Below are 56803 nucleotides of genomic sequence, written 5' to 3' on the forward strand. Positions count from 1 at the left end.
CGAAACAATCTTGTTGCAGCAAACAAAGCAAAGCGGCAAGCAGTGGCGAGGATCAGCCCCTCCGATCTGCTTGCCGCTATCTGTTGCCACAGCTGTAACCGTCGTTAGCGACCCAAGAAGGGTTCCCAGTCCTTGAACACCGGCTGCAACCCGGCCTGTCGCACGGCGGCGGCCACTTCCCCCACCGGGCGGTCGTCGTGGATGGCGAACTGCTCCAGCTCCTCTTTATCCCCCTCGGCATAGCCACCCGGCTGGGTGCGTGATTCGGCCGACATCTGGGTGATGCCAAGGCGCACCGCGCCGTTGCGAAAGGTGGCCGACTCGCGGGTGGAGAGGGACAAGTCCAGCGTCGGCGAGAAGAGGCGCCAGGCGCAGATAAGCTGGGCCAGCTGGCGATCCGACATGACCACGGCAGGCTCCAGCCCACCGGTGCAGGGGCGCAGGCGCGGGAAGGAGAGCGAGTAGCGGCTCTGCCAGTGGTGGCGCTCAAGCCAGCTCAGATGCTCGGCGACAAAGTAGCTGTCGGCGCGCCAGTCCGAGGAGAGACCGATGAGCGCCCCCAGCCCTATCTTGTCGATACCGGCGCGGCCCAGCCGATCCGGCGTCGCGAGGCGCCATGCGATGTCCCGCTTGTTGCCGCGCAGGTGGTGGCGGGCGTAAGTGGGGGCGTGGTAGGTCTCCTGATAGACCATGACGGCGTCGAGGCCGAGGCTCTTCAGCTCGGCATATTCGGCCTGCGAGAGGGGCTGCACCTCCATCCCCACCGTGCTGAAGTGGCGGCGGATGATGGGCATCACCTCGCGAAAATAGGCGAGCCCCACCTTGTGCTCGTGCTCGCCGGTCACCAGCAGCACGCTGTCAAAACCGCGCGCCTTGATGGCCAGACACTCGCGCTCAATCTCCTCTGCATTCAGGGTCTTGCGCTTGAGGCGGTTGCTCATGGAGAAGCCGCAGTAGGTGCAGTCGTTGGCGCAGAGGTTCGACAGATAGAGCGGTACATAGAAGCCAATGGTGTTGCCGAAACGCTGGCGGGTCAGTCGCTCGGCCTCGGCCGCCATCTGCGGCAAGTACGCCTCGGCAGCTGGCGAGATCAGCGCCATAAAATCGGCCAGAGTGCGGCGGGGTGCGCTCAGGGCGCGTGCCACATCGGCGGCGTTTTTGGCGCGGATCTGCATGCCGATATCGTCCCACTCCAGTTCCTGCCAGCGATCGGCAAAATCCAACCCCCTCCCGGCCTCTCCCTTGGGAGGGGGAGGAGTGCAGGGATCGCCCCCTTCAAGCACCGAATCTGCCGGAGCCCTCACCCCCAACTCCTCTCCCTTATTTTGTGAAGAGCCGAGAGGGGGGCTAAACACATCCGCCTCGGGAGAAACCGAGAAAGAGGACATGGCGATTGGCTCTTGCCCCGAGCCAGCATCATGACTCATAACGCCCCCAGAAAATCGGTGAGCGGGCTGGAGGCTTGCGCCTGCAGGGCGCGGGCGCCAAGGCCTGCCTCATAGGCGCTGCGCCCGGCGGTGCAGGCCAGCGCAAAGGCGCGGCCCATGGCGACCGGGTCGCCGCTCACCGCGATGGCGGTGTTGACCAGCACGGCATCGGCGCCCAGCTCAAAGGCGGCGGCGGCATGGCTCGGCGCACCGATGCCCGCATCCACCACGACCGGCACATTGGCCTGCTCGACGATGATGGAGAGAAACTCCCGGGTCACCAGCCCCTGATTGGAACCGATGGGCGCACCGAGCGGCATCACGGCGGCGCAGCCCACCTCTTCCAGCCGTTTGCAGAGCACGGGGTCGGCGCCGCAGTAGGGCAGCACCACAAAGCCCTCTTTCACCAGCTGCTCGGCGGCTTTCAGCGTCTCGATGGGGTCGGGCAAGAGGTAACGAGGATCGGGGTGGATCTCCAGCTTCAGCCAGTTTGTCCCCAGCGCCTCGCGGGCGAGGTGGGCGGCAAATACCGCCTCGGCGGCGGTCTTGGCGCCGGAGGTGTTGGGCAGCAGCTTGACCCCGAGTTGTAGCAAGGGGCTCAGGATATCGTCGTGGGCCTTGCCCGGTTCGAGCCGCTTGATGGCCATGGTGACCAGTTGGGAGCCGCTCGCCTCGATGGCGGCGGCCATCAGTTCCGGGCGGGCAAACTTGCCGGTGCCGGTAAAGAGGCGCGATGAGAAGGTGTGATCGGCAATCTTGAGCATGTCAGCCTCCTACCACTGCGATAAGAAGAGATGAGGCCCCGCCGCAAGGCAGAGCACGCGAAGATGGGACTGCGAGCATCATGGGTCAGCCTCCCGCTATGGCGGTAAAGAGGTGAAGTTCGTCCCCGTCATTGAGACGGGTCTCGGCCCAGCGGCCACGGGGCAGCACGGCGCCGTTGAGGGCCACCGCCACCCCCTGTGGATTAACGTTTTGCGCCGCCAGCAGGTCGGCCACACTCTGCCCTGCCGCCAGCGACTGGGCTTTATCGTTGAGTCGAATGGTCAAGGTCATGGGGTGATCTCCTTATCGTGTTTCGGGCATCGGCGCTGTCCGCAAACCGGGCAATCGGGATCGGGGGCCAGAGTGAGGGTCTGCCACTGATGGCTCAGTGCATCGAAACGGCGCAGGGTGCCAGCGACTGGGCTCGGCATCCCGAGCAGCAGCTTCAATGCCTCCAGCGCCTGCAAAGAGCCCATCACTCCGACCAGCGGGCCGGTGACACCGCTGGTCTCGCAGCTCTGACTCACCTTGATATCCAGCGGATAGAGGCAGGCGTAGCAGGCGTGATCGCTGCTGGTGCGCGCCATCAGCTGCCCCTGCCAACCCACCGCGGCGGCGGAGATCCAGGGCTTGCCCTGAGCCACGCAGGCGGCGTTGATGGCCTGGCGGGTAGCTAGGTTGTCGCAGCAGTCGATCACCAGATCTACCTCGGCCACAAACTCCGGCAGGCTGGCGGCATCGAGCCGCTGGTTGATGGCAATCAGCTCCACCAGCGGGTTGTGGGCCGCCAAGCGCTCGCGGGCCAGCTCCGCCTTGGAGTGGTTGACCGCCTCGCTATCGAACAGGATCTGGCGCGGCAGGTTGCTGGAATCGACCGTATCGCCATCGGCCAGCCACAAGGTGCCCACCCCGGCCCCGGCCAGATAGAGGGCGAGCGGCGAGCCAAGCCCGCCCAAGCCCACGATCAGCACGGACTTATCTTTCAGCCGTGCCTGCCCTTCTTCACCCACTTCCGCCAGCATCAGCTGGCGGCCGTATCGCAAATACTCTTTGTCACTAAGAGAAGTGGCATCAGAGCGCATGTTCAGCCTCCCGTATAACAGTGGCCGAGCGCGGCTCATCCCCCGCCCCCACGGCAGCAAGCAGCCGCTCGGTCGCCCCCTGCCAGTCGTCGCTGGCCGTGATGGCCGAGACCAGCGCGATACTGCCGACCCCGCTTGCCTTGACCGCCGCCACCCGCTCCTCGCTGATGCCGCCGATGGCCACCGTCGGCCACTCCGCCATCAGGGCGCGGTAGCGGTGCAGCCGCACCAGCCCCTGCGGGCGCGAAGGCATCGCCTTGGTGTTGGTCGGGAAGATATGGCCGAGCGCTATGTAGGAGGGGGCCAGCTCGCGGGCCCGCATCAGCTCGAAGTAACCGTGGGTGGAGATGCCAAGGCGCAGCCCGGCCGCCTGAATGGCGGCGAGATCGGCGGTCTCCATATCCTCCTGCCCCAGATGCACGCCCCAGGCGCCCGCCTCGATGGCCTGCTGCCAGTAGTCGTTGATAAAGAGCCGCGCCCCATGGCGGCGACCGAGCTCTACCGCATCGCGAATGGCTGGCGCCACCTGAGCGGCGGGCAGATTCTTGATCCGCAGCTGGATGGTCTTGACCCCAGCCCCCAGCAGGCGGCGCAGCCACTTGACCGAATCGACCACCGGATAGAGGCCGAGGTTGTGTTCGGTCGGCGCGAAGGGGCCCTGCGGCAGACGGGCGCTGCTCGCTTCATAAAGCCCGAAGCGGCGATCGAGGGCAGACCCTGCCAGCACGGCGCGGGGGAAGTGGGCAAGATCGGCTGGCCAGCCGAGATGGGCGATGGGTCCCGGGCCTGCGCCCACTCCTTGCGCCGCCGCCAGCCCCTGTTGCAAATAGGCACGCGCCAGGGTGATGGCATCCTCCACCGGATAGTCCTGCGCCACCACGGCGGCGATGGCGCTGGCGTAGCAGCAGCCGGTGCCGTGGCCGTGGCGGGTATTCAGGCGCGGCGCCGCCAGCCAGAATTCGCGGGTCTCGTCCTGGTAGTAGTCCAGACACAGCTCTCCGCTCCACTCCAGATGACCGCCCTTGACCAGCACGGCGCGGGCGCCGAGTTCGCGCAGCCGCTGGGCGGCGAAGCGCACCAGTTCGGGGCTGCTGACCGGCAGTCCGGTCAGGGCTTCCAATTCGGGGCCGTTGGGGGTGATCAAGGAGAGGCGCGGCAACAGCTGCTCGCGCACCGCCTCCAGCATATTGGGCTCCGCCATCGGGGTGCCGCTGCTGGCGATGGCCACCGGATCGTAGACCACGAAGGGCGCCTCGATGGCTGCCAGTCGGCGGGCCAGCACCTCGACGTGAAGCCGGGTCGGCAGCAGGCCGATCTTGATGGCGGCGGGCGGCAGATCGACGCCAAGGGCGTCGATCTGGGCGGTGAAGGTCTGCATCAGCACGGGGTCGACCATCTTCACCGCCACCGAGTTCTGGGCGGTAATGGCGGAGATGACAGAACAGCCATGCACGCCGAGGTCGTGCAATGTGTGCAAGTCGGCCTGAATGCCGGCGCCGCCGCCGGAGTCTGAACCGGCGATGGTCCAGACCACAGGCAGCGAGTCGGTCACAGGCGGCAGATCGGCGGGGCTGACAGCCCCGCTTGCGCTGCTCACGCCTCCTCCCCTGCGGCTTGTTTCAGCGCCGCCGCCTGATGGTAGATCTCGCCGCCGGTCTCCTTGAAGGTTTCCGCCATGCGGGCCATGCCGCTCGCCACCTGAGCCACCACCTGCTCCTGCTGGCCATCCATACCGACCAGCTTGATCTCCACCGCTTCAAGCTTTGCGGCATAGTCACGCACATCCTGAGTGATCTTCATGGAGCAGAACTTGGGCCCGCACATGGAGCAGAAGTGGGCCACCTTGCCGGACTCCTGCGGCAGGGTTTCGTCGTGGTAGGCACGGGCAGTGTCGGGGTCAAGGGCCAGATTGAACTGATCCTCCCAGCGGAATTCGAAGCGCGCCTTGGACATGGCGTTGTCGCGGATCTGGGCGCCCGGGTGCCCCTTGGCCAGATCGGCGGCGTGGGCGGCGATCTTGTAGGTAATCAGCCCCTGCTTCACATCCTCCTTGTTGGGCAGCCCCAGATGCTCCTTGGGAGTGACGTAGCAGAGCATGGCGCAGCCATACCAGCCGATGAGCGCCGCACCGATGCCGGAGGTGAAGTGATCGTAACCCGGTGCGATGTCGGTAGTGAGCGGGCCCAGCGTATAGAACGGTGCCTCGTGGCAGTGCTCCAGCTGCTCGGTCATGTTGCGCTCGATCATGTGCATCGGCACGTGGCCGGGGCCCTCGATCATCACCTGCACGTCGTACTCCCATGCGATCTTGGTCAGCTCACCCAGGGTGCGCAGCTCGGCGAACTGGGCCTCGTCGTTGGCATCATAGACGGAGCCCGGACGCAGACCGTCGCCCAGCGACAACGCCACGTCATAGGCGGCGCAGATCTCGCAGATTTCGCGGAAGTGCTGGTAGAGGAAGTTCTCCTTGTGGTGAGAGAGACACCACTTGGCCATGATGCTGCCGCCGCGCGACACGATGCCGGTGAGGCGCTTGGCGGTCATCGGCACGAAGCGCAGCAGGACGCCAGCGTGGATGGTGAAGTAGTCCACCCCCTGCTCGGCCTGCTCCAGCAGGGTGTCGCGGAACAGCTCCCAGGTGAGCTCTTCGGCGATGCCGTTGGTCTTTTCCAGCGCCTGATAGATGGGCACGGTACCGATGGGCACCGGGCTATTGCGCAGGATCCACTCGCGGGTCTCGTGGATGTAGCGGCCGGTGGAGAGATCCATCACGGTGTCGGCGCCCCAGCGGGTGGACCAGACCAGCTTTTCGACTTCCTCTTCGATGCTGGAGGTGACTGCCGAGTTGCCGATGTTGGCGTTGATCTTCACCAGAAAATTGCGGCCGATGATCATCGGCTCCGCTTCCGGGTGGTTGATGTTGCTGGGGATGATGGCGCGACCGGCGGCCACCTCATCGCGCACAAATTCGGGGGTGATGTTCTGGGGCAAACGGGCACCGAAATCGCGACCCGGATGCTGGGTGCGCAGGAGCTCGGAGCACACCCGCTCGCGGCCCATGTTCTCGCGAATGGCGATAAATTCCATCTCGGGGGTGACGATACCGGCGCGGGCGTAGTGGAGCTGGGTGACCCGGCGGCCCGGCTTGGCCCGGCGCGGTTTCGGCAGATGCTCGAAACGCAGGTGATCCAGCCCCTCGTCGGCCAGCCGCTCCTGAGTGAAGGTGGAGCTGAGCCCCGGCAGCTCGTCGGTGTCACCGCGCTCCAGCACCCAGTTCTCCCGCAGGCGCGGCAGGCCACGGCGCACGTCGATGGCGACCCCCTCCTCCCCGTAACGGCCCGAGGTGTCGTAGACCGGCACCGGCTCGTTGGGCTCGAATTGGGGATTTTCTTTGGTGCCGCCGACGAAGGTGTCGGCCAGCTGGATCTCCCGCAGCGGGACACGGATATCGGCGCGGGAGCCTTCGATAAAGATGCGGCGGGAGTTGGGGTGAGCCATCCCCTTGAGGCTGTCGATAAAGGCCTGAGCGCTGGAGCGCTGCTCGCGGCGGCTGGATTTGGCGGTATCAGATACAGAAGTAGACATAGCAAAACTCACATTAACTGGTTGAAGTTATGGGTGTTTGCTTGTCTGGAGTTCGAGGAGAAGATGAACTTGCGGCGGGGTGTTTATGTCAGGAGGGAGTGCACGCGGGATGGATCTCCGCTCTGCTGTTCTGCCACTTCCCGCTCTCTGCACGCTGTGGGCAAGGCGCCCCACGTGCTGGACAACCGGACGGGACAGACTCCCTCCTGTGCGCCCTGACCCATCAAGGGTGATCCCTTCGATGAGCGGAAGAGGCTTGTTCCTCCCCCGGCGCGGTAACCCGCAAGTTACCCTTGTTCCCTTCGCAGGTTTTAACCTGATCAGGTTCCACGGATCCCGAATTAACGGTCTCAGCTTCGCGTCGTTCGACGGTCAGCACTCCGACAAGATGGCGCCAGTATAAGGGGGAAAATCCAAAGCACAAGCCGTTAACAATGTGGGGCAACGGCTGGTGCTGTGGTCAGACGGGTTACTCCCCGCGCGACCAGGTGCGGATGGCAGCGATCTCCGCGGCGGGGATCTGCAGGGATTCGAGGAATTCCTGATGGGCCTGCGGCTCCATCTTCTCGAACTGGATATGCCAGTTGCGCATCATCTCTTCGGTCATGCCTGCGGCCTGCATGATGGCAACCCAGCGTGCCTTGTCTACCATGGGGATCTCCTCGTGTGTCTGTTGGCGATAGAGGATGATGGCCCGCTGTTGCCGCCTCAGCTCGGCGATCTCCTGCTCCAGTCGCAGCAGGTGACCATCGAGGCAGGAGTGGCTCTCCTGCCTCGCTGCCAGCAGGGTGCCGATCTCTTCGAGCGGCAGCCCCATGGCGCGAAAACTGGCGATCTGCCGCCCCCGTTCCAGCTCGGCCTCGCCATAGCGGCGATAGCCGTTCTCCCCGCGCAGGGCGGGCAGCAGCAGACCGAGACGTTCGTAATAGAGCAGGGTGGTGCGGCTCAGGCCCAGTTCTCTGGCCAGCCGGGTAATCGTCAACATAGGGGTTCCTTCATCCAGCGGGCAGAGGATAAACCCGCCTATCGTAGACGGGTCAACACCTCCTGCGGATTGACCACCACAATTTCGCTTAACGCCATCATGAGCGAGCAAGCTGCATCGTCGGGTAACAATCCGGAGAAGGTGCTGAAAGGGAGAACAGGCCTCCATCGGGAGGCCTGCTATTGAGGGTTATTGCACCGGGGTCACGGTGAGGGTCACATTGCCAAACCCTTCGCTGGCGAGCGTCGCCTGATCCAGCTCCAGCGCGGTGAGAGCAACCCCTTCGGCAGAGGCACTGCGCAGCTGGGCAGCCTTCGTGGAACCGCTCTGGGGCTGACCAATCTCGATGTCGCCGGCAAACTGGCTCTCGGCATAGAAGTCACCGGTCACTGCTGAACGGATCGGGCGCAGCACGCGACCAAGGTTACTCTGCATGGTCGACAAACCATACTCGCTGATGGTCCAGTTCCAGTCCCACCACTTCACTTCACCCGGGATATAGCGTTTGTCCCACTGGTAACGGATACTGCTGGCCTTGTCGCGGAACGGGCCAACGGCAAAGGTGTGTTCCCAGGTGGGGCGATTGGTCGGATGGGTATACCAGGCATTGCCGCCCCAGCGCAGGAACCCCTTCATGGTCAGGTCATAGTTGACCTCGGCCTTGAACTCATAGGGGTATGAGATATTGGACTTGTAGAGAGCAACCCGCACCGGCACGCTGGAGTGTGGCGGCACCGTGGGACGTGCCTCAACAGACACTGTCTCGGTGGTCGAGCCACCCTTCTGCTCGGCCCAGCTCTGGGTAGAAGAAATCTCGACCGAATATTCAGTGCTGGAAACCTGCGGGATCTGGAACGTCTTTTTGATGCCGACCTTCTCGCTGAGACTGTAGGTGTCGGTTTTCGACCAGTTGGTAGCCTTGTCATACTTCAGGGTCACCACCACCTGCTGGGGCAGATCCGTGTAGTTGGTCGCATTGGCAGTGATCATCTTGACCAGCTGCTTGCCACTCTCGGTGACCTGGCCGTGGGTAAAGGAGTCCGGCTCCAGGGTATAAGAGAAGTTGCTTACCTTGATGGAGCTCTTCTCTCCACAACGATACCCGGAGCAGCCACCGTCATTATTGCCCTTAATCAACCAGCCATCGCTCAGTCTGGTGACATCCATATCTTCACCTACATAGGGGCTGTGATTGCCGCCTACCCAGGCATATCCCAAATAATGGGCCAGATAACTTACCGGCTTAATAAAGTAATCATTGTCATGCACCATTCGCCATTGCACATCAACTTCATCACCAGCAGGAATATTCCAGGCAGAGAGAGATGGAATTTCGCCAGATATCGGCGATGTGGGATAACACCATGTTTCCCCTGCCGTTCCCTGTTTTATTTCCCCGTTATATCCAGAGCCCATGATTACCCAGCGATTGGCCAGTCCGGTAATCTGCCATTGGCCCATGCGACCAACCAGATTGCCCTTGATACTCATGGCTTCATCGCGGGTAAGAGGCCGATAGCCACTGGCGCAGACCCCCTCTCCCAGACCATACCACTTAACCTGGTCAGGGTAGACGGGTTCAGCCGCCTGAGCCTGAATAAGCATCAATGAAGATGCAAACAGCGCAAGATTGGCTGTTATTAATTTATTCATCATTTATTCCTCTTTCAGACATACGATAATTGTTATTGTTCTGAAATATCCCTTTTCATTTGACAGGCACGAACTCCAATGAACCCTGTCTGAAATAAAATAAACCACCAAAATTCATCGATGACAAACGAAATATATGTGACAAGGAAAAATAATTAGAGCGATGACTTTATTGAGAAATACATCATAAAATTGTGGCAGGCATTATTTAATGCCTGCCACAATATGGTGACCCCTTATTAAATAAGAAGATACTGAATTACTCTTCCGGATTGATCACTTCAATTCTCCGCAATATTCCATCGGCAGAACGGATCAATACCAGTGCACTCCCTTCATGGAGATCGGCAGCCGAGCCGTTGACCCAGCGTATGTTGCGGTCGAGAGGAAACGTGCCGAGATTTGCCAGCACCAGACGCTGGCCGTCGAAGGATTGCAGGCGATCCTCTGCCCGCTGCCACTGCCCGGCCCCCGTCGGCGATCTGGCCGTCAGCAGCTCGATCCGGGTGGCCACCCCGTCGGCCACCAGCAGGGAGAGGCGATCACCCGGCCGCAGGGGCTCTGCCCAGGGTTCACCCTGTCGCCAGACCGGGGCACTGCCCCGTTCCACCTCGGCCCCCTGAAATTGCAGATGGATGCCGTCATCGTGTTCCAGCTCCACCAGCCACAGTTCGTCGGCAATCGCCTGCGCGGCACAGAGCGGCAAACCATACAGCCACGCACACCACTTTGTTCTCTGTTCCATGTCGTTCGTCCCTGAACAAAAAGCCCATGCTGGATAAGCATGGGCTTCATTCAGGAACATTGCGAATCTGCGGCAGCGATCGGGTCACTTGTCCTCGTGACAACGGCTCAGGCGCATGCCGTCAAACTTGCACTCCAGTTCGAGCCAGCGCCCTTCGAAAGGGGCCAGGCTGTTGTCCGAGGTGGTGTAGCCCCAGATCCGTCCGCCCTCGACCGGCCCTTCCAGATCCATCTCGTCCTTGTCATCTTCATCGAGGGCCTCGACCTTGCGCACATAGCGCACGCCGTTCTCCACCACCCCCTTCATCTCGACCCAGGTGCCGCCCAGATCATCCTCGTTGAGCCAATCCTTGAAGCGGGTCTGGTCGTCGATCACGAACGGCAGACCGTTCACCATCAGCTGGCCAAGCTGCCAGGTGGTGCGGCCGGTCAGTTTGAATTCGGCAGCCTGCGCAGATCCGAGCGGCAGCAAGATCAGCAGCAGGAGAGCACAGAGAGACTTCTTCATCGTGGATCCTCGGGGTTACACTGGCGACAGGATGATGTATCCGGTGTGAAAAGAGCGTGAAGCTGCTCGCCAACCAGGAGTACAAAGCATGAAGATTTTGGTAGTGGAAGACAATCCTCAGGTGGCAGAAACCATCATGGATTATCTGGAGCTGGCCGGCCACCGGCTGGACTGTGCCTATCACGGTCAGGCGGCGCTGCAACTGCTGGCCGAACAGCGCTTCGACGTCATCATCATGGATGTGATGATGCCCCGTCTCGACGGGCTCAGCACGGTCGCCCGCCTGCGCGAGGAGGGGATCTCGACCCCGGTGCTCTTTCTCACCGCCCGCGACAGTCTGGAAGACAAGCTGGCAGGCTTCAAGGCAGGTGGCGACGACTATCTGGTCAAGCCCTTCGCCATGGAGGAGCTGGAGGTGCGCTTGCAAGCCCTCAGCCTGCGTGGCCCCCGCGGTGACATCGGCGCCATCACCTTTGGCGAGCTGACCGTCGATGCCGCCAGCGGGCAGGCGACCCGTGCCGGCGTTCCCCTCAAGCTCGGCAAGATCCCGTTCCAGATCCTCGCGCTGCTGGCTCGCCGCGCGCCGGCCATCGTCACTCGTCAGGAGGTGCTCGACACCGTCTGGGGAGAGGAGGAGCCCGACTCCGACGCCCTGCGCAGCCACATCTACGCCCTGCGCAACACCCTCGACAAACCCTTCCCCACCCCCATGCTGGAAACCCTGCACGGTCAGGGCTACCGACTGGTGAGCGCATGAGCCTGTCGAGCCTGCGCCACCGGCTCATCATGGCGCTCGGCGGGGCGGGCGTGGTGCTGCTGGTGCTGCTATCCGGCCTGATGATGGTGGCCGAGGACAAGATGGAGGAGCTGAGCCTGCGCCACTGGCTGGAGGCGGAAGTAACCCGCTACAGCGACGACTGGCTGCGCCTCGGTGCCGCGGCGGCGGCGCCCAGCCCGCGCCAGTTCTCCAGCTACTGGACCGAGTCGGGACGCCTGCCCAAGTGGCTACAACCCTACCAGACCCCGGGCTTTTTCGAGCACCAGCTGGGCAAGGAGGACAAACACTTTCTGGTGGCGCGCCACCCCTCCGGCAAGGGGATGCTCTATCTGGTCTTCAACGACGATGCCGATGACTACCTCGACCCCTACGAGGACAAGTTGCATCTGGCCACCCGGCTGATCGGGCTGGCGCTGCTGCTGGGCTGCCTCGGCTTCGGCATCTGGCTGGTACGCCATATCACGGGGCCGCTGCAGCGGCTGCAACACAGGGTCGCCCACCTCACCCCGGATCAGGCGGACTTCATCCCCGATGCCCCCTGGCAGGAGCTCAGGGATATCGAGTTGGCACTGCTGGCCGGCAAGCAGGAGGTGAGCGCCGTCTTTGCCCGCGAGCAGGAGTTCAGCCGCTTTGCCAGCCACGAGCTGCGCACCCCCAACATGGTGATCCAGGGCTCGGCCGCCCTGCTCGGCAAGGTGAGCGATCTGCCGCCCCCCGCCGAGCGCGCCGTCACCCGCATCCGGGCCGCCGCCGACGAAATGGCCCTGCTCACCGAGACCTTTCTGCTGCTGGGACGCAAGGAGGAGGTCGAGCGACCGAAGCAGCAGGTGGCGCCGCTGATCCGTCAGGAGCTGGCCCGGCTCGCCCCGCTGCTGCAGCGAGAAGCGCTCGATATCCGTCTGGTGCTGGACGAGGCGAGCGAGGTCGATTCCCCCCTCTCCCTGCTCGCCATCGCCCTTGGCAACCTGCTGAAAAATGCCCTGAGCTACGCCGAGGGCCATATCGACATCGAGCTGTGCGGCCCGGTGCTCACCATCAGCAACCCGACGGCAGCAGCGCCGGATCAGATCCTCGGTTACGGCTGCGGCCTCACCATCATCCAGCGCATCTGCGAAAAGCTGGACTGGCAGATAGAGACCCGGCTGGAGGGTGGCGTATTCAGCGCAAGGCTGGCGATGATCTCTGCCGAACAGTTCCCTCTCCCTCCGGGAGAGGGTGAGGGCGCTGTGGCACCAGCCAGATAGCAACAGGGCGCCCGAAGGCGCCCTGTTTTTTGGCTGATGCAAATCCGGGATCACTCCACCGGCTTGTGCTTGCGCCCGCCCTTGAGCTCAAGGAACTCGATGATCTTGCCCGCCACATCCTTGCCGGAAGCCGCCTCGACCCCCTGCAGGCCGGGAGAGGAGTTGACCTCCAGCACCAGCGGGCCGCGGGCACTGCGCAGGATATCCACGCCTGCCACGTCCAACCCCATGATCTTGGCGGCGCGCACCGCGGTAGCGCGCTCTTCCGGGGTGATCCGGATCGCCTCGGCGGTGCCGCCCCGATGCAGGTTGGAGCGAAACTCGCCCGGCTGGGCCTGACGGCGCATCGCCGCCACCACCTTGCCGTTGACCACCAGACAGCGGATGTCGGCGCCGTTGGCCTCGCGAATATACTCCTGCACCAGAATGTTGTTGTTGGTCTGGATGAAAGCCTCGATCACGCTCTCGGCGGCTTTCTGAGTCTCGCAGAGCACCACGCCGATCCCCTGGGTACCCTCCAGCAGCTTCACCACCAGCGGCGCACCGCCCACCATGGTGATGAGGTCGGGCACGTCGTGGGTGCTGTGGGCATAACCGGTGATGGGCAGACCGATACCGTGGCGGGAGAGCAGCTGCATCGCCCGCAGCTTGTCGCGGGAGCGGCTGATGGCCACCGAGCTGTTGAGCGCCATGGTGTTCATCATCTCGAACTGGCGCAACACGGCGGTGCCGTAGGCGGTGATGCTGGCCCCGATGCGGGGGATCACCGCGTCATAGCTCTCCAGCTCCCGTCCTTCGTAGTGAATGGAGGGGTTGTGGGAGGCGATGTTCATATAACAGCGCAGGGTGTCGAGCACCTCGACCTGATGACCGCGCGCCTGTGCCACCTCGACCAGACGGCGGGTGGAGTAGTTTTTCGGCTCACGGGATAAAATGGCGATCTTCATGACAATTCCGCTAGAAGGCTATGCCTGGGCAGGATGGGGCGGGAGAGTATAAGGTGCCACAGCGCCAAGACAACGCCAATTGTTTCTCCTGACAACAAGCCAAATAACGCAGAAGCCTGCCCAATCAGCACGGCGCGGTGAAACAATAAACGGCGGCTCTGCGCGCCCTTCAGAGGCTGCTCGCAAAGTCCGCCGTTTTCGCTCAAAGGCCGAGCAGATTGGCTCTCTCGTTACCCCAGATTGGGGGCGAGCCAGCGCTCGGCTTCGGCCAGCGTCATCCCCTTGCGGGCGGCGTAATCCTCAACCTGATCTTGCTGGATCTGCGCCACCGCGAAGTATTTGCTCTCGGGGTGGGAGAAGTACCAGCCCGACACCGCAGCCCCCGGCCACATGGCGTAGGATTCGGTGAGCTGCATGCCGATGGCCTGCTCGACATCCAGCAGCTCCCACAGGGTGCCCTTCTCGGTGTGCTCCGGGCAGGCAGGATAACCGGGCGCCGGACGGATGCCCCGATAGTTCTCGCGAATAAGCTCCTCGTTGCTGAGTGCTTCGTCGGGGGCATAGCCCCAGTGCACCTTGCGCACCTGCTCGTGCAGGTACTCGGCAAAGGCTTCCGCCAACCGGTCACATACCGCCTGAATAAGGATGGCGTTGTAGTCGTCGTGATCCGCCTTGTAGGCCCTGGCGATAGCCTCCTCACCGATGCCGCCGGTCACCGCGAAGGCGCCGATCCAGTCGGCTTTGCCACTCTCTTTCGGCGCCACATAGTCCGCCAGACAGTAGTTGGGGAAGCCCTGCTTCTCGCTCTGCTGGCGCAGGTGGTGCAGCACTTTTTTCACTTCGCTGCGCGACTCGTCGCTATAGACCTCGATGCTGTCCCCCACCGCATTGGCCGGGAACAGACCTATGATGCCGGCGCAGCGCACGCTCTGATCCTTTTCCAGCTGATCCAGCATGGCGTTGGCATCGGCAAACAGCCTGGTCGCCTCCTCACCGATAATCTCGTCTTCGAGGATGCGCGGAAACTTGCCCGCCAGCTCCCAGCTGAGGAAGAACGGCGTCCAGTCGATGTAGGGGCGCAGCACCGAGATGGGCACGTTCTCGAACTTCTGCACACCCGGCTCGCGGGGCTTGGGCGGCTCATAGCCAGCCCAATCCAGCTGATGGCGGTTGGCACGCGCCTCCGCCAGCGTGATGGGGCGCGAGCGCGGCTGCTTGCGGGCGTGCTGCTCGCGGGCGATCTCGTACTCCTTGTCGATACGGGCGACGAAGTCGGGTTTGAGATCCGGGCTGAGCAGGCTCTGCGCCACCCCGACCGCACGAGACGCGTTGGAGACATAGACCACCGGCTCCGAGTAGTTCTGCTCGATCTTCACCGCGGTATGGGCCTTGGAGGTGGTGGCGCCGCCGATCAAGAGCGGCAGCTTGAAGCCCTGGCGCTCCATCTCCTTGGCCACGTGCACCATCTCGTCCAGCGACGGGGTGATGAGACCGGAGAGACCGATCATGTCGGCCCCCACTTCCCGCGCGGTCTTGAGGATGGTCTCGCAGGGGACCATGACCCCGAGATCGATGATCTCGAAGTTGTTGCACTGCAGCACTACCCCGACGATGTTCTTGCCGATGTCGTGCACATCCCCTTTCACGGTCGCCAGCACGATTTTGCCGTTGCTGGAGCCACCCGATTTTTCCGCCTCGATATAGGGTTGCAGATAGGCGACCGCCCGCTTCATCACCCGGGCCGATTTCACCACCTGCGGCAGGAACATCTTGCCGGCGCCGAACAGATCGCCGACCACGTTCATGCCATCCATCAACGGCCCTTCGATGACATGCAGCGGCCTCTCAGCCTGAGCACGCGCCTCCTCGGTATCCTCTTCGATGAAGTCGGTGATCCCCTTGACCAGCGCATGTTCCAGCCGCTTGCCCACCGGCCAGCTGCGCCACGCCTGATCCCGCGGATCCTCGGCCTGAGCACCGGCACCGCGATACTTCTCGGCGATGGCCAGCAGCTCCTCGGTGGCGTTGTCATTGAGGTTGAGCACCACCGCCTCGACCTTCTCTTTGAGCTCGGCCGGAATGTCTTCATAGATGGCGAGCTGGCCGGCGTTGACGATCCCCATGTCCATGCCGTTCTTGATGGCGTGGTAAAGGAAAACGGCGTGAATGGCCTCCCGCACCGGCTCGTTGCCACGGAATGAAAACGAGACGTTGGAGACTCCGCCGGAGATCATGGCGTGGGGCAGGTTCTCCTTGATGTCCTTCACCGCATCGATGAAGTCCACCGCGTAGTTGTTGTGCTCGTCGATACCGGTCGCCACCGCGAAGATGTTGGGATCGAAGATGATATCTTCCGGCGGGAAACCGACCTGATCCACCAGAATGCGGTAGGCCCGCTGGCAGATCTCGAACTTGCGGGCGCGGGTGTCGGCCTGACCCGCTTCGTCGAACGCCATCACGATAACGGCGGCACCGTAGCGGCGCAGCAGTCTGGCCTGCTGGATAAACTTCTCCTCCCCCTCCTTCATGGAGATGGAGTTGACCACCGGCTTGCCCTGCACGCACTTGAGGCCCGCCTCCAGCACCTCCCACTTGGAGGAGTCGATCATCACCGGCACCCGGGCGATGTCCGGCTCGCCGGCGATAAGGTTCAGGAAGCGCACCATGGCTGCCTCGGCGTCCAACATCCCCTCGTCCATGTTGATGTCGATGATCTGGGCGCCGTTATCCACCTGCTGCTTGGCGACGTCGAGCGCCTCGTCGTAGAGCCCCTCCTTGATCAGCCGCTTGAACTTGGCCGAACCGGTGACGTTGGTGCGCTCTCCCACGTTCACGAACATCGATTCGGGGGTAATGATCAGCGGCTCCAAACCCGACAGGCGGCAGGCCACCGGCAGCTCGGGCAAAGCGCGTGGCTTGATGCCGGCAACCGCGCCAGCCATGGCACGAATATGGGCCGGGGTGGTGCCGCAGCAGCCGCCAACCATGTTGAGGAAACCGCTTTGGGCCCACTCGCGGATATGCTCCGCCATCTCGGTAGCATCGAGATCGTACTCGCCAAAGGCGTTGGGCAGACCGGCGTTGGGGTGAGCACTGACATGGGTCTCGCTGATGCGCGACAGCTCCTCCACATACTGCCGCAGCTCGTCCGGCCCCAGCGCACAGTTGAGACCGAACGAGACCGGTTTGACGTGGCGCAGCGAGTGATAGAAGGCTTCGGTAGTCTGGCCGGAGAGGGTGCGGCCGGAGGCGTCGGTGATGGTGCCAGAGATCATCACCGGCAGGCTGTAGCCCAGATCCTCGAATACCAGATCCACCGCGAAGGCGGCCGCCTTGGCGTTGAGGGTATCGAAGATGGTCTCGATCAGAATGATGTCGACGCCACCCTCGATCAGGGCATGAGTCGATTCGGTATAGGCGGCCACCAGCTGGTCGTAAGTGACGTTGCGCTTGCCCGGATCGTTCACATCTGGCGAGATGGAGGCGGTGCGGTTGGTCGGCCCCAAAACCCCTGCCACGAAGCGCGGCTTGTGGGGCTCTTTCGCCGTCCACTCGTCCGCTACCGCGCGGGCCAGACGGGCCGCCTCACGGTTGATCTCGGCCGAGAGATCTTCCATCTCGTAATCGGCCATGGCGATGCGGGTGGCGTTGAAGGTGTTGGTTTCGAGGATGTCGGCACCGGCGGCGCAGTACTGCTCGTGGATCTCGCGAATGACGGCGGGGCGGGTCAGCACCAGCAGATCGTTGTTGCCCTTGATGTCGGTATGCCAGTCGGCAAACCGTTCACCGCGGTAGTCCGCCTCCCCGAGTTTGTAGCTCTGGATCATGGTGCCCATGGCCCCGTCGATGATCAGGATCCGCTCCTTGAGACAGGCTTCCAGCTTGTTTGTCACATCCGACTTTCTGTTCGACTTTTCATTCGCCACCGCGTGTTCCTCTTACATCCGTGCAACTGCGTAAACAGCATCCTAACAGCAAACCAGCGAATTGGAAATCTAGCCGTCTATCAGTCCAAAGTCGCAGCCATATACTCATTTATAGGTAATGAGTAACATAGACCCCGAGAGTACCCTATGCCCGTCCCGCATGGGGATACGTGCTTGCTATCTATCTACGAGTAAAAAATAACTATGAGCGTCTACTACACACTCTGTTTTCTGGCAGCGTTGGCGATCTTTATTGCCTTTGCCAACCAGTATGTTGTGAAGATCCAGACCACCATCGCCATCACCGCCGGTTCCATGCTGATCTCTGCGCTGCTGGTGCTGTTCGGTAAACTGGGATGGTTCAATCTGGAGCCTCTTGCCATCAAAACCATGGAGAGCATCGACTTCCAGAATTTCCTGCTGAAGGGGATCCTGGGCTTCCTGCTGTTTGCCGGTGGTCTTGGCATCAACCTCAAGGCGCTGCGTAGCCAGAAGTGGGAGATCACCATTCTGGCCATTATTGCCACCCTGCTCTCCACCTTCATCATCGGCTACGGCTTCTGGTTCATCGCCAAGCTGCTGGGCTGGGAGCTGCCGCTGGTCTACTGCATGCTGTTCGGGGCGCTCATCTCCCCCACCGACCCCATCGCCGTACTGGCCATCGTCAAGAAGATGAAGGCACCACCCCAGATCGCCATCCAGATCGAAGGGGAGTCGCTGTTCAACGACGGTGTCGGCCTCGTTATTTTCGCTACCGTGTTTGCCGTTGCCTTCGGCGGTGTCGAGCCCACCTTCGGCAGCGTGGCCGGTCTGTTCCTGCATGAGGCCCTCGGCGGCATCCTGTTCGGCGTCGTGCTGGGCGTCATCGCTCACGTGATGATCAGCGCCACCGACGACGGCTCGCTGGAGCTGCTGCTCACCCTCTGCATCCCGACCGCTGGCTTCGCCTTCGCCAACATGATCGGCGTCTCCGGCGCTCTGGCCATGGTGGTGACCGGCATCATGATCGGCAACTGGACTCGTCACTCCGGCTTCTCCGAGCAGAGCAGCCACCACCTGGATCACTTCTGGGAGTTGATGGATCAGTTCCTCAACGCCCTGCTGTTCCTGCTGATCGGTCTGGCGCTGGTACTGCTGGATCTGGCCTGGCATGACTGGGTACTGCTGGTCATCGCGGTGCCGCTCTGCCTCGCCGCCCGCTTCATCAGCGTCTCGCTGCCCTATATGGCCTTCCGCAAGTTCCGCACCTACAACACCTTCTCGGTGCGGATCCTCACCTGGGGTGGCTTGCGCGGCGGTCTGGCCATGGCGATGGCACTGGCGCTCCCCTCCGGCGTCATGATGATCCCGAGCCACGGTGTCGACCTGCGTCAGGTGATCCTGGTGATGACCTACGCGGTGGTGATGTTCTCCATCGTGGTGCAGGGCATGACCATCACCCCGATGATCGCTGCCGCCAAGCGCGCCAACGGCGACTACTGATCATCCGCTGGCTGACAGGTGCAAAAGGGCTCCCGCGGGAGCCCTTTTTGTTGCTGGCAAACCTGTGCCGGACAAGGCCCAGCCACACAGCCGAAAATAATTGTTTGCTTTTTATTCATTTCGAGGAGAGAATGCGCGCCGGCTAGTTAATCAGCCCTGTTTATGTTTGCCCTGCAATGCTTCACCTCACGATGAATCCTGTCAGTACCCGCATAACCTTCTTCTGATTTACTCGCCCTGAGAACCGTTCAGGCTGTCCGCCTGCGTTGCCCGGCTCTCACGGTGCAGACCCGCTCTGCCCACTCAATTTGAACTATGCAACCGCATATTCCTTGCACCTTGCAAGAGCAGAGGCCCGCGAACGGGCTGGGTATACCTGCGCGCACGCCAACAACACCGTTGCACGCACTCATTGACCTGACATTTGCCAACACAAGGAGCAATTACTTAATTTATATAGAGAAATACCATGATGAAAACCGTACAAACTCGTAAACCCCTGCGTCGCAGCAAACCCATCAACCTGCCCGTGCAAGAGCACGACTACGATGCGTTTCTGATCCAGTTCAGCACCCGCTTCAGCGGCGGCTTCGCCATCTCCTGTGATGGTATCGCCGGCGAGTTCTCCATCGAAGAGCTCAACTGATCCCCTGCCCGACCGGACAGCACCGATGCACAAGGGCCGCAACTCACGGCGGCCACTTTGATGCGACCTCGTCTTCCCTGACGATACACACAGCCAATCGGCAATATTTCTCCCCTATAAGCTCACCCTTCAGCTTCAAGCAACAGGCACTCATCAGCATCTTCACTCAATTTGACCAGACGGCTGCGAACCAGTCCCAGCTTGGCCAACAGGCCGATTGATCGCTCGTTGCCCGGCGTGACGATGGCAATCACCTGCCCGATCCCCAACCGGCTTTTGCCATCGGCGATGGCTGCCTGTGCGGCCTCAATGGCGTAACCATGACCGCGATACTGCGGCAGGAAGGCGTAGCCGATATCTTCACGGGGCAAGCTGTCGCGCTTGATAAGACCGCAGATACCGAGGCTGGCGCCATCTTCCCTGCGCTCGACCAGATAGAGGCCATGACCATGACGGGCATAGCTCACCGCTGGCCCCTGCTGGATATACTCCTGCGCCTGTTCAAGTGTGCGAACTCCCCGATCGCCGATGTAACGATGGAAATCGGCATCATTGAGCAGCTCGAGAATGAAGGGGGCGTCGGTGATGGTCAGTTCACGCAGAACGAGACGGGGGGAGGTAATCATGGCAAGGGCTCTCTCAAAACAGGCGAAGTCAGCAGAGTGCCCCCTCGGCAACCGGCTGACAAGCAATAGCGGGCTCACGGCCATGAAAAGGGGGCCAACCTCGGCCCCTTTTTACGATGTCACACAGCGGTAGCAGAGCAGTCAGTCAGGCGGCCAGCAACCCGGCATAGCCATTACCCTGCTCGCGCAGCGCAGTGAACTGGGCTGCGCAATCGGCCCAGGAGAGCCCCAGCTTCTCCGCTACTTTGGCAGGCCACTCGGGTGGCGCTTCTTCACCCACATCGGATTGCGCTGCCAGCACGATCGCCAGATGGATAAGCCCCGCCTCGGCGGAGAACTCTTTGGCCAGCATGGGATTGTAGTGATACTCCACCGCGTTGCTGATGGTCTCTGGGAACTTCCAGTATCGCGCCATGGCGGCACCGACCTGGGCATAGTTGAAGCCGACCACCAGCTCTTCCGCCTTGGCCCGCCCCTTGTGCAATTCCAGATCGTGAATGTGGTGGACGGTGTTTTCCGGCAGCCCCACATGCATCACCAGTCGGCCAAGGTCATAGAGCAGGGCACAGGTAAAGACCTCATCCCCCTTCATTCCCTTCTTCACCGCCAGACGACGCGCCAGCTCCGCCACGTTGAACACGCAGCCCCAGAAATGTTTGAGGTCAATGCCGGGCACCGCAGTGACCGATTCGGTCAGCCCGCAGGCCAGCACCATGTTGCGCACCATCGCCAGTCCAAGCCGCACCGCAGCTTCATTGACGGTACCGATCTGGCGACTGCTGCCGAACTTGGCCGAGTTGGCCAAACGCAGCAGCTTGGCGGAGATGACTGGGTCCTTGTTGATCAGCTTGCTGATCTTCAGCAGATCCGGATCCTTTTCATTGAAGGTCTGGATCAAATCGCGCATCACTTCCGGGATCTGGGGCAGTAGCTTGGGCTCAGCCAGCAGGGAATCTATCGTGGGCATAGGCGTGTCCATCCATGTTATCTGTGTTCCAACCTGTTTGCCGCGGCAAACTCCCGTTAATTATGAGTAACAAATGGCTGCGTGATCGGATTGTTTGTGTGGATGGTAAACGGGAGCCGCTCCTCTTCGGGTTATACTGCGCTCCTCACTCACTGATGCGAAAAACCGATGAACGACTCTCAGGAATTTTTTGACGAAGACGCGTTGCTGGAGATGGTGGAGAACCAGCTCAACGACGGTCACCCGCCCCACGTGAAAGCTACCTTGATGAGACTGGTGATGAAGGGCACCCCGCGGGAAGAGGCACTGCAATATATCGCCTGCGCCCTCGGTGCCGAGCTGATGGCGATGGAGGCCGATCAGGGCCCCTTCAATCTGACCCGCTATGGCGAGTTCCTCGACAGCCTGCCCGAGATGCCATGGGCAGACGACTGACCCGAGCTTGATGACGGATGCAAAAAGGGCGGGTGCCGATGGCCCCGCCCTTTTTACATCTGCTGCACACCAGGCGATCAGAACTGGGAGTTGATGATCACCTCTTCCCCCAGCGCCCCCGCCAGCGGCAGTGGCCGGTAGGTGGAGTTGGCCGAGCGCAGCAGACGAATGCCGCGAATGCCGATCTCCTGCGCCGCCTTGATGTCGCCATCGGCATCGCCGTAGAAGATCTTCATCTGCTTATCCTTGAGCCACTGCACCTTGGTATTCTGCCCCGGCTGGTCGCCGGCAAAGATCACCGGGTTGAGCTGATCGGCCGGAATATTCATAGTCTGCTGCAAGGTCTTGCTCACCGTCTCGGTCTTGGTAGCTGAACGACCGGTGACGAAATAGATGTGATCGCCGCGCTTGAGGTGCATGGCGATGAGCGCCTTGCCCACCTCTTTCGGCACACTGAATTCATCCCAACCGTTGTTCATCTTCTCCCAGAAGGCCGGGTTCTTCAGGTAGCTCTCGTCGTTGGGAGAGAACTCCTGCTTGCCGCGATAAAACCCCGGGCTGGAGAAGAGCAGGGTGTCGTCGATATCAAAGCCGACTGCCATCGGCGGCAATCCATCCAGGCTCTTGGCAATCTGCTCCACCGAGACCCAGTGGATGGGGGCCTGCTGGGCCAGAGTCACAGTGGTAACACCGGCAGGAACCGGCTGGAGCGTAGCTGCCTCACGGGCAACTGCTGGCATGGCGAGGATGGTAGCCAACAAGGTGGCAAGCAGCGCCGGACGGGCGTTCAGTTTCATAAAAAAGCGCCTTTATCTTCAAACAAAAGAGGGGGCCAATAGTGCCCCCTTGCAGCCTGGCAAACTGTGAATCTCCCGGCAAAAGGGAGCATTTGGCGCCCGATAATTAATCTTCGATTGGCAGCAGATCGGTAAAGACAAAGCCATCGCGCACCACTGTCTCACCGACCCGGATCCCGAGTGGGCGCGAAAACATCGGGCCGTCGTAGGCCAGGGTGTGAAACTCGCCGTTCTCGCCACAAGGGTCGACCCCCTCGGGCAGAGCAGCCAGCAGTGCCTCGTCAAACTCATGGCCCCCCAGCGCACCATCCAGCTTTTTCGGATCCAGGGTGCTGATCTTCGCCTTCAACCCCGCCGTCATCATCTGCTGCGCCAGCTCCCTGGTGTTGCTGCCCCAGAGCGGGAAGAGCGGCTCGATGCCGGTACCGGCCAGCTGTTTCTCCCGGTAGGCTCGCACATCCTCAAGGAAGAGATCGCCAAACGCCATATGGCGGATCCCCTGCGCAACCACATCGGCGATAAAGCCGGTCATGATGCGGGCGTAATCCTCGTTGCTGCAGGGCCAGGGCAGATCGATGGTGATGAGGGGCAGACCGACACAGGCGGCCTGCTCGGTCAACAGCTGCTTGCGCACCCCGTGCATCGCCACCCGCTCGAACTCCTGATTGAGGGTGGTGAACAGCCCTACTACCTCGATGGCTGGATCTTGCCGCAGCTGATGCAGTGCCCACGCACAATCCTTGCCGCTGCTCCATGAGAGCAGTACCCGTTTCTTTTCCATCAATCCTCCGTCGCGGGGCGCTCCGGGTTTCCCAAAAGGCTGCCCCAAAAAGATGCAAGACAGTGTTGCGAATTGCGCGATTTACATGCAAGCGGCGAGCAGCATACTCTCGATCACCTGTATATGCCCCTTGCCCGGGCTCAACAATAACTAAAAAAGCGATGGGAAACATAAGGATATGACGACAGTGACACAACAGTACGATCACGCCCGCCCCCTCAACCGGCAGGACTACAAAACGCTGGGACTGGCCGCCCTCGGCGGTGCGCTGGAGTTTTACGACTTCATCATCTTCGTCTTCTTCGCCGTGGTCATCGGTGAACTATTCTTCCCGGCCGACATTCCGGAGTGGCTGCGCCAGTTCCAGACCTTCGGCATCTTCGCAGCCGGCTATCTGGCTCGTCCGCTCGGCGGCATCATCATGGCCCACTTTGGCGACCTCATCGGTCGCAAGCGGATGTTCACCCTCAGCATCATCATGATGGCGCTGCCCACCCTGCTGATCGGCCTGCTGCCAACCTATGCGGTGCTCGGTATCGCCGCACCGCTGCTGTTGCTGCTGTTGCGGATCCTGCAGGGCGCCGCCATCGGTGGCGAAGTGCCGGGAGCCTGGGTCTTCGTGGCGGAGCACGTGCCTGCCCGCCGGGTCGGTGTCGCCTGCGGCACGCTCACTGCCGGGCTGACGGCCGGCATCCTGCTCGGCTCTCTGGTAGCCACCGCCATCAACCGCGGCATGAGCCCGAGCGATGTGACCGACTGGGGCTGGCGACTCGCTTTCGTCCTCGGCGGCGTGTTCGGCATCGTCGCCATGTACCTGCGCCGCTGGCTGCACGAAACCCCGGTCTTTGCCGAGATGCAGGCCAATAAAGCACTGGCCGACGAGCTCCCCCTCAAGACGGTACTGCGCAACCACAAGAGCAGCGTAGTGGTCTCCATGCTGCTCACCTGGCTGCTCTCCGCCGGTATTGTGGTGGTGATCCTGATGACCCCCACCTACCTGCAGAAGGTCTATGGCATCACTCCGGCCGAGGCGCTGACCGCCAACTCGCTGGCCATCGTTGCCCTCACCCTTGGCTGCATTCTCTATGGCCGGGTGATCGACCTGCTGGGCAGCGGCCCCACCTTCATGCTGGGCTCCCTGCTGCTGGCTGGCTCCAGCTACGCCTTCTATCACGGGATCGCCTCCGGCATGAGCCAGCTGGTGCCGCTCTATATGCTGGCAGGCTTCGCGGTCGGGATTGTCGGCGCGGTTCCCTACGTGATGGTCAATGCCTTCCCGCCGGTGGTGCGCTTCTCCGGTCTCTCTTTCTCCTACAACGTGGCCTACGCCATCTTTGGCGGACTGACTCCGATGCTGGTCACCCTCTGGATGGCAAGCGATGTGCTGGCCCCCTCCCACTACGTGGTAAGCCTGTCGGCACTGGGTTTTGTCATCGGCTGCTGGCTCTGGCTGCAGCAGCGCAACCGGCCACAGCAAGCGCCGCAAGCGGCCTGACCCGAACAACAAAGCCCCGGCAGATGCCGGGGCTTTGTTGTACTGCTTATGTTCAGTTTGGCCAACATAAGATAGCCTCCCTCTGGGGCATGCCACCCGCTCGCCCCCATGACTTTCAACTCTTTATCCGAGGCTCAAGATGTTCTTTCAGGTCGTATTACTCACCTTGCTGGCGCTGCTGCCCATGGTCAACCCGCCCACCACGGCCACCCTGCTGCTGGGGCTGAGCAAGGGGATGTCGCGCGAGCATGTGCGCCGCCAGGTCAATCTGGCTGCCATCTATCTCTTCTGCACCCTCTGCATCACCTTCTTCATCGGCTCCTCCATCCTGGATCTGTTCGGGATCTCCATCCCGGGGCTGCGCCTGGCGGGCGGCCTCATCATCGGCTTTATCGGTTTTCGCATGCTGTTCCCCGCCCCCAGCCAGTCCAGCGGGGTGGAGATCAACCAGAGCATCGCCTTCGTTCCGCTCACCATGCCAAGCATGTGTGGCCCGGGCACCATGGCACTGGTAATCAGTGGCGCAGCCCAGATTGCCGAGCTGCCGGCCGAGTACGAGCGTCTGTCCATCTATGGTGGCGTAGTAACGGCATTTGCCCTGATGAGCCTGATCAGCTGGGGCGTGCTCAAACTGGCCGACCCGGTCTGCAAGATCCTCGGCGCCACCGGCATCGACGCCATGACCCGCATCATGGGCTTCCTGCTGGTCTGCATGGGTATGCAGTTCTGCATCAACGGTATCAAGGAGGTTGCACAGGATCCGGTATTCCATGGTGCACCTGCGGTTCAAACAACTCCCCATTTGCCGCAGATGGATGGCCATTTTGATCAGCTGCCGAAGCCGCACCAGCAGTGATTGAAAACGGTATCAAAAAGTCCCTGACGATCTGCACTGATCTTGTTCCTGATCATGTTATTGACACATGAATGAGTTAGTTTGTTTTTCATACAGACTGTATTCAGATGGACGCTGATAGGTTTGTTGATGAATACCCACTCAACTTCAGGAGAGTATGCAGATGGATAAGATGCTGACCGAAATAGGGAGCCATAGCCTGTTTCATGAGTACCTGAACGTGGTTGGGGTCACAAGCCCATCCCTCGCCAAGATCGAGCAACGTTGGGAATACAAGGAGCAGGAGCAACTGGTGGCCAAGATCCAGATCGACAAGCAGGGCAACGCCCGCTACTTCATCGACGCCCGCGCAATATCAGTCAACTGATACTCTGTATCCTTACCAGCCCCGGCCCACTGACCGGGGCTTTTTGTTTTCAATGACTCCGAATAACAAAAACCCCGGCACATGGCCGGGGTCTGCATATCGCCGGGTTACGACTCACTTCGCTTACTGGGTACCACCCACGGTGAGCTGATCCAGTTTAAGGGTGGGCTGGCCGACACCGACCGGCACGCTCTGCCCCTCCTTGCCGCAGATGCCGACGCCGCGATCCAGCGCAAGATCGCTACCCACCATGGAGACCTGGCTCATCGCCTCGGGGCCGTTGCCGATCAGAGTCGCGCCCTTGATGGGGGCGGTGATCTTGCCATCCTCGATGAGGTAGGCCTCGGAGGCGGAGAAGACAAACTTGCCGGAAGTGATGTCCACCTGACCGCCGCCGAAGTTGGGGGCATAGATGCCCTTCTTCACCGAGGCGATGATCTCGGCCGGATCGTACTGACCCGCCAGCATGTAGGTGTTGGTCATGCGCGGCATCGGCATGGCGGCATAGGATTCGCGGCGACCGTTGCCGGTGAGCGGCACACCCATCAGACGGGCATTCTGCTTGTCCTGCAGGTAACCCTTGAGGATACCGTTCTCGATCAGCACGTTGTAGCCACCCGGCGTCCCCTCGTCATCGATGGAGACGGAGCCACGCCGACCCGGCAGGGTGCCGTCATCGACGATGGTGCAGTGTTTGGAAGCCACCTGCTCGCCGATGCGGCCAGCAAACGCGGAAGAACCCTTGCGGTTGAAGTCCCCCTCCAGACCGTGACCCACTGCCTCGTGCAGCAGCACGCCGGGCCAGCCGGCGCCGAGCACCACCGGCATGGTACCGGCCGGTGCATCGATGGCGTCGAGGTTGACCAGCGCCTGACGCACCGCTTCGCGCACATAGCCAAAGGCGCGGCTCTCCAGCCCGTCCAGTTCGAGGAACCAGTCGTAACCAAAGCGGCCACCACCACCGGCACTGCCGCGCTCGCGACGATCGCCCTTCTCGGCAATCACGGTCACAGACAGCCGCACCAGCGGGCGAATATCGGCAGCCAGAGTACCATCGGTCGCGGCCACCAGCACCTCTTCGTAAACACCGCTGATGGAAGCCATTACCTGATTGATGGCGGGATCCAGACTTCTGGCGAACTTGTCCATCTGCTCCAGCAGGGCGATCTTCTGCTGCTTGTCGAGGGTCTGCAGCGGATCCATGGCCGGATAGAGCAGGTTCGCTTCGGTGCGCGCCCACGCCTTCACCTTGCCGTGAGCACCGGCAGCGGCGATGCCGCGGGCGGCAGTCACCGACTGTTGCAGCGCCAGCAGGCTCAGCTCGTCCGAGTAGGCAAAGCCGGTCTTCTCGCCGCTGACGGCGCGCACCCCGACCCCCTGATCGATGTTGTAGCTGCCATCCTTGACGATGCCATCTTCCAGCATCCAGGACTCGTGCCAGCTGCGCTGGAAATAGAGGTCACCGAACTCCACCTGATGGCTCATCAGGCTGCCGAGCAGCTGCTGCAAGCGCCCTTCGTCGAGGTCGTTGGGGGCCAACAGGGAGGCACTAACCTGGCTCAATAGACTCAATCTTCTTCTCCACTCTCGTAACGAGATGTTTTAAATCGTCTTGCCGACGGGTTGGCAACAAGCCACGCCATCACAACAAACGGGCATGGGTCAGCACTGGCATGGTGCGATGCAATTCGTCGATAAATCCGGGCTCCATCTGCGCCAATACGGTGCCACGCCCGGACTCCTTGCTGGCCAGCACCCGGCCCCATGGATCGATCACCATGCTGTGGCCCCAGGTCTGGCGCCCCGTCTCGTGAGTGCCGCCCTGATTGGCAGCAACTACGTAGCACTGGTTTTCGATGGCGCGAGCCCGCAGCAGCGGCTCCCAGTGCGCCTCGCCGGTCACGGCGGTAAAGGCGGCAGGCACCAGCAGCACGCGGGCACCGGCACGGGCCAACTGGCGATACAGCTCGGGAAAGCGCAAATCATAACAGATCGAGAGGCCAAGGGGACCAAAGGGGGAGTCCACCACCACAGGCTCCTCGCCGGGGCTGAATGTCTCCGACTCCCGATAGCGACCGTGATTGTCCGCCACATCCACATCGAATAGGTGGATCTTGTGGTAGTGGCCCCTGAGCTCACCGCTTGGATCAAACACCAGCGAGCTGGTGTGGATATGGTCGGAACCGGCGATGGTGGTCGGCATAGCCCCCGCCACCAGCCAGATGCCGTAATCTCGGGCCCACTCGGCCAGTTGCTGCTGGATGGGCGCGGCTTCGCCCAGATCGGGGCTGGGGTCGGGGCCGATTGCCTCGGCGCCATCCAGATAGCCCTGCCGTTCACCAAAGAGGGCAAAGTTCTCCGGCAGCACCACCAGTAGCGGCCGCTCTTTGGGCAAGGCGGCCAGCTCGGCGGCGATCTGCTCCCGGTTATCCTGCCAGTGACGGCCAGATACCAGCTGTATTGCGGCTAACCACATGACTCTCTCCTTGTCCGCGTTAATCGCGATCCACAATATTTGGGTCTTTATCCATCTCGGCCAGCAGCTTGCGAAGATGATGCCTGACCAAGCCACGCTGGCCCCGTTCCGCCCATTTGAGGCAATCGAACAACTCCCACACCAGCCCATCCCCTTCGGCCATATAGGCAGGAAAGTCCCAATGGCTTGGGGCGGGGCCAGCTACCTCAAGCGCACCAAGGGAGGAGGTTTTATCGAACAGTGGCAAGTAAGGTTTGGCAAGGGGGAACTCAGCCCCCCGATCAAGGATATGGATCTCGATGCTGGACATGTCGAGGAAGATGAACCGCCAGTATGAACAGACCTCTTCATGTCTTCCTTGCCAGCAGTGAAAGACTGCCCGCTCACCCACAATGGAGCGTACAAGAGTCTCTCCCTGTTTATGAAAGCCAGGCTCGGCCAGCAACAAGACATCGACATCGGACACCCGGTCTGCTTTGCCCTTTGCAAGCGACCCGACCACAACCCCGGCATCAATCGCAGGATGGGCTTTGCCATGTTCCACGACGGCCTGCAACAACGCGAATTGAAGCGGTGGAATCTTGCCCAAGCGCTCATCCTCCATCATGACGGAACCCCGACAGCAACCGCATCCCCGGGTTGCAGGGTGTAATCCAGCACTATGATGCGCTCCAGCACCGGGCGGAAGATGGCCTTGAGGGCATCATGATCAGGGTGGGGCAGATAGCGCTGGCGGGCAGCCTCGTCGGCGAAGGTCATCAGCACGCTATGGGTAAACCCCTCGGCCCGCCCTTCCGGGCTGTCATCACGCCCCCACTCGACGGAGGTGACGCCGCTGACCTGATGGGGAATGGCCAGAAAGGCGGCTCGCACAGCCGCAATCTGGTCAGGCAAGGTGCCTTGTTTGAAGGCGATCAGCAGGATATGTCGGATCATGGCTCACTCCTTGTGATGGTGCAGGTCAGGGCTGGTTCGGGCTACCCGGTTGCGGATTCAGCAGAAAGGGACTGCTCTTGGCCGCAGGCAACTTGGGCGCCACTGCATCGACCGCCTCTTTTTGCTGCTGGTTGAGCTTGATGCGAGCGCGATCCCGGCCAGCTTCGATCAGCTTGGGATCGTCGAGCGGGCCCGAGATGCGAAAATCGATGCGGGTCACCACATCCACCACCGGCTCCAGCAGCTTGGAGAGGGCCAGCACATAAAGGCCGGTCACCGGCGTGATGGAGAAGGCGGCCACGACCGGCAGGGTGCCCCCCAGATTGGGGGAGAAGCTCAGCTCGTAATCGAGCCGCCAGCGCACCAGATCGGCAATCCCCTCGCCGCGCAGATTGCCGGCGGCCCCTTTCATAAAGAAGTCCTGGTTATCCACTACCCCCTGCTTGATCTTGGCAGAGGCAGACATGGATTCGAAATAGAAGCCTTTGTCGAACACATCGCGAAAATCGAGGCGCAACTTGCGCAGCAGGGAGTCGAGGCTAAGCAGGGAGAGCAGCCGGGCCCCCTTGTCGTTCACCTCGCGCAGGGTGCCGCCTTCCAGCTGATAGTTGGCACTGCCCCCCAGCGTTGGCAGGTTCGGGCGGTAGGGCACATCCTGCCAGTTGAGATCAAAGGCGAGGGAGCCGGGTGCATCACCGATGGGCGAGGTGTAGCCGAGCCGCTTGAGCAGCAGCTCGCTGTTCTTGCTGGTCAGCTTGCCACGTGCGCGGGTCTCCATCCGGTTGCCATCGGCCAGCCAGTCGACGCTGCCGGTGAGTTGGCTGCCCGCCAGCCGGATATCCAGATCCTTGAGGGTCACCTTGTTGGCGCCCGGCAGCAGCTCGCCTTTCACTTCGCCGAGCGGCAACTCGCCAAAACGGCAATCGACGCAGCTCACCTTCAACCAGGGGATGGAGGCCATGATGGCGTTATCCTGTTTGGCGTCGGGATCCGGGCTCAACTCTTCGCTTTTGCCGGACCAGTAGATACGGGCAAACTTGGCGTCGACCGGGCGGTTGGCCACCACAGGAATGCGGATCACCCCCATCACATCGGGACTGTCGAGCATCACCTCGGTCGCCTGATTGACCGGCCCCACCGTGAAGTGAGTCGCCTTGATGGTGGCACTGCCGATATTCGCCCGCGCCAGCCGGCCATCCACCCACCACTCCTGCGGCAGGAAAGAGGGGCCAACCACGGCAGTACCGGTCGGCGCATTGCCGGAGGGCAGCCACTGCTTGAGTCGGGCCAGCCAGCCGCCGACATCGGCCTCCTGCTGGTTGATGGCGAGCAGCATGGGAACATCGCGCAGTACCCGCGCGCCCGGCTGGCCCACATCGACCCGCACCCGGCTCAGATAGGGCACACCTTCGCCGTAAACCAATCTGGTCTGCATATCGACATCCGCCCCCAGCACGGCGCGAATATCGGCACTGCCATCCCGGCCACGAGCGATCACGGTGAGCGGCAGGCGGCTGCCACTGCTCTTGGCCAGTGGCGAAGGGAGATCGAGTGCCATCCCCTGCAAGGTGGAGTCGAGACCCAGCTGGAAGCTGAACGGCTTGTCATCGGGCAAGGTCAGCCCCAGCTTGCCGCCCCAGTTGCTGCGGCCGTTGAGGATGCCGTATGAGGAGATGGCAGCGGGCTGGCGGCGGCTATCCCACTGGCCTTTGAAATCGAGATCGACCTGATAGCGGTCAGGATGCTGGCGCCCCTGATAGTTGAGGGTGAGCGGCTGATTCCACAGGGTCGCCCTGAGGTTGCTGAAGCGGGTCTGCTCGTTGTCATATTCAAGCCGCCCCTGCACCTTCTCCAGCGGCAGATCCAGACTGGCAACCCGCACCTTGTTGTTGTTGAAGGTGGCATCGCCGCTCGCCTTCACCTCGCTCTCGCCGTCGAGGGGGATATCGAGCTTGAGCGCCCCCTTGAGCGGGCCACGCACCTCGATCTCCTCCAGCGCCTGTCCCACCGAACTGCCCAACGGGGAGTCCTGCAGATAGTCGCTGATGGCTTTGCCCTCGCCCTGAACCTGCGCATCCACGTAAAGATGGCCACCCGGTGCGAGATCGGGGATCCAGGCATGCACCGAATCGGAGCTCGCCTTGCCCAGTTTCGTCGAGCGGCTGCGCATATCGAGGCTGGCATTCTGGAACAAGAGATCGATCTGCAGGTCGGTAAGTGGTTGCCAACCGGGGAAGAATTCGTAGGTGGCCTGCTCCAGCGGCACCGCCACCTGGAAGATGCCCTCACCCTTCTCGTAGGGAAAATCCCTGAACTCGCCATACCAGAGCAGGTCGGCCCCTTTGGCCTTGCCCCCCTTGATGGCGCCACTCAGGTAATCAACCAGCTCCTTGTCCATCACCTGCAGCGGGAAGTAGCGATAGGCATGACCCGCATTCTTTACATCGATGCGGCCGGTCAGCGCGAGGAAAGGGTGCTCGAACAGATCGAGGCGAAAGCGGCTGGCCAGGGTCAAATCCGGGTTATCCAGCGCGATATCCTGCCCGTAGATCACCCAGCCCTGTGTCTCACGCCACCAGTCGAGACGGGCCGAGAAGCTGTCGACCGGGATCGGCTCCTTGAAGTGGCGGGCCGGATCCAGCGTGTCCTTGGCCAGCGCCAGTCTGGCACTGCCTCCCGTTGGGGTCAGCCAGAACTCGCCGTTGAGATCCTGCATCCCGGGTACATCCTGCCACGCTTTGAGGCGAACCTTGCTGAAACGACCACTGAGGGAGAGATCCTGCCAATTGGCGTTGGCCAGCAAGGTGAGGTCCTGCACCGAGCCCTGCGGATTGGTCTGGCGCAGGGTCTCGCAGAGCGTCGGGTAGAGCGCCGAGACCAGCTGACTCATCTGGGTGATCTTGTCGAACTCTATGCTGGGCAGATAGCCCTGCACCCGATCCCCGATCCGCTCCAGCTGCAAGCGGCTCTGCAACCAGGGTTTGCCGTCCAGCTTGAAGGTGACGTTGTGGCTCGCCAGTTGCCAGTCGGTACCGTCCCGGCGTAGCTGGATCTTGCCGCCATCGAGGCCGAAACGGTGCATATCCCCTTTCTTGGGATCCTTCCAGATCAGGTAGTTGGATCCGAATGCCAGCAGGGTATTGCCCAGCTGACCGTTGGCGAAATCGCTCCAGAGCTGAAAGTCGAGCAGGCCGGTGATGGTCGGCTCGCCAGCGTGGATCCGCGCCAGCATGGGGCTGATATCGAGGCGGTTGGCGCCAAGATAGAGCTGCCCCTTGAGGCGATCGAGACGCGCTTCCGGTGCTTCAACATCGAGGATCAGGTCGAGGGTGCTCTCGCCCACCCCGTTGATGAGATAGGCCTTGCCGACCCCCTGATGGCGCTTGCCGCGGTTCTGCCAGCGCAGATGGGCGATATCGAGTGCCCGCATGTCACCGAGCGCAGTAGTGACACTGAGGCGGGTATCGTGTACATCAAAGGTGGAGAGCTGGGTCAGCAGAAAGCGCAGCAGGGCACCCTGCTGGGGATCGCCGGAGGGGCTGTCGTCAGCCGGTTGGCTGAAGTCGAGAGTGATATCGCCATCGCTCAGGATCAGCTCGCCAAAGACCGGCTTGAGCTGGTTGAGGGTACGCCAGAAATCGAGATGAACCCAGGCCTTGCCGAGCTTGATGGTATAGCGCCTGGAGTCGGGGGCGACGGCGAGCTGTTGCAGCTCGAGGGCCGGGCCGGACTGTGTCCAGCTCAACCCAATCTGATCAACGCTGACCTTGATTTGCGAATCGCCGAGCAGAGAGTTGATAAGACTCTCCCGGTACTGATTCAGCAAAGGGCCTCCGACCCGTACCAGGGTGACCAGCATGGCCAGCAGTACGAACAGAACCCCCAGGGCCAACCAGCCCCGACTCAGCCAGCGATAGACCAATTACATCATCACCACGTCGAACTGCTCCTGCCCGCAGAGGGGTTCGCTCACCACCCGCACCTGCTTGCCGATGAATACTTCCAGCTCCGCCAGACTGTGGGACTCCTCGCCATGGAGGTAATCGGCCACCGCAGGCGCAGCGTAGACGGTGAACTGATCCGCATCGTAGGCGCGATTGACCCGGATGATCTCCCGCAGGATCTCGAAGCAGACCGACTCCACAGTCTTGACCCGGCCACGCCCCTTGCACTCGGGGCACTCGGAGCAGAGCACATGCTCCAGGCTCTCGCGGGTGCGCTTGCGGGTCATCTCCACCAGACCGAGCTGGGAGAAGCCGTTGACGTTGGTCTTGGCTCTGTCCTTGGACAACGCCTGCTCCAGACTGTGCAGCACCCGACGGCGGTGATCCTCGGACTGCATATCGATGAAGTCGATGATGATGATGCCGCCAAGATTGCGCAGGCGCAGGTGACGGGCGATGGCCGCCGTCGCCTCGACGTTGGTGTTGAAGATGGTCTCTTCCAGATTGCGATGGCCGACAAAGGCGCCGGTGTTGATATCCACCGTGGTCATGGCTTCGGTCTGGTCGATGATGAGGTAGCCGCCGGATTTGAGCTCCACCTTGCGCTCCAGCGCCCGCTGGATCTCGTTCTCCACGTCGTAAAGATCGAAGATGGGCGACTCGCCGGGGTAGTACTCCAGCTTGCTGGCCAGCTCCGGCACGTACTCCTCGGTGAAGCGCTTGAGCTGATCGAAGCTCTGACGGGAGTCAACGCGGATCTTGTCGAGCTCGGCACCGACGAAGTCGCGCACTACCCGGAATGCCAGGCTGGGATCCTCGTAGAGGATCTTGCAGGGGGGATACTTCTGCTTGCGCTCGAGGATCTTGCGCCACAGCCGTTTCAGGAATGCTGCATCCTGCTCCAACTCCTGCTCCCCCACCCCTTCGGCGGCGGTGCGGATGATGTAGCCGCCCAGTTCATCCACATAACCGGCCACGGTACGCTTGAGACGCTCGCGCTCGGCTTCGGACTCGATACGCTGGGAGACGCCGACGTGGGCACTGCCCGGCATAAAGACCAGATAGCGGGATGGCAGGGTGATGTCGGTAGTCAGACGGGCACCCTTGGTACCCAGCGGGTCTTTCACCACCTGTACCATGATGTCCTGCCCCTGACGCACCAGCTCGGCGATGTTGCCGACCTGGAACTGCTCCTTCTCCTTCACCGCCACACACTCGGTGTGGGGGACGATATCGGAGGCATGCAAAAAGGCCGCCTTGTCCATGCCGATATCGACGAAGGCCGCCTGCATGCCCGGGAGTACCCGGCTGATCTTGCCTTTGTAGATGTTGCCGACAATGCCGCGCTTGGCCTGACGCTCTACGTGCACTTCCTGCAGCAGACCGTTTTCGACCAGGGCGACCCGGGTTTCGGAGGGGGTAACGTTAACCAGCAGTTCTACCGACATAAGTAACCTTGCCTGTTCCAGTTTTGAATTCTTATACAGCCAATCCGGTACAACGCGCGCAAGGACGAACGCAGCAGCACAGCTGACGGGAAATTACCTGAGCTGTTCCAGATGATGCTTGATCAGCAGATCCGTTTCCAGCAGGGGCAGGCCGACCACGGCGCTGTAGCTCCCCTCGATACGGCTGACGAACTTGCCAGCAATACCCTGAATTCCGTAGGCCCCGGCCTTGTCACAGGGCTCACCGGTCTGCCAGTAGGCCTCGATTTCGGCCTCGTCCAGCTTGCGAAATGCCACGTTGGTGGTGACCAGTCGCACATCACAACGATCCTTGCTGGCCAGCGCCACCGCCGTCATCACCTGATGCACCTTGCCGGAGAGCGCCTCCAGCATGTCTTTGGCATCGAGCAGATCGGAAGGTTTCTCCAGCACTCTGTCGCCCAGCACCACTATGGTGTCGGCGCCCAGCACCGGCAATGCGTCAGGCGCGATGGCCACACCGGCCATCGCCTTGTCGCGGGCGAGACGGCAGACATAATCCTGCGCCTTTTCGCCCTCTTCCCGTTGCTCGGGCACATCGAGTTTCAGCACCTCGAAACGGTAGCCAAGCTGGATCAGCAGTTCGCGACGACGGGGGGAACCCGACGCAAGATAGAGTTGCAGTTCGTTGTTTTTGCTCATATTTACCTGATATTGAAGCGGCGCCGCACTTTGCGCAACACCAGAAACACCCAGGGCCATATTAGCATCGTCGTCAACGTCGACCAAAAGTAGGCGAAGTTGAGGCTGGCCCGGCTAAACAGGTGCTCGGCCCAGAAGACCGTCAGTTTGCCCACCAGCGAGAGGCAGCCGATGATCAGCGCCTGCTGCCAGAGGGAGAAGTTGCGGATCTTCTGAAACTGGAAGGCCGCCAGATAGGTGGTAATGGCCATCGCCATGGCGCGCACGCCGAGGGTGCTGCCAAGCAGCACATCCAGCAGCAGACCGGCCACCCAGGCGGTACCGACGTTGGTCCGGTGCGGCAACGCCAGTGCCCAGTAGATGAGCACCATGGCCAGCCAGTCCGGACGGAATGGATCAAATTCAAAGGGAAGCGGCAGGATCGACAGGCTTAAAGCCAGCAGGATCGAGATCCAGATCCAGATCCTGCCACTGGCGGGTTGCAGCATCAGCGAGTGGCTCCTGCGGCGGACGCAGCGGCAGCGGGGGCCGGGCGTTCGCCATCCTTGTCATTTACCTCGGGCTTCTTGTCGGTCCACAGCAGCAGCAGATAGCGCAACCGATCCAGCTCGACCAGCGGTTTGGCCTCGATCTGGGCGAAGGGCTTACCCTCCACATACTCGGAACGGGTCACGGTCGCCACCGGATAACCTTCCGGGAAGCGGCCGCCAAGACCGGAGGTGACCAGCAGATCACCCACCTGAATATCGGTGTTGCGCGGCAGATTGCGCAGCTCCAGTTTGTCGAGCTCGCCACTGCCGGAAGCGATGGCGCGCAAATCGTTGCGCAGCACCCGCACCGGAATGCCGTGGCTGGAGTCGGTGATCAGCAGCACGCGACTGGTGGTGGAGCCCACATGGAGCACCTGACCAATCACACCCTGATCGTTGATCACTGCCTGACCGTTGTAGACGCCATCCAGTGCCCCCTTGTTGATCAGCACCTGATGGCTGAAGGGGTCGGAGTCCACCGACAGCAGCTCGGCCACCATCTTGCGGGACTCTTTGTGTACCGGCGAACCGAGCAACTCGCGCAGCCGCTGGTTCTCGTGTTCCAGCTGATCCATTTTGAGCAGGCGGGCGCGCAAGGTGAACAGTTGCTGCTCCTGCTGCTTGGTCTGCTCGATGAGATCGGCGCGGGTCTGCACCTGGGTCGACATGGTGTCGAGCAGGGTGCCGGGCGCATTGGCCATGTACTGCAACGGACTGACTAACGAACTGAGGTAGACGCGGACGTGGCTGAACACACCGAAGCGGGAATCCGCGACGATGGCAGCAATGGAGATGATGACGGCGAGAAACAACCGTAACTGAAGCGAAGGGCCTCTACCAAAAATGGGTTTCATGGGTCGTCAAAAAAGAGCCGGCACGCTGGCCGGCTTTGGGTCTTATTCGTAGTGGAACAGATCGCCACCGTGCATATCGATCAGCTCCAGCGCCTTGCCGCCGCCACGGGCCACACAGGTGAGGGGATCTTCGGCAACGACGACGGGGATACCGGTCTCTTCCATCAGCAGACGGTCGATATCTTTCAGCAACGCACCACCACCGGTCAGCACCATGCCGCGCTCGGAGATGTCGGAGGCCAGTTCCGGCGGAGACTGTTCCAGCGCAACCATCACGGCAGCCACGATACCGGACAGCGGCTCTTGCAGCGCTTCCAGGATCTCGTTGGAGTTCAGGGTAAAGCTGCGCGGCACACCTTCAGCCAGGTTGCGACCACGGACTTCGATCTCGCGCACCTCTTCGCCCGGGTAGGCGGAACCGATCTCGTGCTTGATGCGCTCGGCAGTAGCTTCACCGATCAGGCTACCGTAGTTGCGACGAACGTAGCTGATGATCGCTTCGTCAAACTTGTCGCCACCGATACGGACAGACTGGGAGTAAACCACACCGTTCAGGGAGATGATGGCCACTTCGGTAGTACCACCACCGATATCAACCACCATGGAACCGGTCGCTTCGGAGACCGGCAGGCCGGCACCGATGGCAGCGGCCATCGGCTCGTCGATCAGGTAAACCTCGCGGGCACCGGCACCCAGAGCGGATTCCTTGATGGCGCGACGCTCAACCTGAGTGGAGCCACACGGTACACACACCAGCACACGCGGGCTGGGGCGGAAATAGTTGTTGTCGTGAACCTGCTTGATGAAGTGCTGCAGCATCTTCTCGGTCACGTAAAAATCGGCAATCACGCCGTCTTTCATCGGGCGGATCGCGGAGATGTTGCCCGGGGTACGGCCCAGCATCTGCTTGGCGGCATGACCGACAGCAGCGACCGATTTGGCGTTCCCGCGCTCTTGGCGAATGGCGACAACTGAGGGTTCGTTAAGGACGATCCCTTGATCTTTTACATAGATCAGGGTGTTGGCAGTTCCCAAATCGATCGACAGATCGTTGGAAAAGACGCCTCTGAGCTTTTTGAACATGGCTACGGGAAATCCTAAGAATTTGGAGGTGCAGAAAACCGGCTAACTTTACCAATGCCCACCCCAATGGGCAAGCGCTCAAACTGTCGCCAATCAATCAAGCGCGACAAAAGTGCGAGTCATTACTCACTTGCTCAGGCTTGCCAGCCCTCATAAACAGGGTGTTGGGGGGAGAAGATGCTCCTCACCCCCTGTTGTGGCACTTCAACGCAATATTTCACGGCGATAGATAATTCTGTCATTACCGCGGGTCGAACCGAAGATGGCCTCCCCTTGCTGGGTCAGCGGATCGGAGAGCCAGAGCGGTGATGAGGGTTGCTTCGCCAGATCCACCTTGTAGGGAATACGTACTGCGATCCCGGGCTTGGCAAACTGGAACAGGATCTCGCCATCTTTTGCCGTACCCGACATAGCTCCGGGAGGTGTGCTGCCCAGCCCCAGCTTGATGGTACGCCCGGTACCCAGATTGAGGCTGCTGGTTGCCGCATCAAACGAGTGGCTTGGATTTAGGAACGCAATCCCCTGACCAGCAAGGGATAGCGGAGTGCACTGATCCAGCTTGTTTAACACCCAGTTGCCCGCTTCGTAATATTGCAGCTGCAACGGCACCGCCAAATCTGCCGACGCCAAACCGGCCTGAGTACCGGCAAACAAGCGCCCAAAATAGGCCTGCATGGGCACGCTATCGATCAATCTTGCATTGCAAGCAGCCCCGCTACAATTGCCAACTACTGCATCGTTGAAGTCAGGCGTAGCGATCAAGGTATTGCCGCCGTCGTTGTCGTTCATATAGAGGCCGAACAGCAGCGACTTATAGGGACCATCCGGCTGGGTATCAGAAAGACGAGCCAACGACGTGGTGCCGTTATTCAACACCGCCTTACCGTTGGCCCATGGCAGCGAAGCAAGGCTGGTCAGCCGGCTCGCCAGAGATTTGCCGTCCTTGTTGTTGGCGACGGAAATATAGGCACTGCCCTTGGCGAAGGCGCCAGTATAGTTCTGGGTCTGTCCCCCGGACTGGTTGCGAGCCCGCACATCCAGCGTCACCCCAAAAGGTTGCCCCATATAGGAGAAGACGTTGCAGGCCGGCATTATGTCGCCACTGACCAGATTGAAGTCGGTCGGCACAAAACGCCCCAGTGGCGCGCTCTGGGCTGAAGGGATGGTATAACCGAAGTAACCATTGGCTGGCGGGGTTGCCGTCATGTTGAATACCCCAACCTCGTTCACCGTCTGGTTGACGGTGTTGATACTGTTGGTTGCCGCCGCATGGTTATAAGTTGCGGTTCCTACCGTGGCATTGGTACCAGGTGTCGGCGCAACCAGGGTAGTGCCAAGGGCAATACCATTCAGGACAAAGTTGGGAGTGGCCTGATTCCCCGTACAGAGATCGTTGTCACTACCTGACTCCCAGGCCATAGCCTGGATCTGGATCGGGAAAGTCGCCCCCGTCTTTCGGAAAACCGGGCAGCTGGCGTAATTGCCGGAACAGCTACCACTGGAGCTGGTGATACAGAGCCCCACCGGCCGAGCCACAAACTGATCCGCTCCTGTCATGATCAGGCCGGCTTCATTGCCACTACCGTCATAGCGGGCATCCAGCTGCACCTGACCGGCATCGGGATACGCGACCGTTATGGAAGATTGCCCCTGAGCATCAAAAGCGAGAGAGAGGGGGGTTGCAGCTCCCTGACTAGCACCGATCGTACTGCCGTTGACGCTCATCTGGCTGTTATAGGCGTTATTGGCAGGAGTGATATAGCTGCTCCAGAACTTGATGCTCTTGGTCTGGCTGGCAAAGCCAGGCACGCACTGCTTGGTCACATCACTTTTTTTGACCGCCTTGATGGTGACCGTCTGTGGTTGATTGGAATAGGTGTCCGGCACATCGAAGAAGAAGCCGCTGTCGGCAAAGCTGAACGTACAAGCCTGCGGCGTCGGCGAGCCATTACCCACTTTGCACAAAGTGATGCTTAGCGGCTTAGCTGTGGGGACTGATTTTTGCACTCCCAGTGTTATCGGAGTCTGAGTATTGTTACGAAGCAGAATCTTGCCCGAGCCACCGCTAAACGTCACCACGTTGCCACTAACATTGCTGGCTCCGGGCAGTGGATACCAGCCACCATCCGGCAAAGACTGGGGCAATAAAGAGACTGATACAGGATCGGTAATCAGCAGGCTACAATCCGGATTCGCACATGCCTTAATGGTGATCTCTTCCGGATTGCAAGTCAGCGGCTGACTCGAATATTGCAGCTCGAAGTGGTCGACCTGAACCCCCACATCTCTTGACTTAAGTGCACATATCTCCACGTTATCGAGTTCATGGATATTGGTCAGGGCACCTGTAGAACCTGTCAGGGACACATAAAAGTCTTGCGGTAACGGGCTTTGGCCCAACGCAGGATCCAGCGCATCAAACGAATCAATAAGAGAGATAAACCCACTTCCCGTATCACGTTCCACTTTGACTATCGCGCGCCCACTGGTTCGTGAATCAATCGTCAGACGGTAACGATGGTTGGCGCTACCGTTGCCATCAACCTTTGGACTCAGGCAACTGGTGTTAGTGTTGGTTGTTCCATTATTACAGGTGCCTCGCAGATAGTTGTATCCGGAAAAATTGGATCCCGAACCACGCACTACCACCGACTGTGGGCGATAGCCCACACTCCCTCCTCCTCCAAAAGATGAGAAGTTGCCATATTCATCCAACCCAAACCCGAGCCAACCACCAGCAAACCCGGGTGAGTTACTCGGTTGATAATGGCCATACCCCAAGGGCCCGCCGGCAGCGCCAGGCTGTGGCGTCACTGAAGCGTCAGAAAGCACAACTGTCATGCCATCTGCGCCAGTACTCGTGCCACCATAGGCATAATGATTGAATGTAAGCGTCACCAGGTTCCCCGCCGCAGGGAACAGGCGCTGGTAAGTCGCAGACGTCGCTTGTCCCGTGCTGGCCTGAGTCATCCGCAAACGCTGATTTGCCGTAATCGAGGGTATAAATCCACCAGCACTTTGTTTTACGACCCAATTATCGCCAAGCGGGTTGGAGAAATCATCCGTATAACATTGCAGGGTTGAGCCACCACATGGGTGGCGTTGATTATATAAATCAATAATCTGACTATCTGACAATGCCGAACCATATATTGCGACTTCATCAATTCGCCCATTAAAACTACGGCTGTCAATATAGTCCCGCCCAATCTCTAAATTTTGTGTATTTGTTCTTAATGAACTCCCATCATTACCGGATATAACAGGCACGCCATTAATATAGATTGTTTGTCTTTTACTTCCTGTATTACTCGTGTCATATCGAATCGCAATATGTGACCAAGTATTTAACGGTATGGTTTGTGTAGTGGTTAACGTTCCAGTACCACCCGTCGCTCTCTCCCAATACCAGTAAACACGCCCCTGACTATCAAGATGAAACTCGTAGTTACCATCTTTGGACACTATTGAGTGTAGGTTACCTGCAGATGGTCGACTGATCGGATAGACCCAGGCTGCAACGGTCAGCTGATTAGAAAATGACAAGCGAGAGTCATTTGGTATTTCAATGTATTGATTACTACTGCCCGTGAAATCACCATAGCCACAGGTACCAAGATTATTAGAGTTAGCCGGTAATGCCGGTGCAACTGTATTGGTTTTTACCCCTCTCATTGCTCGACCATGCAGCGCATTAAGAACTGAGTTCTTGACCTCCCCTACCGCCCCTGTCCACTTTTCCTCTTCAAGTTGATACAAAGCAACAGGTGCGGGAACACATGCATTAATGGGGTTTGACACTGGTAAACATGTCCCGGTCACAGAACTATTGTTGACATTAACCACCCCACCGGCATTATTTGTTGCTGCGGTCAAGTTTCCATAAACCGTGGAGTTTGTAATGGTTATGTTATTTGATGTGGTCGAGATAGTGACGGGACTTCCCTGAGCACCTAGCTGGCTTCCTGTGGCATTAAAAGAGCTGGCCCCAGAGACACTTCCAGCAGTCATATTGACTGAATTAAATATCACTGGGTTGTTCGAACGCATAGTAATATTTCCGCTATAGGTTCCTCCAGCCATACTCAGTGATGAGTTTGCATTAACATCACCTGACAGTTGCACATTGGTCACACTGACAGCATTGTTGTTGCTAGTTACATTTCCCTGCACAACACCTGAACTCAGTGAGATATTTCCTCCAGTAGTTACATTGCCATACAGATAAATATTATTAAGGGTAACATTGGAACTATTCGCTGAGATATCTCCATATATGGTATTTTGATATCCTTGAGAGACAATACTTCCAAAATCTGCTTGTAGCGTTATTTTATTTGTATCGTTACCCACTTTGTTATTTGTGAGAGAGAAACCGCCACTTGCGACAAGCGTAGAATTTGCATTGGCAATGACTATATCACCATCATTTAACGTTACCTGACCATTACCGCCAGTACAGGTATAAGTGTTTCCTGATTTTTGCCACGAGGTGTTACAGGGAGGGTATTGGTTACTGGATAAATTATATTGCTGTGCCACAGCTGCACTGCAGAACAGTAATAAGCTTGCCAGCCATTTATGACCCATCATTCCTCTCCCCACTAACTACCACCAGCCACAACATCCATTGTGAGCACCAAGCACAAACGCATGGCTTGCCATGCAGCAACGGTTGTTAATACGCCATTCCGGAACCATAAACACTTTCGATTCCATCACTTATCATGGTGCTCCTCCATCAAAAGCTTCCACCATCACGGTTCTGCTCACCATAAAATCAGGGCTGTCCGAGGTGAGGTCACTTGTTCCGCATGTACCGACACTCTCCAGTCGATAACCGTTGGTCACGGTTCCGTTGTAAGTTACCGGCACACTGCCGCAACGAACCACAGCCTGACACCCCGCAAGCCCGGGATTGGCGGTAAAGTTGACTGAAGTGGTTGCCGGGCACAACGCGGGAGGAGCCGGCTGGGCGAGAGTACGATTGGGAAACAACCGATAGAGCTCCACTTCCAGACCACTCTGAGCCGCCAGCAAGGCCCGCACACTGCGCACCTCCACGGTATTTTTCTCGCCGCTGTCGACCAGAAAACGGCCCATGGCAGCAGCCAGCAGAGCCATGACCACAATGACGAAAAGCGCGATCATCAGGGCGCTCCCCCGCATAACTCTGGGCGGGCGCAAATCAAGGGACATTGAGCACCTCGATCTTGTGATTGAACATGACCGACTCCCCCTTGCGCGCGAATACGAAGCGCATGCCAAACTCTCCCTCCGCGTTGAAGGCTGAGGTTTCCCGATAGAAATTGCCGGAAGCAAGAGCATCGGCCATCAACACGCCGGTGGCAGGCAAGGATGCACTGATGGCAGCACTTGCCCGAGTGATAGTGTTGCCCTCTACGCAATAGCGAACCTGTTGATTGGCAAAATAAACCCGGCTCCCCGGCGAGAGGCCGGCCAGACTCTCGGCACTGGTATAGCGGATGGATTGTGCACCGGATACCGGGGTCTGCACTGCTGTGACGTTGGCCACGCAGCGCCCGTAATCACAACCACTGCTCAGGGAGCCCGCACTAGAATTGGGTAACGGAAAGACCACCATCAGATCACCGACTTTGACCGCGGTCGCATCAGTGCTCAGGGGATCCGTCGCGGCGGCAGGCGTTGCCATCACCAGCTCCAGCGTGGAGCTGCTGCCAGATACCGTTTTGTTCAGGGCAAGGTAGCGGCTGGAGGTGCTGATGGGCCAGAAGCGCAGACAGGCACCGGAATCAACCCAGAGGCCGCCCGCAGTCTCGATCCGCTCAGAACCGGGCACCGCATTACGCAGCTCGCGGTTTAGCCGCTCCATGGCAAAGCGGGCATCGCTCATCAGCTGCTCACGGCTGCTGGCATCGCCGTAGATCTGGGTGCCAATACCGATAAACTGGCTGGTAAAGGTCGCCATGATCCCGAGCAGCAAAATTACCATCACCAGCTCGACCAGAGTAAAACCGCTGGCTGAGCGCGAAGTGGTAGGGACAGTGCTATGGCTCCGTTGGATAACTCTGCCCATCAGTAATTCCCCCGATAGAAGGAGAAATCGAGCACGCTCTGATTGGGCAGGCGAACCTGCAAATCGATGCGCTTGCCTACCGAGCAGGGTGCCGTACAGTTCTTGAAGGTACCATCGCTGAAATCAACGGCACTGACAGCGATTTTGACCTGATAGTTGCGATACTCAGCGCTGCCGAGACCTGACGAAGTCTGGGTAAACCAGCTGGCATCCCGCCAGTTGCCGGCCGTATCGAAGTCATCCACATCGTTGTAGGCGTAGGGGGCTGGCTCACCATCAGAACCATAACTGCCTGAACAGGGTGTAATCGTCACACCGGCAACCTGTTCGCCACAGCGATAACGCCCGCCATTATGATCCGACTGCTCATCAAACGACTTTTGCAGGATCTCGCCAGTCAGGCGCTGGGCCAACTGGGCGGCACGCACCTGCTGCACCGGATCAACCGCCTGCGGCGCCTGATTGATGAGTAAACCGAGAATGCCGGTCAGCGCCACCGCCAGCAGCACTATGCCGACGATCAGCTCGATCAGGGTAAAACCGCGCTCAAGGGCTCTCATGGATATAGCCCTCTGACTCGATCCTGATTGCCCCCGTCTCGCGACCATCGCTTACCTGCAGGATACATCCCGCACTGCAAACCCCGATTGGCCGTCCCATCTGATCGAAACGGAGCACAAAGCTACTGCTGTTATTGAGGGAGATAGTCATACCAGCAGAAGGCGTGACCGGACGACCACGGGTGCGTTGATTGCCACTCCAGCTGGCAATAGCGCCAGGTGCGGGACAAACTGCGCCGGCAACAGCCTGGGTAATATGAGCAAAACTGGATGCATCGACCACCAGCTGGGTACAGCGGTTGGCAGGCTCATGCATATTGACTGTCTGCACCAAGCGCAGCCGGGTCAGCAGCTCATCACGCAAACTTTGAGTTTCAAAGCCGCCTTTGCCCAGCCATTTGGGCACAGCAAAGGCGGCCAGAATCCCGAGCAACAGGATCACCAGTACCAGTTCAATCAGGGTAAAGCCCTTGGTTGCAGGCATGGATTTTCTCATCAGGGAAAAGAGAAAGCGAGGCCGAAGCCTCGCTTGGAAATCAATCAATTACACGCAGTATTGATAGAAATCGTTGGTCTATTGGCGTTGCTGGTCAAAGTATTTGCGTAAGTAACGTCACACTTATTATCTTGCGCACTTGCTGCACGGAAAGTGCCTTTGCTACCAGATACTTCTGCCCATCCATCCAGTGTTACGGTTTTAGCAACTTCATCTGTTACTGGATAGCCGTAGTTAGTTTTAACCGTGTCGGTAGTACTGATGGCCACAGAAACAGCTGCACCTGAAGCGGAATTCTCCAAGCCAGCAATAGCAGCCTTGCTATATATCATTTGAGAACTGCTTTGCAGCGCAGCCTGCACCCCCTGAGCAGCAGAATAACGAGCATCATCCTGCAGATTCAGGAACTTGGGAGCGGCAGTCACTGCCAGAATCCCCAGAATGATGATCACGATAACCAGTTCGATCAGGGTAAAACCCGCCTGTTTTTTCATTGCACTTTCCTCTGTCAATTAATGTTGGTGGTCACCTGACCGGAGGCCGGACGGTAACTGAAACTCATAAATGCATCAGTACTGCCTTGCGGATCCTGATACTTGCCATCGCTGCCCTTACTTAAACTATTGACCAGATAGTAACGGCAGACCGAATCAAGTCCATTACTGCTCACGGTGGCATAGTATTTCAGGTCATTACCACTACCGCGCACTTCACTGAAGCTGGCCGTAGCCTTGGGTGGGTTTTGCAGCAACCCCTCCCAAATTTTCAGACACCGCGCGGCCGTCAGATTGGCAGGATCCACATCGGGAGAGCCGCCAGCAGCGGTATCCATCGGATAGCCGGGCGATAACTCGCCGTTGCTGATCTGGGTATCGGTCGGTGTTGTCAGATAGAAACGGGAACCGTCATAGAGCACGGTGTTGAGGCTATCCTGTTTGGCTCGTCCCTCGGCCTCCCACTGGGCCCGCACCAGAGATACCCCGGTAGCAAAACCGCCGGAGACCCCCTCGACACTGGCCTTCTTCGCCTCGTCAGTCACATCGAGAAAACGGGGCAACGCCGTTACCGCCAGGATCCCCAGGATCACGATGACGATCACCAGCTCAATCAGAGAGAAACCTGCCGTCCGTTTCATCATCCCTCTCATTGGCACTCTCAGTGCCGTTGATTTCATTGTCATGCACCCTCCCCAATAGAGCCTGCATTATTTCATGCAGACTCAAAAAAATCATGCCGTTAGGCCCTATCATCGCCCCTGTTCAAGGTGATTTAATCACGCGCCCGTCAGAAAATTGATAAAAGAGCCAATAACCATCCCATCCGATGTCGCAACCACTGCCATCGGCGCGGGCCAGAAACTGCAGAGGAGGTAGCTCCTCCTGCTGTTCTCCCATCAGCGCCAGCCACAGCTGCCGGCAATCAGCGGAAGGGGATTGCAGTGGCGACAGACCAAGTGGCCAGCCTCGCTCATCGAAATGCCAGCCCTGCTCACCCACATAGAGCGTCCGGGGCCGCCGCTCATCGAGCCAGAGGCCGTGCAAACGTTGTGCCCGTTCGGCAAATTGCACACCCAGCAGGGTGAGAGTGAGCTGCTGTGCCTCCTCCCGGTTGTGCTGATAAGTGCGCGCCAGCGTAGCCACAATAATCATCAGCAGGATCACCACCGCAATCCGCCGATAGCCGCCGAGCCAGCGGTCATCCTGCACTGCCTGTCTGCTCATCCAGCCCTCGACTCCCCGCGGCTACGCCAGCAAATTACTTGCCTCATACGGCCCTCATTATGTCCCACCACTCCGAGGTGAATATACCGGGTTACTTGCCTCTTACGGCTCTCATCATGTCCCACATCGGAGTGAAGATACCCAGCGCCAGGATCAGCACCATGACCGCCACAATCCCGATCAGAATCGGCTCGATCCGCGCGGTGAGGCTCTTGAGGTCATAGTCGACCTCTCGCTCGTAATATTCGGCAGCTTCATGGAGCAGATCATCGACCTGACCGGTCTCTTCACCCACCGCAATCATCTGCATTACCAACGGGGTAAACAGACCACTGCTGCTGGCGGTGCGCAGCAGGCTCTCGCCCCGCTCGATCCCGGCCCGCATATCACGGACCCGGCCAGCCATCCAAGCGTTATCCACCGCATCGGCAACCAGCGTCAGGGCCGTATTGAGTGGTACCCCGGCTTTAAGCATCATGGAAAAACTGCGGGCAAAACGGGCCAGCAGAGAGCGCTCTATGATGGTTCCGACGATAGGCAACCTGAGTTGCCAGCGATGCCAGGTCAGCTTGCCCTTGGGGGTCGCTACCCAGCGCCGCCAGCTGACAACAATAGCAATCAGGGTGGCGAGCATCAGCCACCAGTAGTGCACAAAGAAGTGAGAGGTCGCGAGCAGGATCCGGGTCGCCAGCGGCAGCTCCACCCCGAATTTGGCAAACATGCCGGCAAAGACCGGTATCACCATGATATTGAGGATCACCATGGCAATGCCGATGGCGATCAGCACGAAGCTGGGATAACGCATCGCCGTCTTGATCCGCTTGCGGGTCTCCAGCTCCAGCTCGAAATAGGTGGCAAGCTGCAGGAAGGCCTCTTCCAGCTGGCCGGTGTTCTCCCCGACGTGGATAATGGCGATAAAGAGACTGCTGAACACTCTGGGGTGAGCCTGCATCGAGCTCGACAAGGGTCGGCCGTTGCCAAGATCCTCTCCCAGCGCATGGAGCGCACGTTTGAGCGGCTTGCTATGGGTGCTCTCCTCCAGCCCGGCGATGGCGCGTAAGATCGGGATCCCGGCCCGGGTCAGGGCATACATCTGGCGGCAGAAGATCACCAGCTCGTCGAGTTTGACACCACCTTCCAGCAGCAGCGACCAGTTAAGCTCAGCCCCCTTGGCCTTGCCCGGCTTGAGCTCGGTAGGCATCACGCCACGGCGCATCAATTGCTCGGCTGCCGCCATTTCGTTGGCCGCCTCAACCACACCGCTGGTAGCGTTGCCCTGGCTGTCGCGCCCCTTGTAGGCAAAGTTAGCCATCGCTTACCCCAAATCCTCTGCCAACCGGAGCACCTCATCCACCGAGGTGATCCCCTCACGGGCATAATCGAGGGCAGTGAGGGCCAGCGGCCGATAGTGCTCATGCTGACGGGCCGCCTTGGCAAAACCCTCAGCGTCATTGCGGCGCAGTGCATCCATCATCGGTTGATCCAGCTCCAGCAACTCGTACACCCCGATCCTGCCCGAATAACCGGTGAAGTTGCAGCTCTGGCAACCCCGCCCCTTGTGATAGGTATGCTGACCGGGGGCTTCTCCCGAGAGCACGGTAAGCCAGGTCGTCTGTCCTTCGTCCGGCACCTTCTCCTCGACACAGTGTTCGCAGATCCGTCTCACCAGTCGCTGGGCAACAACCGCCCGCAGGGCACTGGCCACCAGATAGCCCGGAGCCCCCATATCGATCAGGCGCAGGGCACTGGTCACCGCATCGTTGGTGTGCAGGGTAGTCAACACCAGATGACCGGTGATGGCGCCGCGCAGGCCGATCTCCACCGTCTCGTTGTCGCGCATCTCGCCCACCAGCAGAATGTCCGGGTCCTGACGCAAGGTAGAACGCAGCACGTGGGAGAAGGTGAGGCCAATCTTGGGGTTGACCTGCACCTGGCTGATGCGAGGCAAACGGTACTCCACCGGGTCTTCAACCGTGATGATCTTCTGGCTCGCCTGATTGAGCTCGGAGAGGGCACCATAGAGGGTCGTAGTCTTGCCGCTACCGGTCGGGCCTGTCACCAGGATCATGCCGTGTGGCCGTTTGAGCTGACGGCGGAAACGGGTCAGGATATCGGGCGGCATTCCGGTTTCGGTCAGCGAGAGGATGCCGGAGGATTGATCCAGCAGACGCATCACCACCGACTCGCCATACTGTACCGGCATGGTGGACATCCGCACATCCACATCACGGCCGCGCACCTTCATGTTGAAACGGCCATCCTGCGGCAAGCGCTTCTCGGAGATATCGAGCCCCGCCACCAGCTTGAGACGCAGCACCAGCGCCTGGGCGATACGCACCTCGTTGAGGATATTTTCATGGAGGATGCCGTCGATCCGCTGGCGAATGCGCAGCACCTTCTCGTCCGGCTCGATATGGATATCCGAGGCGCCAACCTGCACCGCGTCTTCAAACAGGGAGCGCAGCAGCTTGGCCACCGTCGCCTCCCCCTCATCATTAGCTCCCAGATTGCTGGAGCCCAGCTCGAAGCCGGTGTCCTGATACTCCTCCTGCAGCTGTTCGGCGAAGCTCTCGATTTCGCGGGTACGGCGGTAGAGCCGGTCGAAATACTCCAGCAGCTGCCCTTCTCGGGCAACCGCCAGCACCATGATGCGCGGGCTTAGCAACGCAGCGATGGCATCCAGTGCACTCAGATCGGCCGGGTCCGACATGGCCACCGTCACCCGATCGTCGGTGAGATTGACCGCCAGCGCCCGGTAACGGCGCGCCTGCACCTCGGGCAACAGCGGCACCGCGGCAGCATCTATGGTGAGGTTGTTGAGATCAAAGAAGGGCACATCCAGCTGACGGGCGAGGAATTGCAGCAACTGCACCTCGCTGATAAAGCCGAGATCAATGAGGGTGGTGCCCAGCTTGCGGCCGGTCTGACGCTGCTGCTGCAGCGCGAGCTGCAGCTGATCATCGGAGATGATCTGTTCCTGTACCAGCAGGTCGCCGAGGCGCATTTTCAGTCTGGGTTGTGCCATTGCTACTCCGATTCCTGTTGTTCTCTTCCCCCCTTGCTCCATCTGATCCGGTGATCGTCAGGGAGCAAGCTGGGCAATCCGTTGTTCCAGCCAGTTGCTGGATGCTTCACCCAGGTTGCCATGCAGCTGGGCATTGCGATAGGCATCGAGGGCACGCTGGCTGTGGCCCTGACCATCCTCAGCCACACCAAGCCCAAGCCACCAGCGTCCCTGATCGGGCTGCTGACGCAGCAGCTTCACATAGAGATTGGCCGCCTCGACATTCTGTCCCAGCTCCTGCGCCAGTCCGGCCCAGGTGGCGTAATAGTCCAGATTGCTGGCGAGATCGGGCTGATAACCAGCCAACCAGCCCAGCGCCTGCTGCTGCAACCCCTCGCTGATGGCAAGACGGGCCAGTAGCAGGCGGAAATCGGCCTGTTGCGGATCGAGCCGGATCCCCTCCTCCAGCAGCTGGCGTGCCTCGGTCAGCCGCCCTTCGCCGTAGAGCAAGCCGGCCAGCTGTTCACGGGCGCCCTGGTTATAGGGATCGTGAGCCAGCACGTCGTAGTAGTTGTCCTGCGCATCGCGCATATTGCCCTTGGCCATGGCGGTAGTCGCCTTGCGCTCCGAGAGCGCTGCCAGCTCTTTGGGTGACAGCTCGACCGTTTCAATCTTGAGCACGCTCGGCTTGCGCGGTGCGGCGGCAGCCTGCTGCTCTGCGGCCAGTTCGGCATACAGCTCGGGCTGCAGCTCCTCATCGGTCGGCGTCCGCTGGTCAATCTCGCTGGAGGCATCGAAGGGAGCACCCTCCCCCTGAGCCAGCGATGCCTCGTCTTCTGCTTCTTCCTCTACAGGTTCAGCCTGACGGGGCAGAGGCAGGGTAGCGGCCACTTCGGCCGATGCGGCTGAAGCGACCGGCTCGGCAACCCGGGCAACCGCATCGGGAGTGGCCTGCTCACTCACTACATTGGCCTGTGGCGCAACCGTACGGGTTTGCTGCCAGTAGATCCAGGTTCGCCACCCCAAGATCCCGAGCGCCAGCCCGCAGAGCAGGGTGAGCAGCAGCATCCACCAACCCTGCTGGCGCGCCGGAGCGACGTAGACGGCCGCCCCTTCGGCACCTTGCTGGCGCTGCTCCAGATCTTTCAGCATCTGGTTGATCACGCTCATGACCAGACTCCATAAGCCAGGGCACATCCCAGCAATAGCAACAGCGGCCACCAGCGCCGCGGCGCAAAGCGGCTGGCATCGTCGGTATCGCGAATGGCGAGCCCTACCAGCCGTCCATCAACCTGACGAGCCCCCTGACCATAGGCCAGCATCAGGCACTTGTGCGCCAGGATGTTGATAAGCCTTGGCACCCCGCGCGAGGCGCGCCACAGCAGGCGCAAGGCGCGGCCGGCGAACAGCGGCGCACCACGATAGCCGGAGACCTGCAATCTGTGCTCCAGATAGGCACGAGTCTCGTCAAAACTGAGTGGTCGCAGGCGATAGGAGAAGCCAATGCGCTGGCGCAGCTGACGCAGATTGGTTTTGGCCAGCCGCACATCCAGTTCGGGCTGACCAAACAGCACTATCTGCAACAGTTTGCTCGACTCGGTTTCCAGATTGCCAAACAGCCGAATGGCCTCCAGCGTCTCGTCCGGCAGAGCCTGTGCCTCGTCGATCAGAACCACCACCCGACTCCCCTGCTGATGCAGGCTGATCAGATGGCGATGGATGCGATCGGTGAGATCCAGCTCGCTCTGATCCCGCACTGACAACCCCAGCTCCAGTGCCAGCGCGGTGCGCAGCTCGGCTGGACTGAGGTGGGGATTGGGCAGCCAGGCCAGGCGTACCGGGCACTCTTCCGAGCCCAGCTCGCTCAGCAGTTTGCGGCAGAGCAGGGTCTTACCGGTACCCACTTCGCCGGTCACCTTGATAAACCCTTCCCCCTGAGCCAGCGCCCAGTTGAGCACCTGCAGCGCCTCTTCATGAGGCGGCAGGCCGTAGTAGAAACCGGTGTTGGGGGTAAGGCTGAACGGCGCCTCCTGCAGGCCGAAATGAGTCAGGTACATCAGGCGTTACCTGCAACCGCGGGCAAGAGACCTCTGCGAACAAATCGCAGCAGACCATCCGGAATAAGACTGACCGCTCGCTGAGTCATGGGTTAGCCCTTGGATGGATACCACTTGTCGAGCAGATCGGCGGAACGCTGCAACTCGTTCTGCCAGGTGCCATCTTCCACCACAGTCGGCTTGAGCAGAATCACCAGCTCCACCTTTCTGTTGCTTTCACTGCGGTTGGTAAAGGCTTCGCCCACCCAGGGGATATCGCCCAGTAACGGCACCTTGCTGACAGCCTCCTTCTTGTCGGTCTTCATCAGACCGCCGATGACAATGATGTCGCCATTTTTGGCCTGTACCACGGTATCGGACTCACGAATATCGCTTTTGGCCAGTGGCAGTGTAATCGTGCCGCCGGTCCCCAAATCGATGGTTTTGCTCTGCTCTTCTGTGTCGATGACGGAGGGATGGATATGGAGCAAAACTTTGCCCTCTTCGTCAATCTGTGGAGTCACATCAAGCGCAATCCCCGAAAAGAAAGGGGTCAGCTCGACGTTTGGCGTCTTGTCTGTCCCGGTCGAAGTCGAGGTAATAGTGGTAGAGGCATTGGTCACAAAATACTCGTCTGACCCTACCTTGATCACCGCCTTCTGGTTATTGGTGGCGGTCACACGCGGGCTGGAGAGGGTATTCACATCGCCCTGAGTCTTGAGCAGATTGACGGTCACATCGAAGTTGCCGTCGGAGATCTTGAAGCTGGCTCCACCACCGAGCGCGGTAAAGATCTGGTTGGATGTACTGGGCAGCTGAGTATTTGCCAGAGAGCCGCCAGTGGTCATCCCCTTGCCATCGGCAGTTGCAGAGAGTTTGTTCCAGTTCACTCCCTGCTCATAGCCTTCGTTCAGCGAGACTTCAAGAATCCGAGCCTCCAGCACCACCTGACGCTTGAGGTGATCTTCCGACTGGCTGAGGAACTCGCGTACCGCCTTGAGCTCTTTAGGATAGGCCCGCACCGTCACCAGACCCGCCTGTGGGCTAGTGATCACGGCTCGTCCATCCCCGTTGCCAATCAGCGTCTGCAGCGCATCGCGCAGATCGGTCCAGTAGTCGCTATTGCTGTCGGTCTCGATCCGGGTGCCATTGCCACTGCTGTTCGAGTTGCTCGAGTTATTTGTCGTGCTATTGGTCGTGCTGTTGCTGGATGAGTTGTCGAAATTGCTGTTGCTACCGTTGTTGTTGTCATTGGCAGTCACCCCGCCAGTACTGACAGAGGTGCGGGAGAGGCCGCGCCGGGAGAGCATCAGATAGTTGACCGGGATTGTCTCGGTACGCAGGCCGGCAGGATAGATATGGAAAACACTCCCTTTGCGCTGCACGTCGAAGCCATACATATCGCCAACTACCGCCAGCACTTCGGGCAGGGTGACATCTTTCAGTTCGACCGAGACCAGCCCAGAGACCCCGGGATGCACCGCCACGCTATAGCGGGAGCCCTTGAACAGGGAACCGAAAAACTCCACCGCCTCCACGTCGTGGGCAGCAATACGCAACCGCTTCTCCGGCATGGCAACCGGCATCTGCGGCCGGTTCAGTTGCAGCAGCTCGCTCTGCACCGACTTGGGCAGTGTGGTCAGGGGGGCATTTTGCTGCTTCTGCTGCTCATTCATCGCCTGCTTGAGCGCGTCCTTGGCCTGAGTTGGCTCGGGGTGCTTGTAGGTAGTGCAGCCTGCGGCCATCATGGCCAAGGTGATCAGACAGAAACGGTGTATTTTCATGTAATTAGTGCACCCTGCAATGAAACTCGATAAACCCGGCTTACCTGCCAATGGCTAGTGCGGCTCAAACCCTGATCTTGCTGGCAAACAGTGCCACCGAATGGCGTTTTCCCGCCTTCTCCAGCACCACCGCATCGGCATTGATGGCCACCAGCTTGTAGCCGTCCACCTGCTGCCCAACCCGATAACTCTTGCCATTGAGCACCGCCAGTGCCGGGCCATTGCCCAGCATGATGCTCTGCAGCTTTGGCAAGCCAGCGCTGTTCTGGCCGGTTGCACTCGCGCCAACCGCCATGTCGGCCAAGGGTGCGGTGGGATCCTGCAACACCTCGGTCTGCCCAGCTTGCGCCAGCAACGCAAAGAGGCACGCCCCCAATGCAAACCATCTAGCCACGAATAAACTCCTTGCTGGTACTCAGGGTGTAGATCTCCATCTCCACCACTGCCCCCGGATAGGCTTTCACCTGATAATCGAACTGTTTCCAGTAAAAGTGGCGAGGCAACGCCTCCAGCGCCTTGAGATATTGATATACATCGAAATAACCGCCTTCCAGCTGGAGACGAATACCGTGTTTGTAAAGATTGACCTTCTGCCCCTGCTCTCCGGCCATCAGCGGCGTCGGCTCCAGTGAACTGAGTGCCAGCATATGGAGATTGGCAGAGCGGGAGAGCAACGCCTCCAGCACCTGCGGCATTTCGTGGGCCGGGATCAGGTCGACAGTCTGGGCCTTGAGCGCCTCATCGACAGCGGCAAGATCACTATCCACTCGGGCTAGCTGTTCACGAACCCCCTGATTGGGATCCCGCTGCAGACGAGCCTGCTTGCCCAGATTCTCCAGCCCGAGGATTTCGAGATCGCGTTCGGCGGCGCTCAGGGCCATGCGATCCTGCCGCAACCGGGTATCAGCCCCATCCAGCCAGCCATAGACGCAGGCCGCCACCAGCAGCACCAGCCCGGTCAGCAGGATCAGCACCCGCTCCCGCTGGCTCAGGGCGTTAATTCGCCGGGACCACTCCTGCCATTGTGCTTTCAGGTTCATCAGGGCTTCTCCCGCGCAATGCCACTCAACTGGAACGCAAGACGCCCCTCCTTGTCACGACTTAGGGTCAACTCGCCAAACTCCTTGCCCATCAGGGTCGGGGCCTGCTTGAAGCGGTTGACCCAGGCCGGCACATCCTGACTGCGACCGGCAAAGCCGGAGAGATTGATCCGCCCTTCGTGGATCTCGATCCGTTGCAGGGAGAGATTGCTGCTGCGAATGCGGGAGAGATCGGCCAACACACCGGCATACCCCTGCGATTTTTGCAGGGATAAGGAGCCCAGCTGGCGCCGCAGCTCCTGTCTAGCCCCCAGATCGTCCTGTTTGTTGAGCAACTGCTGCTGCAGGGCCGGATCGGCCAGATGGCGCGCCAGATCGGCATCGAGCCGCTGCGCCTCGCTGCGCTTGAGCGCCAGCTCGGCGTTGACCTGTGCCAGCGCTCTGCTGACACTGCGCTGCTGCCAGCCGTAACCGGCGCCGACCAGCAAGATGACAAGCAGGGTGATGCCCCATGCCAGCACCATCTGGTTGAGGCTGGCCCACTGCCGCTTGGGGTGAAACTCGGCGCCATAGAGGTTTATCTGACGTTTCATCAGGCATCCTCCCCGATGGCGGCAGCATAGGCCGAGAGGTATTCGACACCGGCCAGTACCGCCTTGTTGGCCATGGCGGAGACAGCGAGGCCGAAGGTATGCTCCATGTGGCGAACCAGGGTGCCAATAAAGGGTGAGGCGACGGCCAGCTGCATCTGGCCAATCTCCGGCAGTTTGAGCTGGCCGACCAGATAATCGAACGAGCGCTGGATCTCCAGCGCCAGCGAGTCGAGCAACATGCTGTCAGGCTCCTGTTCGCCGGTCAGGGAGGCAAAACCGCGCAACTGGCGGGAGAAACAGAGCCCCCCCTGATGGAAAACCAGCAGTTGCAGATCCTGCCCCTTCGGCTGCCAGAGCAGCATGCGCACCGCCTCATCCGCCTCATAGAGGGAGGTCAGCGCCAGCTCGTCACTGATGATGGATTGCAGGGTGGCAATGCCGTTGATCGCCTCCGCCAGTTGCTGCACCCTGCTTTTGGGCAGGCAGATGACATTGATCCGCGGTCGACCGGCGGGTGGAGTGGGCAGATCCACGTAATCCATCGCCAGCTGCAGCACCGGCTCGTTGACATAATCCTTGATGGCCCAGGGGAGCGCCCCCGCCATTTCGGCATCGGGGACGGCAGGCTTGTCGATCTGGATCTGCTGATAGAGCGGGGCGGCCAGAGCAACGCGTACCCGGGATTTGGCAAGGCCGTGGCGAGTGAATAGTTCGTTGACGGCGAGCGGCCACTCTTGCGGGCTGTTGATGGCGCGCGTAGCAAACACAGGGGGATTGCCCACAGCTGCCAGCATGATCCTGTCATTGGCCAGCAAGAGCCCCACCTGGCGGCTTGGCGTCGACCGTCTGAACAGTTGTTTCATGTAAGCCCGCCCGTCATTAGTGATTAAATGAGTGAAACATTAACATAAACAGCAGATTAGCCTCCAGACAAAAGAGGGACTCACCATTGCAAGCCAACCCTTCGCCGCCGGCGTTTGAAATCAGTGCCATTGGCCCGTCACCACTGCAAGCGATCCACCATCCACTGCTGGCCCGCTATGGCGTCGAGCTCTGGTGCAAACGGGACGATCTGATCCATCCGCTCATCTCCGGCAACAAGTGGCGCAAGCTCAAGTACCATCTGCACCATGCCCGCGAACACGGTAAATGCCACCTGCTCTCCTTTGGTGGCGCTTACTCCAATCATATCCATGCCATGGCCGCTGCCGGCCATCAATTTGGCCTTCGCACCACAGGTATCATACGGGGCGAAAGTGACTCAGTCAGCAACTCTACCCTGAGCGATGCCAGACGCTGGGGCATGGATCTCGTTTTTGTCGATCGGCAGAGCTACCGGCGGCGTCAGGAGCCGGAATGGCTGGCTCAATTTGAAGCCGCAGACACCCTCATCGTACCCGAAGGCGGGAGCAGTCCTCTCGCCATCCCCGGCGTGGCCGAACTGGTAACCGAGCTCCCCTTCT

The 56803-nt window shown here is 60.1% G+C and carries 52 protein-coding genes and 1 riboswitch (1 of these 53 cut by a window edge); of the genes, 9 read left to right on the plus strand and 43 right to left on the minus strand.

Annotation, left to right across the window (positions count from 1 at the left end; all coding sequences use genetic code 11):
- Positions 1–104 precede the first annotated feature (104 nt).
- From thiH to AAHA39_RS16560, 10 genes are all read right to left on the minus strand, one after another.
- Positions 105–1388 carry a 2-iminoacetate synthase ThiH gene (gene thiH / locus AAHA39_RS16515; protein ID WP_320655817.1) on the minus strand — a complete coding sequence of 428 codons (1284 nt, stop codon included), beginning with the start codon at positions 1386–1388 and terminating at the stop codon, positions 105–107.
- A gap of 35 nt (positions 1389–1423) precedes the next feature.
- On the minus strand, positions 1424–2191 hold the full coding sequence (locus AAHA39_RS16520; RefSeq protein ID WP_042081355.1) for a thiazole synthase: 768 nt from the start codon (positions 2189–2191) through the stop codon (positions 1424–1426).
- An 85-nt stretch (positions 2192–2276) separates the two neighbouring features.
- Positions 2277–2483, minus strand: a complete 207-nt coding sequence (gene thiS / locus AAHA39_RS16525; RefSeq protein ID WP_279488764.1) for a sulfur carrier protein ThiS — start codon at positions 2481–2483, stop codon at positions 2277–2279.
- Complete coding sequence (locus AAHA39_RS16530) at positions 2480–3274, minus strand: HesA/MoeB/ThiF family protein (protein WP_320655816.1); 795 nt, start codon at positions 3272–3274, stop codon at positions 2480–2482. The genes thiS and AAHA39_RS16530 overlap by 4 nt, the downstream gene beginning before the upstream one ends.
- Positions 3264–4871 (minus strand): thiamine phosphate synthase, encoded by a 1608-nt coding sequence (gene thiE, locus AAHA39_RS16535; RefSeq protein ID WP_320655815.1) that lies wholly within the window; start codon positions 4869–4871, stop codon positions 3264–3266. The genes AAHA39_RS16530 and thiE overlap by 11 nt, the downstream gene beginning before the upstream one ends.
- Entirely contained in the window at positions 4868–6859 is a 1992-nt protein-coding gene (gene thiC, locus AAHA39_RS16540) for a phosphomethylpyrimidine synthase ThiC (protein WP_320655814.1), read from the minus strand. The genes thiE and thiC overlap by 4 nt, the downstream gene beginning before the upstream one ends.
- Positions 6860–7139: 280 nt before the next feature.
- Positions 7140–7252: riboswitch (TPP riboswitch) on the minus strand.
- Positions 7253–7328: 76 nt separating this feature from the next.
- The gene (locus AAHA39_RS16545; protein ID WP_005342946.1) at positions 7329–7844 is read right to left on the minus strand and encodes a MerR family transcriptional regulator; all 516 of its coding nucleotides are present in this window, start codon (positions 7842–7844) and stop codon (positions 7329–7331) included.
- A gap of 189 nt (positions 7845–8033) precedes the next feature.
- Positions 8034–9497, minus strand: a complete 1464-nt coding sequence (locus AAHA39_RS16550) for an aerolysin family beta-barrel pore-forming toxin (RefSeq protein WP_192849753.1) — start codon at positions 9495–9497, stop codon at positions 8034–8036.
- A 259-nt stretch (positions 9498–9756) separates the two neighbouring features.
- Complete coding sequence (locus tag AAHA39_RS16555; protein ID WP_320655813.1) at positions 9757–10242, minus strand: hypothetical protein; 486 nt, start codon at positions 10240–10242, stop codon at positions 9757–9759.
- A gap of 84 nt (positions 10243–10326) precedes the next feature.
- On the minus strand, positions 10327–10749 hold the full coding sequence (locus tag AAHA39_RS16560) for a hypothetical protein (RefSeq protein WP_033112529.1): 423 nt from the start codon (positions 10747–10749) through the stop codon (positions 10327–10329).
- Between the two features lie 88 nt (positions 10750–10837).
- Here AAHA39_RS16560 and AAHA39_RS16565 point away from each other — a divergent pair, with 88 nt between their 5' ends.
- Both AAHA39_RS16565 and AAHA39_RS16570 read left to right on the plus strand, forming a co-directional pair.
- The gene (locus AAHA39_RS16565; RefSeq protein WP_042032226.1) at positions 10838–11506 is read left to right on the plus strand and encodes a response regulator transcription factor; all 669 of its coding nucleotides are present in this window, start codon (positions 10838–10840) and stop codon (positions 11504–11506) included.
- Positions 11503–12771, plus strand: a complete 1269-nt coding sequence (locus AAHA39_RS16570; protein ID WP_320655812.1) for a sensor histidine kinase — start codon at positions 11503–11505, stop codon at positions 12769–12771. Before AAHA39_RS16565 ends, AAHA39_RS16570 begins: the two co-directional genes overlap by 4 nt.
- Before the next feature lie 50 nt (positions 12772–12821).
- Here the strand turns inward: AAHA39_RS16570 and rimK are convergent, their stop codons facing one another.
- Positions 12822–13718 carry a 30S ribosomal protein S6--L-glutamate ligase gene (rimK, locus tag AAHA39_RS16575; protein WP_033112532.1) on the minus strand — a complete coding sequence of 299 codons (897 nt, stop codon included), beginning with the start codon at positions 13716–13718 and terminating at the stop codon, positions 12822–12824.
- A 230-nt stretch (positions 13719–13948) separates the two neighbouring features.
- On the minus strand, positions 13949–17644 hold the full coding sequence (metH, locus tag AAHA39_RS16580) for a methionine synthase (protein WP_320655811.1): 3696 nt from the start codon (positions 17642–17644) through the stop codon (positions 13949–13951).
- Positions 17645–17848: 204 nt separating this feature from the next.
- Here metH and AAHA39_RS16585 point away from each other — a divergent pair, with 204 nt between their 5' ends.
- Positions 17849–19126, plus strand: coding sequence for a cation:proton antiporter (locus tag AAHA39_RS16585; protein ID WP_320655810.1), 1278 nt, complete (start codon positions 17849–17851; stop codon positions 19124–19126).
- A 469-nt stretch (positions 19127–19595) separates the two neighbouring features.
- Positions 19596–19772 (plus strand): hypothetical protein, encoded by a 177-nt coding sequence (locus AAHA39_RS16590; protein ID WP_104016499.1) that lies wholly within the window; start codon positions 19596–19598, stop codon positions 19770–19772.
- A 122-nt stretch (positions 19773–19894) separates the two neighbouring features.
- Here AAHA39_RS16590 and AAHA39_RS16595 read toward each other — a convergent pair whose 3' ends face one another.
- Entirely contained in the window at positions 19895–20398 is a 504-nt protein-coding gene (locus AAHA39_RS16595; RefSeq protein WP_320655809.1) for a GNAT family N-acetyltransferase, read from the minus strand.
- Between the two features lie 145 nt (positions 20399–20543).
- The gene (locus tag AAHA39_RS16600) at positions 20544–21365 is read right to left on the minus strand and encodes an HDOD domain-containing protein (RefSeq protein ID WP_041209645.1); all 822 of its coding nucleotides are present in this window, start codon (positions 21363–21365) and stop codon (positions 20544–20546) included.
- A 168-nt stretch (positions 21366–21533) separates the two neighbouring features.
- Between AAHA39_RS16600 and AAHA39_RS16605 the strand changes: the two genes are divergently transcribed.
- A complete protein-coding gene (locus tag AAHA39_RS16605) occupies positions 21534–21800 on the plus strand; it encodes a hypothetical protein (protein ID WP_033112538.1) in 267 nt (88 codons plus the stop codon).
- Between the two features lie 77 nt (positions 21801–21877).
- On the opposite strand, the gene aphA is transcribed toward AAHA39_RS16605, so the two are convergent.
- The gene (gene aphA / locus AAHA39_RS16610) at positions 21878–22597 is read right to left on the minus strand and encodes an acid phosphatase AphA (protein WP_320655808.1); all 720 of its coding nucleotides are present in this window, start codon (positions 22595–22597) and stop codon (positions 21878–21880) included.
- A gap of 106 nt (positions 22598–22703) precedes the next feature.
- A complete protein-coding gene (locus AAHA39_RS16615; RefSeq protein WP_041209643.1) occupies positions 22704–23378 on the minus strand; it encodes a Dph6-related ATP pyrophosphatase in 675 nt (224 codons plus the stop codon).
- A 178-nt stretch (positions 23379–23556) separates the two neighbouring features.
- Between AAHA39_RS16615 and AAHA39_RS16620 the strand changes: the two genes are divergently transcribed.
- The 3 genes from AAHA39_RS16620 to AAHA39_RS16630 all read left to right on the plus strand — a co-directional run bounded on the left by AAHA39_RS16620 (position 23557) and on the right by AAHA39_RS16630 (position 26096).
- Positions 23557–24873 carry an MFS transporter gene (locus tag AAHA39_RS16620; protein ID WP_320655807.1) on the plus strand — a complete coding sequence of 439 codons (1317 nt, stop codon included), beginning with the start codon at positions 23557–23559 and terminating at the stop codon, positions 24871–24873.
- Between the two features lie 139 nt (positions 24874–25012).
- Entirely contained in the window at positions 25013–25729 is a 717-nt protein-coding gene (locus AAHA39_RS16625; protein ID WP_042032235.1) for a MarC family NAAT transporter, read from the plus strand.
- Between the two features lie 163 nt (positions 25730–25892).
- Entirely contained in the window at positions 25893–26096 is a 204-nt protein-coding gene (locus AAHA39_RS16630; protein ID WP_033112613.1) for a hypothetical protein, read from the plus strand.
- A gap of 123 nt (positions 26097–26219) precedes the next feature.
- Here the strand turns inward: AAHA39_RS16630 and tldD are convergent, their stop codons facing one another.
- The 27 genes from tldD to AAHA39_RS16765 all read right to left on the minus strand — a co-directional run bounded on the left by tldD (position 26220) and on the right by AAHA39_RS16765 (position 56203).
- Positions 26220–27668 (minus strand): metalloprotease TldD, encoded by a 1449-nt coding sequence (gene tldD / locus AAHA39_RS16635; protein WP_042032236.1) that lies wholly within the window; start codon positions 27666–27668, stop codon positions 26220–26222.
- A gap of 70 nt (positions 27669–27738) precedes the next feature.
- Positions 27739–28572 (minus strand): carbon-nitrogen hydrolase family protein, encoded by an 834-nt coding sequence (locus tag AAHA39_RS16640; RefSeq protein WP_320655806.1) that lies wholly within the window; start codon positions 28570–28572, stop codon positions 27739–27741.
- Between the two features lie 19 nt (positions 28573–28591).
- Positions 28592–29179, minus strand: a complete 588-nt coding sequence (locus AAHA39_RS16645) for a nucleotidyltransferase domain-containing protein (protein WP_320655805.1) — start codon at positions 29177–29179, stop codon at positions 28592–28594.
- Complete coding sequence (locus tag AAHA39_RS16650) at positions 29176–29508, minus strand: Dabb family protein (RefSeq protein ID WP_198505685.1); 333 nt, start codon at positions 29506–29508, stop codon at positions 29176–29178. The genes AAHA39_RS16645 and AAHA39_RS16650 overlap by 4 nt, the downstream gene beginning before the upstream one ends.
- A 25-nt stretch (positions 29509–29533) precedes the next feature.
- Positions 29534–33430, minus strand: coding sequence for a YhdP family protein (locus AAHA39_RS16655; protein ID WP_320655804.1), 3897 nt, complete (start codon positions 33428–33430; stop codon positions 29534–29536).
- Positions 33431–34900, minus strand: a complete 1470-nt coding sequence (gene rng / locus AAHA39_RS16660) for a ribonuclease G (RefSeq protein ID WP_005340056.1) — start codon at positions 34898–34900, stop codon at positions 33431–33433.
- A 93-nt stretch (positions 34901–34993) separates the two neighbouring features.
- Positions 34994–35581, minus strand: coding sequence for a Maf family protein (locus tag AAHA39_RS16665; RefSeq protein WP_320655803.1), 588 nt, complete (start codon positions 35579–35581; stop codon positions 34994–34996).
- 2 nt (positions 35582–35583) lie between these two features.
- The gene (gene mreD, locus AAHA39_RS16670; protein ID WP_033112548.1) at positions 35584–36069 is read right to left on the minus strand and encodes a rod shape-determining protein MreD; all 486 of its coding nucleotides are present in this window, start codon (positions 36067–36069) and stop codon (positions 35584–35586) included.
- A complete protein-coding gene (gene mreC / locus AAHA39_RS16675; RefSeq protein ID WP_033112549.1) occupies positions 36069–36965 on the minus strand; it encodes a rod shape-determining protein MreC in 897 nt (298 codons plus the stop codon). The genes mreD and mreC overlap by 1 nt, the downstream gene beginning before the upstream one ends.
- 42 nt (positions 36966–37007) lie before the next feature.
- Positions 37008–38048, minus strand: a complete 1041-nt coding sequence (locus AAHA39_RS16680; protein ID WP_005340051.1) for a rod shape-determining protein — start codon at positions 38046–38048, stop codon at positions 37008–37010.
- Between the two features lie 204 nt (positions 38049–38252).
- A complete protein-coding gene (locus tag AAHA39_RS16685) occupies positions 38253–42641 on the minus strand; it encodes a DUF6701 domain-containing protein (RefSeq protein ID WP_320655802.1) in 4389 nt (1462 codons plus the stop codon).
- Between the two features lie 132 nt (positions 42642–42773).
- Positions 42774–43199: an MSHA biogenesis protein MshP gene (locus AAHA39_RS16690; RefSeq protein ID WP_320655801.1), complete on the minus strand. Its 426-nt coding sequence runs from the start codon at positions 43197–43199 to the stop codon at positions 42774–42776.
- 37 nt (positions 43200–43236) lie between these two features.
- Complete coding sequence (locus tag AAHA39_RS16695) at positions 43237–44106, minus strand: PilW family protein (RefSeq protein WP_320655800.1); 870 nt, start codon at positions 44104–44106, stop codon at positions 43237–43239.
- A complete protein-coding gene (locus AAHA39_RS16700; RefSeq protein ID WP_320655799.1) occupies positions 44106–44666 on the minus strand; it encodes a prepilin-type N-terminal cleavage/methylation domain-containing protein in 561 nt (186 codons plus the stop codon). Before AAHA39_RS16700 ends, AAHA39_RS16695 begins: the two co-directional genes overlap by 1 nt.
- Complete coding sequence (locus AAHA39_RS16705) at positions 44653–45150, minus strand: prepilin-type N-terminal cleavage/methylation domain-containing protein (RefSeq protein WP_320655798.1); 498 nt, start codon at positions 45148–45150, stop codon at positions 44653–44655. Before AAHA39_RS16705 ends, AAHA39_RS16700 begins: the two co-directional genes overlap by 14 nt.
- A gap of 56 nt (positions 45151–45206) precedes the next feature.
- Positions 45207–45656 (minus strand): prepilin-type N-terminal cleavage/methylation domain-containing protein, encoded by a 450-nt coding sequence (locus tag AAHA39_RS16710; RefSeq protein WP_139395532.1) that lies wholly within the window; start codon positions 45654–45656, stop codon positions 45207–45209.
- 14 nt (positions 45657–45670) lie between these two features.
- Positions 45671–46342 carry an MSHA fimbrial major subunit MshB gene (gene mshB / locus AAHA39_RS16715; RefSeq protein WP_320655797.1) on the minus strand — a complete coding sequence of 224 codons (672 nt, stop codon included), beginning with the start codon at positions 46340–46342 and terminating at the stop codon, positions 45671–45673.
- A 79-nt stretch (positions 46343–46421) separates the two neighbouring features.
- A complete protein-coding gene (locus AAHA39_RS16720) occupies positions 46422–46883 on the minus strand; it encodes a hypothetical protein (RefSeq protein ID WP_043851017.1) in 462 nt (153 codons plus the stop codon).
- A gap of 91 nt (positions 46884–46974) precedes the next feature.
- Positions 46975–48195, minus strand: coding sequence for a type II secretion system F family protein (locus AAHA39_RS16725; RefSeq protein WP_320655796.1), 1221 nt, complete (start codon positions 48193–48195; stop codon positions 46975–46977).
- Positions 48196–48198: 3 nt separating this feature from the next.
- The gene (gene mshE, locus AAHA39_RS16730) at positions 48199–49908 is read right to left on the minus strand and encodes an MSHA fimbrial ATPase MshE (RefSeq protein WP_104016472.1); all 1710 of its coding nucleotides are present in this window, start codon (positions 49906–49908) and stop codon (positions 48199–48201) included.
- A 57-nt stretch (positions 49909–49965) separates the two neighbouring features.
- A complete protein-coding gene (locus AAHA39_RS16735; protein ID WP_320655795.1) occupies positions 49966–51057 on the minus strand; it encodes a tetratricopeptide repeat protein in 1092 nt (363 codons plus the stop codon).
- Positions 51054–51944 (minus strand): ExeA family protein, encoded by an 891-nt coding sequence (locus tag AAHA39_RS16740; protein WP_041209622.1) that lies wholly within the window; start codon positions 51942–51944, stop codon positions 51054–51056. The genes AAHA39_RS16735 and AAHA39_RS16740 overlap by 4 nt, the downstream gene beginning before the upstream one ends.
- 92 nt (positions 51945–52036) lie before the next feature.
- Positions 52037–53707, minus strand: coding sequence for a pilus (MSHA type) biogenesis protein MshL (gene mshL, locus AAHA39_RS16745; RefSeq protein ID WP_219272576.1), 1671 nt, complete (start codon positions 53705–53707; stop codon positions 52037–52039).
- 64 nt (positions 53708–53771) lie between these two features.
- Positions 53772–54101 carry a SctD/MshK family protein gene (locus tag AAHA39_RS16750; protein WP_182927025.1) on the minus strand — a complete coding sequence of 110 codons (330 nt, stop codon included), beginning with the start codon at positions 54099–54101 and terminating at the stop codon, positions 53772–53774.
- The gene (locus AAHA39_RS16755) at positions 54094–54747 is read right to left on the minus strand and encodes a hypothetical protein (RefSeq protein WP_041209619.1); all 654 of its coding nucleotides are present in this window, start codon (positions 54745–54747) and stop codon (positions 54094–54096) included. Before AAHA39_RS16755 ends, AAHA39_RS16750 begins: the two co-directional genes overlap by 8 nt.
- Complete coding sequence (locus tag AAHA39_RS16760) at positions 54747–55340, minus strand: PilN domain-containing protein (protein WP_320655794.1); 594 nt, start codon at positions 55338–55340, stop codon at positions 54747–54749. Before AAHA39_RS16760 ends, AAHA39_RS16755 begins: the two co-directional genes overlap by 1 nt.
- A complete protein-coding gene (locus AAHA39_RS16765) occupies positions 55340–56203 on the minus strand; it encodes a hypothetical protein (RefSeq protein WP_043851010.1) in 864 nt (287 codons plus the stop codon). Before AAHA39_RS16765 ends, AAHA39_RS16760 begins: the two co-directional genes overlap by 1 nt.
- An 86-nt stretch (positions 56204–56289) precedes the next feature.
- On the opposite strand from AAHA39_RS16765, the gene AAHA39_RS16770 reads away from it, so the two are divergent.
- On the plus strand, positions 56290–56803 hold the 5' portion of the coding sequence (locus tag AAHA39_RS16770) for a 1-aminocyclopropane-1-carboxylate deaminase/D-cysteine desulfhydrase (RefSeq protein WP_320655793.1). It continues 413 nt past the right edge of the window; the window shows 514 of its 927 coding nt (coding positions 1–514); its start codon is at positions 56290–56292; the stop codon falls past the right edge of the window.

This window comes from Aeromonas sp. SE22 (assembly GCF_038739755.1).
GTDB classification, from domain to species: domain Bacteria; phylum Pseudomonadota; class Gammaproteobacteria; order Enterobacterales; family Aeromonadaceae; genus Aeromonas; species Aeromonas jandaei.

What these genes read in the sequence shown, in the direction of transcription:
- thiH (WP_320655817.1), bottom strand. Translation starts at nt 1,388, where the DNA reads ATGTCCTCTTTCTCGGTTTCTCCCGAGGCGGATGTGTTTAGCCCCCCT.
- AAHA39_RS16520 (WP_042081355.1), bottom strand. Translation starts at nt 2,191, where the DNA reads ATGCTCAAGATTGCCGATCACACCTTCTCATCGCGCCTCTTTACCGGC.
- thiS (WP_279488764.1), bottom strand. Translation starts at nt 2,483, where the DNA reads ATGACCTTGACCATTCGACTCAACGATAAAGCCCAGTCGCTGGCGGCA.
- AAHA39_RS16530 (WP_320655816.1), bottom strand. Translation starts at nt 3,274, where the DNA reads ATGCGCTCTGATGCCACTTCTCTTAGTGACAAAGAGTATTTGCGATAC.
- thiC (WP_320655814.1), bottom strand. Translation starts at nt 6,859, where the DNA reads ATGTCTACTTCTGTATCTGATACCGCCAAATCCAGCCGCCGCGAGCAG.
- AAHA39_RS16545 (WP_005342946.1), bottom strand. Translation starts at nt 7,844, where the DNA reads ATGTTGACGATTACCCGGCTGGCCAGAGAACTGGGCCTGAGCCGCACC.
- AAHA39_RS16550 (WP_192849753.1), bottom strand. Translation starts at nt 9,497, where the DNA reads ATGAATAAATTAATAACAGCCAATCTTGCGCTGTTTGCATCTTCATTG.
- AAHA39_RS16555 (WP_320655813.1), bottom strand. Translation starts at nt 10,242, where the DNA reads ATGGAACAGAGAACAAAGTGGTGTGCGTGGCTGTATGGTTTGCCGCTC.
- AAHA39_RS16560 (WP_033112529.1), bottom strand. Translation starts at nt 10,749, where the DNA reads ATGAAGAAGTCTCTCTGTGCTCTCCTGCTGCTGATCTTGCTGCCGCTC.
- AAHA39_RS16565 (WP_042032226.1), top strand. Translation starts at nt 10,838, where the DNA reads ATGAAGATTTTGGTAGTGGAAGACAATCCTCAGGTGGCAGAAACCATC.
- AAHA39_RS16570 (WP_320655812.1), top strand. Translation starts at nt 11,503, where the DNA reads ATGAGCCTGTCGAGCCTGCGCCACCGGCTCATCATGGCGCTCGGCGGG.
- rimK (WP_033112532.1), bottom strand. Translation starts at nt 13,718, where the DNA reads ATGAAGATCGCCATTTTATCCCGTGAGCCGAAAAACTACTCCACCCGC.
- AAHA39_RS16585 (WP_320655810.1), top strand. Translation starts at nt 17,849, where the DNA reads ATGAGCGTCTACTACACACTCTGTTTTCTGGCAGCGTTGGCGATCTTT.
- AAHA39_RS16590 (WP_104016499.1), top strand. Translation starts at nt 19,596, where the DNA reads ATGATGAAAACCGTACAAACTCGTAAACCCCTGCGTCGCAGCAAACCC.
- AAHA39_RS16595 (WP_320655809.1), bottom strand. Translation starts at nt 20,398, where the DNA reads ATGATTACCTCCCCCCGTCTCGTTCTGCGTGAACTGACCATCACCGAC.
- AAHA39_RS16600 (WP_041209645.1), bottom strand. Translation starts at nt 21,365, where the DNA reads ATGCCCACGATAGATTCCCTGCTGGCTGAGCCCAAGCTACTGCCCCAG.
- AAHA39_RS16605 (WP_033112538.1), top strand. Translation starts at nt 21,534, where the DNA reads ATGAACGACTCTCAGGAATTTTTTGACGAAGACGCGTTGCTGGAGATG.
- aphA (WP_320655808.1), bottom strand. Translation starts at nt 22,597, where the DNA reads ATGAAACTGAACGCCCGTCCGGCGCTGCTTGCCACCTTGTTGGCTACC.
- AAHA39_RS16615 (WP_041209643.1), bottom strand. Translation starts at nt 23,378, where the DNA reads ATGGAAAAGAAACGGGTACTGCTCTCATGGAGCAGCGGCAAGGATTGT.
- AAHA39_RS16620 (WP_320655807.1), top strand. Translation starts at nt 23,557, where the DNA reads ATGACGACAGTGACACAACAGTACGATCACGCCCGCCCCCTCAACCGG.
- AAHA39_RS16625 (WP_042032235.1), top strand. Translation starts at nt 25,013, where the DNA reads ATGTTCTTTCAGGTCGTATTACTCACCTTGCTGGCGCTGCTGCCCATG.
- AAHA39_RS16630 (WP_033112613.1), top strand. Translation starts at nt 25,893, where the DNA reads ATGGATAAGATGCTGACCGAAATAGGGAGCCATAGCCTGTTTCATGAG.
- AAHA39_RS16640 (WP_320655806.1), bottom strand. Translation starts at nt 28,572, where the DNA reads ATGTGGTTAGCCGCAATACAGCTGGTATCTGGCCGTCACTGGCAGGAT.
- AAHA39_RS16645 (WP_320655805.1), bottom strand. Translation starts at nt 29,179, where the DNA reads ATGATGGAGGATGAGCGCTTGGGCAAGATTCCACCGCTTCAATTCGCG.
- AAHA39_RS16650 (WP_198505685.1), bottom strand. Translation starts at nt 29,508, where the DNA reads ATGATCCGACATATCCTGCTGATCGCCTTCAAACAAGGCACCTTGCCT.
- rng (WP_005340056.1), bottom strand. Translation starts at nt 34,900, where the DNA reads ATGTCGGTAGAACTGCTGGTTAACGTTACCCCCTCCGAAACCCGGGTC.
- AAHA39_RS16665 (WP_320655803.1), bottom strand. Translation starts at nt 35,581, where the DNA reads ATGAGCAAAAACAACGAACTGCAACTCTATCTTGCGTCGGGTTCCCCC.
- mreD (WP_033112548.1), bottom strand. Translation starts at nt 36,069, where the DNA reads ATGCTGCAACCCGCCAGTGGCAGGATCTGGATCTGGATCTCGATCCTG.
- mreC (WP_033112549.1), bottom strand. Translation starts at nt 36,965, where the DNA reads ATGAAACCCATTTTTGGTAGAGGCCCTTCGCTTCAGTTACGGTTGTTT.
- AAHA39_RS16680 (WP_005340051.1), bottom strand. Translation starts at nt 38,048, where the DNA reads ATGTTCAAAAAGCTCAGAGGCGTCTTTTCCAACGATCTGTCGATCGAT.
- AAHA39_RS16685 (WP_320655802.1), bottom strand. Translation starts at nt 42,641, where the DNA reads ATGATGGGTCATAAATGGCTGGCAAGCTTATTACTGTTCTGCAGTGCA.
- AAHA39_RS16690 (WP_320655801.1), bottom strand. Translation starts at nt 43,199, where the DNA reads ATGATCGCGCTTTTCGTCATTGTGGTCATGGCTCTGCTGGCTGCTGCC.
- AAHA39_RS16695 (WP_320655800.1), bottom strand. Translation starts at nt 44,106, where the DNA reads ATGGGCAGAGTTATCCAACGGAGCCATAGCACTGTCCCTACCACTTCG.
- AAHA39_RS16700 (WP_320655799.1), bottom strand. Translation starts at nt 44,666, where the DNA reads ATGAGAGCCCTTGAGCGCGGTTTTACCCTGATCGAGCTGATCGTCGGC.
- AAHA39_RS16705 (WP_320655798.1), bottom strand. Translation starts at nt 45,150, where the DNA reads ATGCCTGCAACCAAGGGCTTTACCCTGATTGAACTGGTACTGGTGATC.
- AAHA39_RS16710 (WP_139395532.1), bottom strand. Translation starts at nt 45,656, where the DNA reads ATGAAAAAACAGGCGGGTTTTACCCTGATCGAACTGGTTATCGTGATC.
- mshB (WP_320655797.1), bottom strand. Translation starts at nt 46,342, where the DNA reads ATGACAATGAAATCAACGGCACTGAGAGTGCCAATGAGAGGGATGATG.
- AAHA39_RS16720 (WP_043851017.1), bottom strand. Translation starts at nt 46,883, where the DNA reads ATGAGCAGACAGGCAGTGCAGGATGACCGCTGGCTCGGCGGCTATCGG.
- AAHA39_RS16725 (WP_320655796.1), bottom strand. Translation starts at nt 48,195, where the DNA reads ATGGCTAACTTTGCCTACAAGGGGCGCGACAGCCAGGGCAACGCTACC.
- mshE (WP_104016472.1), bottom strand. Translation starts at nt 49,908, where the DNA reads ATGGCACAACCCAGACTGAAAATGCGCCTCGGCGACCTGCTGGTACAG.
- AAHA39_RS16735 (WP_320655795.1), bottom strand. Translation starts at nt 51,057, where the DNA reads ATGAGCGTGATCAACCAGATGCTGAAAGATCTGGAGCAGCGCCAGCAA.
- AAHA39_RS16740 (WP_041209622.1), bottom strand. Translation starts at nt 51,944, where the DNA reads ATGTACCTGACTCATTTCGGCCTGCAGGAGGCGCCGTTCAGCCTTACC.
- mshL (WP_219272576.1), bottom strand. Translation starts at nt 53,707, where the DNA reads ATGAAAATACACCGTTTCTGTCTGATCACCTTGGCCATGATGGCCGCA.
- AAHA39_RS16755 (WP_041209619.1), bottom strand. Translation starts at nt 54,747, where the DNA reads ATGAACCTGAAAGCACAATGGCAGGAGTGGTCCCGGCGAATTAACGCC.
- AAHA39_RS16760 (WP_320655794.1), bottom strand. Translation starts at nt 55,340, where the DNA reads ATGAAACGTCAGATAAACCTCTATGGCGCCGAGTTTCACCCCAAGCGG.
- AAHA39_RS16765 (WP_043851010.1), bottom strand. Translation starts at nt 56,203, where the DNA reads ATGAAACAACTGTTCAGACGGTCGACGCCAAGCCGCCAGGTGGGGCTC.